Origin of the sequence: Nocardioides panacis, from assembly GCF_019039255.1 — a bacterium.
In the GTDB taxonomy this organism is placed as follows: domain Bacteria; phylum Actinomycetota; class Actinomycetes; order Propionibacteriales; family Nocardioidaceae; genus Nocardioides_B; species Nocardioides_B panacis.
Genome location: NZ_CP077062.1, coordinates 2,768,920 through 2,825,044 on the forward strand (window position 1 = coordinate 2,768,920; position 56,125 = coordinate 2,825,044).

At 72.0% G+C, this 56,125-nt stretch carries 55 protein-coding genes and 2 tRNA genes (2 of these 57 running past the window's edge); 14 read left to right on the top strand and 43 right to left on the bottom strand.

What is annotated here, in order from left to right; translation table 11 throughout:
- Positions 1–472, top strand: partial view of a phospholipase D-like domain-containing protein gene (locus KRR39_RS13460; RefSeq protein WP_216937591.1) — the 3' portion only. Its footprint begins 680 nt before the window's first position; only the last 472 of its 1,152 coding nucleotides appear in the window; the start codon falls outside the window, past its left edge; it ends in the stop codon at positions 470–472.
- Between the two features lie 47 nt (positions 473–519).
- On the opposite strand, the gene KRR39_RS13465 is transcribed toward KRR39_RS13460, so the two are convergent.
- The 15 genes from KRR39_RS13465 to KRR39_RS13530 form a co-directional block, all read right to left on the bottom strand.
- Positions 520–2,481, bottom strand: a complete 1,962-nt coding sequence (locus tag KRR39_RS13465; protein ID WP_254185737.1) for a TIGR03960 family B12-binding radical SAM protein — start codon at positions 2,479–2,481, stop codon at positions 520–522.
- Between the two features lie 89 nt (positions 2,482–2,570).
- Complete coding sequence (locus KRR39_RS13470) at positions 2,571–2,744, bottom strand: hypothetical protein (protein ID WP_216937592.1); 174 nt, start codon at positions 2,742–2,744, stop codon at positions 2,571–2,573.
- A gap of 139 nt (positions 2,745–2,883) precedes the next feature.
- The gene (locus KRR39_RS13475; RefSeq protein ID WP_216937593.1) at positions 2,884–3,240 is read right to left on the bottom strand and encodes a nuclear transport factor 2 family protein; all 357 of its coding nucleotides are present in this window, start codon (positions 3,238–3,240) and stop codon (positions 2,884–2,886) included.
- Complete coding sequence (locus KRR39_RS13480) at positions 3,219–3,800, bottom strand: TIGR03086 family metal-binding protein (RefSeq protein ID WP_216937594.1); 582 nt, start codon at positions 3,798–3,800, stop codon at positions 3,219–3,221. The genes KRR39_RS13475 and KRR39_RS13480 overlap by 22 nt, the downstream gene beginning before the upstream one ends.
- Before the next feature lie 100 nt (positions 3,801–3,900).
- The gene (gene rodA, locus KRR39_RS13485) at positions 3,901–5,124 is read right to left on the bottom strand and encodes a rod shape-determining protein RodA (RefSeq protein WP_216937595.1); all 1,224 of its coding nucleotides are present in this window, start codon (positions 5,122–5,124) and stop codon (positions 3,901–3,903) included.
- Positions 5,121–6,527: a penicillin-binding transpeptidase domain-containing protein gene (locus KRR39_RS13490; protein WP_254185125.1), complete on the bottom strand. Its 1,407-nt coding sequence runs from the start codon at positions 6,525–6,527 to the stop codon at positions 5,121–5,123. The genes rodA and KRR39_RS13490 overlap by 4 nt, the downstream gene beginning before the upstream one ends.
- Positions 6,478–7,281, bottom strand: coding sequence for a penicillin-binding protein 2 (locus KRR39_RS24865; RefSeq protein WP_254185126.1), 804 nt, complete (start codon positions 7,279–7,281; stop codon positions 6,478–6,480). The genes KRR39_RS13490 and KRR39_RS24865 overlap by 50 nt, the downstream gene beginning before the upstream one ends.
- Complete coding sequence (gene mreD / locus KRR39_RS13495) at positions 7,281–7,793, bottom strand: rod shape-determining protein MreD (RefSeq protein ID WP_216937596.1); 513 nt, start codon at positions 7,791–7,793, stop codon at positions 7,281–7,283. The genes KRR39_RS24865 and mreD overlap by 1 nt, the downstream gene beginning before the upstream one ends.
- Positions 7,790–8,698: a rod shape-determining protein MreC gene (mreC, locus tag KRR39_RS13500; RefSeq protein WP_216937597.1), complete on the bottom strand. Its 909-nt coding sequence runs from the start codon at positions 8,696–8,698 to the stop codon at positions 7,790–7,792. Before mreC ends, mreD begins: the two co-directional genes overlap by 4 nt.
- 21 nt (positions 8,699–8,719) lie before the next feature.
- The gene (locus KRR39_RS13505) at positions 8,720–9,745 is read right to left on the bottom strand and encodes a rod shape-determining protein (protein ID WP_216937598.1); all 1,026 of its coding nucleotides are present in this window, start codon (positions 9,743–9,745) and stop codon (positions 8,720–8,722) included.
- A gap of 150 nt (positions 9,746–9,895) precedes the next feature.
- The gene (locus KRR39_RS13510; protein ID WP_216937599.1) at positions 9,896–10,603 is read right to left on the bottom strand and encodes a pyridoxamine 5'-phosphate oxidase family protein; all 708 of its coding nucleotides are present in this window, start codon (positions 10,601–10,603) and stop codon (positions 9,896–9,898) included.
- 4 nt (positions 10,604–10,607) lie between these two features.
- Positions 10,608–11,018: a nucleoside-diphosphate kinase gene (gene ndk / locus KRR39_RS13515; protein ID WP_216937600.1), complete on the bottom strand. Its 411-nt coding sequence runs from the start codon at positions 11,016–11,018 to the stop codon at positions 10,608–10,610.
- 55 nt (positions 11,019–11,073) lie between these two features.
- Positions 11,074–11,490, bottom strand: coding sequence for a DUF4233 domain-containing protein (locus KRR39_RS13520; protein WP_216937601.1), 417 nt, complete (start codon positions 11,488–11,490; stop codon positions 11,074–11,076).
- Positions 11,487–12,854 carry a bifunctional folylpolyglutamate synthase/dihydrofolate synthase gene (locus tag KRR39_RS13525; protein ID WP_216937602.1) on the bottom strand — a complete coding sequence of 456 codons (1,368 nt, stop codon included), beginning with the start codon at positions 12,852–12,854 and terminating at the stop codon, positions 11,487–11,489. The genes KRR39_RS13520 and KRR39_RS13525 overlap by 4 nt, the downstream gene beginning before the upstream one ends.
- A gap of 12 nt (positions 12,855–12,866) precedes the next feature.
- A complete protein-coding gene (locus KRR39_RS13530; protein WP_216937603.1) occupies positions 12,867–13,766 on the bottom strand; it encodes a GNAT family N-acetyltransferase in 900 nt (299 codons plus the stop codon).
- A 77-nt stretch (positions 13,767–13,843) separates the two neighbouring features.
- Here KRR39_RS13530 and valS point away from each other — a divergent pair, with 77 nt between their 5' ends.
- Positions 13,844–16,462, top strand: coding sequence for a valine--tRNA ligase (valS, locus tag KRR39_RS13535; protein WP_216937605.1), 2,619 nt, complete (start codon positions 13,844–13,846; stop codon positions 16,460–16,462).
- 15 nt (positions 16,463–16,477) lie between these two features.
- Here valS and KRR39_RS13540 read toward each other — a convergent pair whose 3' ends face one another.
- The 5 genes from KRR39_RS13540 to KRR39_RS13560 form a co-directional block, all read right to left on the bottom strand.
- A complete protein-coding gene (locus tag KRR39_RS13540) occupies positions 16,478–18,394 on the bottom strand; it encodes a M3 family metallopeptidase (protein WP_216937607.1) in 1,917 nt (638 codons plus the stop codon).
- Positions 18,395–18,443: 49 nt separating this feature from the next.
- Positions 18,444–19,727: an ATP-dependent Clp protease ATP-binding subunit ClpX gene (gene clpX, locus KRR39_RS13545; protein ID WP_216937609.1), complete on the bottom strand. Its 1,284-nt coding sequence runs from the start codon at positions 19,725–19,727 to the stop codon at positions 18,444–18,446.
- Between the two features lie 192 nt (positions 19,728–19,919).
- On the bottom strand, positions 19,920–20,588 hold the full coding sequence (locus tag KRR39_RS13550) for an ATP-dependent Clp protease proteolytic subunit (RefSeq protein WP_216937611.1): 669 nt from the start codon (positions 20,586–20,588) through the stop codon (positions 19,920–19,922).
- 8 nt (positions 20,589–20,596) lie between these two features.
- On the bottom strand, positions 20,597–21,199 hold the full coding sequence (locus KRR39_RS13555; protein ID WP_216942636.1) for an ATP-dependent Clp protease proteolytic subunit: 603 nt from the start codon (positions 21,197–21,199) through the stop codon (positions 20,597–20,599).
- 194 nt (positions 21,200–21,393) lie between these two features.
- On the bottom strand, positions 21,394–23,739 hold the full coding sequence (locus KRR39_RS13560; protein WP_367303668.1) for an immune inhibitor A domain-containing protein: 2,346 nt from the start codon (positions 23,737–23,739) through the stop codon (positions 21,394–21,396).
- Between the two features lie 381 nt (positions 23,740–24,120).
- On the opposite strand from KRR39_RS13560, the gene KRR39_RS26150 reads away from it, so the two are divergent.
- Positions 24,121–24,225 carry an NUDIX domain-containing protein gene (locus KRR39_RS26150; RefSeq protein WP_216937615.1) on the top strand — a complete coding sequence of 35 codons (105 nt, stop codon included), beginning with the start codon at positions 24,121–24,123 and terminating at the stop codon, positions 24,223–24,225.
- Here KRR39_RS26150 and KRR39_RS13570 read toward each other — a convergent pair.
- From KRR39_RS13570 to KRR39_RS13585, 4 genes are all read right to left on the bottom strand, one after another.
- Entirely contained in the window at positions 24,222–24,683 is a 462-nt protein-coding gene (locus tag KRR39_RS13570; protein WP_216937617.1) for an SRPBCC family protein, read from the bottom strand. The genes KRR39_RS26150 and KRR39_RS13570 overlap by 4 nt on opposite strands.
- Positions 24,684–24,758: 75 nt before the next feature.
- A complete protein-coding gene (locus KRR39_RS13575; RefSeq protein WP_216937618.1) occupies positions 24,759–25,943 on the bottom strand; it encodes an esterase/lipase family protein in 1,185 nt (394 codons plus the stop codon).
- 70 nt (positions 25,944–26,013) lie between these two features.
- Positions 26,014–27,408 carry a trigger factor gene (gene tig / locus KRR39_RS13580; RefSeq protein WP_216937620.1) on the bottom strand — a complete coding sequence of 465 codons (1,395 nt, stop codon included), beginning with the start codon at positions 27,406–27,408 and terminating at the stop codon, positions 26,014–26,016.
- Between the two features lie 81 nt (positions 27,409–27,489).
- Positions 27,490–27,565, bottom strand: a tRNA-Pro gene (locus KRR39_RS13585).
- A gap of 194 nt (positions 27,566–27,759) precedes the next feature.
- Here KRR39_RS13585 and KRR39_RS13590 point away from each other — a divergent pair.
- Positions 27,760–27,833, top strand: a tRNA-Gly gene (locus tag KRR39_RS13590).
- Positions 27,834–27,876: 43 nt separating this feature from the next.
- Here the strand turns inward: KRR39_RS13590 and KRR39_RS13595 are convergent.
- From KRR39_RS13595 to metG, 5 genes are read right to left on the bottom strand one after another with little or no spacing between them, the layout of a single operon-like run.
- The gene (locus KRR39_RS13595; protein WP_216937622.1) at positions 27,877–28,989 is read right to left on the bottom strand and encodes a PP2C family protein-serine/threonine phosphatase; all 1,113 of its coding nucleotides are present in this window, start codon (positions 28,987–28,989) and stop codon (positions 27,877–27,879) included.
- Positions 28,990–29,006: 17 nt separating this feature from the next.
- Positions 29,007–29,855: an Fpg/Nei family DNA glycosylase gene (locus KRR39_RS13600; RefSeq protein ID WP_216937624.1), complete on the bottom strand. Its 849-nt coding sequence runs from the start codon at positions 29,853–29,855 to the stop codon at positions 29,007–29,009.
- A gap of 1 nt (position 29,856) precedes the next feature.
- Complete coding sequence (locus KRR39_RS13605) at positions 29,857–30,357, bottom strand: ribose-5-phosphate isomerase (protein ID WP_216937626.1); 501 nt, start codon at positions 30,355–30,357, stop codon at positions 29,857–29,859.
- Positions 30,358–30,370: 13 nt separating this feature from the next.
- Positions 30,371–31,279 (bottom strand): alpha/beta hydrolase, encoded by a 909-nt coding sequence (locus KRR39_RS13610; RefSeq protein WP_254185127.1) that lies wholly within the window; start codon positions 31,277–31,279, stop codon positions 30,371–30,373.
- A complete protein-coding gene (gene metG, locus KRR39_RS13615) occupies positions 31,276–33,075 on the bottom strand; it encodes a methionine--tRNA ligase (RefSeq protein ID WP_216937628.1) in 1,800 nt (599 codons plus the stop codon). Before metG ends, KRR39_RS13610 begins: the two co-directional genes overlap by 4 nt.
- 66 nt (positions 33,076–33,141) lie before the next feature.
- On the opposite strand from metG, the gene KRR39_RS13620 reads away from it, so the two are divergent.
- Together KRR39_RS13620 and KRR39_RS13625 are read left to right on the top strand one after the other, a co-directional pair.
- A complete protein-coding gene (locus KRR39_RS13620; protein ID WP_216937629.1) occupies positions 33,142–33,516 on the top strand; it encodes an MmcQ/YjbR family DNA-binding protein in 375 nt (124 codons plus the stop codon).
- Positions 33,513–34,130, top strand: coding sequence for a maleylpyruvate isomerase N-terminal domain-containing protein (locus KRR39_RS13625; RefSeq protein ID WP_216937631.1), 618 nt, complete (start codon positions 33,513–33,515; stop codon positions 34,128–34,130). Before KRR39_RS13620 ends, KRR39_RS13625 begins: the two co-directional genes overlap by 4 nt.
- A gap of 7 nt (positions 34,131–34,137) precedes the next feature.
- Here KRR39_RS13625 and KRR39_RS13630 read toward each other — a convergent pair whose 3' ends face one another.
- Both KRR39_RS13630 and KRR39_RS13635 read right to left on the bottom strand, forming a co-directional pair.
- On the bottom strand, positions 34,138–35,118 hold the full coding sequence (locus tag KRR39_RS13630; protein WP_216937632.1) for an aminoglycoside phosphotransferase family protein: 981 nt from the start codon (positions 35,116–35,118) through the stop codon (positions 34,138–34,140).
- Between the two features lie 72 nt (positions 35,119–35,190).
- Positions 35,191–35,829 (bottom strand): mycothiol-dependent nitroreductase Rv2466c family protein, encoded by a 639-nt coding sequence (locus tag KRR39_RS13635; RefSeq protein WP_216937633.1) that lies wholly within the window; start codon positions 35,827–35,829, stop codon positions 35,191–35,193.
- A gap of 119 nt (positions 35,830–35,948) precedes the next feature.
- Between KRR39_RS13635 and pepN the strand changes: the two genes are divergently transcribed.
- Positions 35,949–38,531 carry an aminopeptidase N gene (gene pepN, locus KRR39_RS13640; RefSeq protein WP_216937634.1) on the top strand — a complete coding sequence of 861 codons (2,583 nt, stop codon included), beginning with the start codon at positions 35,949–35,951 and terminating at the stop codon, positions 38,529–38,531.
- Positions 38,532–38,598: 67 nt separating this feature from the next.
- Here the strand turns inward: pepN and KRR39_RS13645 are convergent, their stop codons facing one another.
- On the bottom strand, positions 38,599–38,979 hold the full coding sequence (locus KRR39_RS13645; protein WP_216937636.1) for a DUF5130 family protein: 381 nt from the start codon (positions 38,977–38,979) through the stop codon (positions 38,599–38,601).
- The gene (ctaJ, locus tag KRR39_RS13650; RefSeq protein ID WP_436972057.1) at positions 38,966–39,358 is read right to left on the bottom strand and encodes an aa3-type cytochrome oxidase subunit CtaJ; all 393 of its coding nucleotides are present in this window, start codon (positions 39,356–39,358) and stop codon (positions 38,966–38,968) included. Before ctaJ ends, KRR39_RS13645 begins: the two co-directional genes overlap by 14 nt.
- Before the next feature lie 63 nt (positions 39,359–39,421).
- Between ctaJ and KRR39_RS13655 the strand changes: the two genes are divergently transcribed.
- Entirely contained in the window at positions 39,422–40,387 is a 966-nt protein-coding gene (locus tag KRR39_RS13655) for a mechanosensitive ion channel family protein (protein WP_216937640.1), read from the top strand.
- Between the two features lie 35 nt (positions 40,388–40,422).
- Here the strand turns inward: KRR39_RS13655 and KRR39_RS13660 are convergent, their stop codons facing one another.
- Positions 40,423–40,848: an OsmC family peroxiredoxin gene (locus tag KRR39_RS13660; protein ID WP_216937643.1), complete on the bottom strand. Its 426-nt coding sequence runs from the start codon at positions 40,846–40,848 to the stop codon at positions 40,423–40,425.
- Positions 40,849–40,919: 71 nt separating this feature from the next.
- Between KRR39_RS13660 and KRR39_RS13665 the strand changes: the two genes are divergently transcribed.
- Positions 40,920–41,330, top strand: coding sequence for a globin (locus tag KRR39_RS13665; protein ID WP_216937646.1), 411 nt, complete (start codon positions 40,920–40,922; stop codon positions 41,328–41,330).
- Here KRR39_RS13665 and KRR39_RS24870 read toward each other — a convergent pair.
- Both KRR39_RS24870 and KRR39_RS24875 read right to left on the bottom strand, forming a co-directional pair.
- Positions 41,327–41,743, bottom strand: coding sequence for an acyl-CoA thioesterase (locus tag KRR39_RS24870; RefSeq protein ID WP_254185128.1), 417 nt, complete (start codon positions 41,741–41,743; stop codon positions 41,327–41,329). The two genes, KRR39_RS13665 and KRR39_RS24870, sit on opposite strands and share 4 nt — an antisense overlap.
- Entirely contained in the window at positions 41,740–42,135 is a 396-nt protein-coding gene (locus KRR39_RS24875) for an acyl-CoA thioesterase (RefSeq protein ID WP_254185129.1), read from the bottom strand. The genes KRR39_RS24870 and KRR39_RS24875 overlap by 4 nt, the downstream gene beginning before the upstream one ends.
- A gap of 127 nt (positions 42,136–42,262) precedes the next feature.
- Here KRR39_RS24875 and KRR39_RS13675 point away from each other — a divergent pair, with 127 nt between their 5' ends.
- Positions 42,263–43,480 carry an acetyl-CoA C-acetyltransferase gene (locus KRR39_RS13675; RefSeq protein ID WP_216937647.1) on the top strand — a complete coding sequence of 406 codons (1,218 nt, stop codon included), beginning with the start codon at positions 42,263–42,265 and terminating at the stop codon, positions 43,478–43,480.
- A 108-nt stretch (positions 43,481–43,588) separates the two neighbouring features.
- On the opposite strand, the gene KRR39_RS13680 is transcribed toward KRR39_RS13675, so the two are convergent.
- On the bottom strand, positions 43,589–44,149 hold the full coding sequence (locus KRR39_RS13680; RefSeq protein WP_254185130.1) for a YceI family protein: 561 nt from the start codon (positions 44,147–44,149) through the stop codon (positions 43,589–43,591).
- 96 nt (positions 44,150–44,245) lie between these two features.
- On the opposite strand from KRR39_RS13680, the gene KRR39_RS13685 reads away from it, so the two are divergent.
- From KRR39_RS13685 to KRR39_RS13695, 3 genes are read left to right on the top strand one after another with little or no spacing between them, the layout of a single operon-like run.
- Complete coding sequence (locus KRR39_RS13685) at positions 44,246–44,737, top strand: MarR family winged helix-turn-helix transcriptional regulator (protein WP_216937649.1); 492 nt, start codon at positions 44,246–44,248, stop codon at positions 44,735–44,737.
- 36 nt (positions 44,738–44,773) lie between these two features.
- Positions 44,774–46,222: an acyl-CoA dehydrogenase family protein gene (locus KRR39_RS13690; protein ID WP_216937650.1), complete on the top strand. Its 1,449-nt coding sequence runs from the start codon at positions 44,774–44,776 to the stop codon at positions 46,220–46,222.
- Complete coding sequence (locus tag KRR39_RS13695) at positions 46,182–46,352, top strand: TraR/DksA C4-type zinc finger protein (protein WP_216942993.1); 171 nt, start codon at positions 46,182–46,184, stop codon at positions 46,350–46,352. The genes KRR39_RS13690 and KRR39_RS13695 overlap by 41 nt, the downstream gene beginning before the upstream one ends.
- Positions 46,353–46,388: 36 nt before the next feature.
- Here the strand turns inward: KRR39_RS13695 and ettA are convergent, their stop codons facing one another.
- The 5 genes from ettA to KRR39_RS13720 all read right to left on the bottom strand — a co-directional run bounded on the left by ettA (position 46,389) and on the right by KRR39_RS13720 (position 53,546).
- Positions 46,389–48,071, bottom strand: coding sequence for an energy-dependent translational throttle protein EttA (ettA, locus tag KRR39_RS13700; RefSeq protein ID WP_216937651.1), 1,683 nt, complete (start codon positions 48,069–48,071; stop codon positions 46,389–46,391).
- 70 nt (positions 48,072–48,141) lie between these two features.
- Complete coding sequence (locus KRR39_RS13705; RefSeq protein WP_216937652.1) at positions 48,142–48,627, bottom strand: single-stranded DNA-binding protein; 486 nt, start codon at positions 48,625–48,627, stop codon at positions 48,142–48,144.
- A gap of 247 nt (positions 48,628–48,874) precedes the next feature.
- Positions 48,875–50,533 (bottom strand): GTPase, encoded by a 1,659-nt coding sequence (locus tag KRR39_RS13710; protein WP_216937654.1) that lies wholly within the window; start codon positions 50,531–50,533, stop codon positions 48,875–48,877.
- Positions 50,530–52,305 (bottom strand): GTPase family protein, encoded by a 1,776-nt coding sequence (locus KRR39_RS13715; RefSeq protein WP_254185131.1) that lies wholly within the window; start codon positions 52,303–52,305, stop codon positions 50,530–50,532. The genes KRR39_RS13710 and KRR39_RS13715 overlap by 4 nt, the downstream gene beginning before the upstream one ends.
- Positions 52,302–53,546, bottom strand: a complete 1,245-nt coding sequence (locus tag KRR39_RS13720) for a PrsW family intramembrane metalloprotease (RefSeq protein ID WP_254185132.1) — start codon at positions 53,544–53,546, stop codon at positions 52,302–52,304. The genes KRR39_RS13715 and KRR39_RS13720 overlap by 4 nt, the downstream gene beginning before the upstream one ends.
- 70 nt (positions 53,547–53,616) lie before the next feature.
- On the opposite strand from KRR39_RS13720, the gene KRR39_RS13725 reads away from it, so the two are divergent.
- Positions 53,617–55,029, top strand: a complete 1,413-nt coding sequence (locus tag KRR39_RS13725) for an aminopeptidase P family protein (protein ID WP_254185133.1) — start codon at positions 53,617–53,619, stop codon at positions 55,027–55,029.
- 15 nt (positions 55,030–55,044) lie between these two features.
- On the opposite strand, the gene KRR39_RS13730 is transcribed toward KRR39_RS13725, so the two are convergent.
- Positions 55,045–56,125, bottom strand: the 3' portion of a protein-coding gene (locus tag KRR39_RS13730) for a dipeptide ABC transporter ATP-binding protein (protein ID WP_216937657.1). Its footprint extends 548 nt past the window's final position; 1,081 of the gene's 1,629 nt are visible here — the last part of the coding sequence; the start codon falls outside the window, past its right edge; the stop codon is at positions 55,045–55,047.

The window sequence follows — 56,125 nt, forward strand, 5'->3', positions numbered from 1 at the left end:
GAGGCGGCTGGACCAGGTCCGCTGCCACGGCGCCGCGGGCGGCACCGGCATCGGCGACCGGACGCTGATCCGGATCTCGATGTACGGCTGGAACGGCGTGCGCGGCCGCTACCTCGCCGACAAGGTCGCCGCGCTCTCGTGGGCCGGGTGCAACATCCGGGTGCTGCACAGCGACGGCGGCGGCTACGTCGTGGGCACGCTGCGTGCGAACGGCGTGAACGTCCGCACCGCGAGCTACGACCGCAACCGCAACGGCACGGTCGACCTGTACACCCACGAGAAGTACATGATCCTGAGCGGGAGGTACGGCGCCAAGGCCGGCTGGCACGTGTGGACCGGGTCCCAGAACTGGTCCGACATCGCGCTGAACGGCGACGAGGTCACCATGCACATCCCGCGGCGCGGGGCGTTCTACGAGTACCGCAAGAACTTCGACTTCATCTGGAAGCACCACAGCCACCGGGTCGGCTGACCCGGCGCGTCTGGCGGCCCGGCGCCGCCAGAGGCGCCGGGTCGGCGTCAGACGACGGTGAGCGGCAGGAGCTTCAGGCCGGTGGGCCCGATCTGGATCTCGGTGTCCTGGCTGGGGCACACGCCGCAGTCGTAGCACGGGGTCCACCGGCAGTCCTCGACCTCGACGTCGAGGTTGGGGTCGATGGCGTCCTGCCAGTCCTCCCAGAGCCAGTCCTTGTCCAGGCCCGAGTCCAGGTGGTCCCAGGGCAGCACCTCGGCGTGCTCGCGCTCGCGGGTGGTGTACCAGTCGAGGTCGACGGGCAGGTCCGCGAGCGACGTACCGGCGGCGGACTCCCAGCGCTCGAAGGAGAAGTGCTCGCTCCAGCCGTCGAACCGGCCGCCGTCGCGCCAGACCTGCTCGATGACCCGGCCGACCCGACGGTCCCCGCGCGAGAGCAGTCCCTCGATGATGCCGGGACGGCCGTCGTGGTAGCGGAACCCGATGGCCCGGGCGAACTTCTTGTCCGCGCGCACGTTGTCGCGCAGCTTCTTGAGCCGGTCGTCGGTGGTCTCGTGGTCGAGCTGCGCGGCCCACTGGAAGGGCGTGTGCGGCTTGGGCACGAAGCCGCCGATGGACACCGTGCAGCGGATGTCGTTCTGGCCGGAGACCTCGCGGCCCTTGGCGATCACCTTCTTCGCCAGGTCGGCGATCTCCAGGACGTCCTCGTCGGTCTCGGTCGGCAGGCCGCACATGAAGTAGAGCTTCACCTGGCGCCAGCCGTGGGAGTACGCCGTGGCGACGGTGCGGATCAGGTCCTCCTCGGTGACCATCTTGTTGATCACCTTGCGCATCCGCTCCGAGCCGCCCTCGGGCGCGAACGTCAGACCGGACCGGCGGCCGTTGCGGGAGAACTCGTTGGCCAGCGTGATGTTGAAGGCGTCCACGCGGGTCGACGGCAGCGACAGCGACACGTTGCTGTCCTCGTAGCGGTCGGCCAGCCCCTTGGCGACCTCGCCGATCTCGGTGTGGTCGGCGCTGGACAGCGAGAGCAGCCCCACCTCGTCGAAGCCGGTGCTGCGGATGCCGTTCTCGACCATGTCGCCGATCGTGGTGATGGAGCGCTCCCGCACCGGGCGGGTGATCATGCCCGCCTGGCAGAACCGGCAGCCGCGTGTGCAGCCGCGGAAGATCTCCACCGAGAACCGCTCGTGCACGGTCTCCGCGAGCGGGACCAGCGGCTTCTTCGGGTAGGGCCAGGCGTCGAGGTCCATCAGCGTGTGCTTGTGCACGCGCCACGGGACGCCGGAGGTGTTCGGCACGACCCGCTTGATCCGGCCGTCCGGGAGGTAGTCGACGTCGTAGAACTTCGGGACGTAGACCGCCCCGGAGACCGCGAGGCGGTAGAGCAGCTCGTCGCGCGGGGTGCGGCCGCCCAGGCCGGGACGGCCCTCGGACTTCCACTCGCGGATCACGTCGGAGATCGCGAGCACGATCTCCTCGCCGTCGCCGAGGACGGCGGCGTCGAGGAAGTCGGCGACCGGCTCGGGGTTGAACGCCGCGTGGCCGCCGGCCAGCACGACCGGGTCCTCGTCGCCGCGGTCGACCGCGTGCAGCGGGATGCCGGCGAGGTCCAGCGCGGTGAGCATGTTGGTGTAGCCCAGCTCGGTCGAGAACGACAGGCCGAGCACGTCGAACGCACGGACCGGGCGGTGGTTGTCGACCGTGAACTGCGGGATGCCGTGCTTGCGCATGGTGGCCTCCATGTCCGGCCACACCGAGTAGGTGCGCTCGGCCAGGATCCAGTCGCGCTCGTTGAGCACCTCGTAGAGGATCTGCACGCCCTGGTTGGGCAGGCCGACCTCGTAGGCGTCGGGGTACATCAGCGCCCAGCGCACCTCGGCGCCGTCCCACGGCTTCTGCGTGGAGTTCAGCTCGCCGCCGACGTACTGGATCGGCTTCTGCACCGACGGGAGCAGTGGCTCGAGCAGCGGGAAGACGCTCTCCGCGGATCTCGGGGACGACTGCACTGTGGGCACGACGGACGACCTTCCGGAGGACTGTGCGGGGGACGCTCCAGGGTACGTCGGCCGGGCGCGGGTCCCGAAACCGAGCGCCGTCAGCCGTCGAGGTCGGCGAGCTCCTTGAGCGCCGCCTCGGCCCGGGCCAGCTCCTCGCGGGCCAGCGCGATCAGGTCGCACAGCCCCTGGGCGCCGAAGCGGTTGCTGACGACGTGCACGGCGTCGCTGATCACGGGATCGATGTCCTGGGGCTGGGACGGCGTCGAAGTCATGACGGCATCCTCGCAAAACCGGCGCAGGTCACGAACCCGACATGCGGAGGACGCCCGGACCGCCGACCCGGCGTCTTTGGCGGGAGGTCGCCGCCAGACGCGCCGGGTCGGCGTCGTTCGGACCGCCAGACGCGCCGGGTCAGCCCTTGACGTAGGACAGCTTCTCCGCGACCAGGCCGTCGCGGAACCGCAGCACGTCCACCCCGCGCACGTGCCCCGGCGTGCCGTCCTCGTTCGTCCACCCGAACCGCCACCGCAGCACCGCGCGGTCGCCGGCGACGAACGACTCCTCCTCGGTGAACAGGGCGTCGGGCGTGCCCCCGAACAGCTCCACCCACACCGCCCGCACGGCGTCCGAGCCGGTGCGTCGTACGCCGTCGGGGGCCGGGCCGGTGGCCTCGAAGACGCAGTCGTCGGTCATCAGCGCCATGATCGCGTCGACGTCGCCGGACCCGAACGCGGCCGAGAACGCGCTCAGGGCTGCGGCGGTGTCCACGCGGCGTCCCGTCCGCCCGCCGCCAGCAGCCGCGCCTGCGGGTCGTCGGCGGCGCCGTCCACGCGGGCCCCGACGAAGCCGGCCCCGCGGTAGATCTCCTCGCGGTCGACGAACCAGGTGGCGACCTCGTCGACCAGGTCGGCGTCCAGTGTCCGGTCCTGCCCGGTCGCGGCGGCGAGGTCCCAGGCGTGGATCAGGTGGTCGGCCGAGAGCTGCCGGACGTACTCCGCCGGGTCCTCGTCGCCGTAGGACAGGTGCACCTTCTCCCCTGCCGGGAGCCGTTCGGCCACCACCGCGACCGCCTCGTCGGCCAGGGTCTCGCCGGTCGCGAGCGGATCCTGGCCAAGCAGGTCGCCGTCGAGGGAGTCGCCGATCTCCGCGATCGTCGCGCCGCGCATCAGCGGCATGGTCCAGGCGTCCTCGCCGACCACGTGGTTCACCAGCGCGCGGACGTTCCAGTCCGTGCACGGGGTGGGCCGGTCCCACTGGTCCGCCGCGACGCCGCGCACCCGCGCGGTCCAGGTTTCGACGGTACGGCGGTGCAGCTCGGCGACGTCCATGGCGCCAGCGTGCTCCCGCCGGGCGGGAACGGTCCATGGCGCATCCGGGCCAGCCCGGCCGGAGGCCCGGGTCGGGGTCGCCGGAGGCCCGGGTCGGCGGTCAGAAGCGGGAGCGGTGCACCCTCGAGCGGGCCACGCCGATGCCTTCGCCGCTGCGCAGGTGGATGTTCTGCAGCAGGCCGAGCGCCATCAGGCTCGCGAACATCGAGCTGCCGCCGTAGGACACGAGCGGGAGGGGTACGCCGGTCACCGGCATGATCCCGAGGCACATGCCGATGTTCTGGAAGGCCTGGAAGCCGAACCAGCACGCGATGCCGGCGGCGGCCACCCGCCCGAACAGGTCGTCGGCGCCCATCGCGATCCGCAGCGCGCGCCACAGCACCACGCCGAGCAGGGCGATCAGCACCGCCGAGCCGACCAGGCCGAGCTCCTCGCCGGCGACGGTGAAGATGAAGTCGGTGTGCTGCTCGGGGACGAACCCGGACTTGGTCTGCGAGCCGCCGAACAGGCCCTGGCCGAAGATCCCGCCGTTGCCGATCGCGATGCGGGCCTGGGTGGTGTTGTAGCCGGCGCCGCGCGGGTCCAGGTCGGGGTTGGTGAACGCCATGAACCGGTCGAGCTGGTAGGCCTTGAGGACGTGCAGCTTGACCGCGAGGGTGGCCGCCACGACCGCGCCGACGAACAGCCCGAGCAGCCAGGTGCGGCGGGCGCCGGAGACCGCGATGACACCGAAGACGGTCGCCGACAGCACCAGCATCGTGCCGAGGTCCGGCTGCAGCAGGATCAGCGCCGCGGGCACGCCGGCGATGGCGAGCATCCCGAGCACGTCGCGGGAGCCGACCTCCGTGGTGCGCAGGGACCCCTCGGTCCGCTCCGCGACGAGCAGCGCCATCCCGATCACGACCGCGAGCTTGGCGAACTCCGCCGGCTGGATGGACATCCCGCCCAGCTGGATCCAGGAGCGCGAGCCGTTGATGGTCACGCCCATCACGAGCACCAGCAGCAGGCCGACGATCGAGGCGACGTACACCAGCGGCGCGAGGATCCGCACCCAGCGGTGGTCGGTCGCGGCGACCATCACCCCGAGCACCACGCCGATGGCGATGTTGACCAGGTGCTTCTTGATGTAGCCGTTGGGGTCGTCGGTGGGGAGGCCGCCGCGGGCCGAGGTGGCCGACCACACCAGCAGGGCGCCGATGGTGAGCAGCGCGGCGGCGGCCGCCATCAGCACCCAGTCCAGGCGCGCGGCCTTGACCCGGGTGGTGGTGCCGGCGAACGTGCGGGTCTGGCGGGGCGAGCGCGGACGGACGGCGACGACGGTCATCGGTTGCCCTTCTTCTCGGCGCGGGTCATCGGCGGCAGGATCTCGCCGTCCCGGGCGAAGACGGGCAGCCCGGCCGGCGGCTTCGCACCGGGCAGCGCCGCGTCCCGGGTGTGCACCTTCATGCCCTGGACGCCGTAGAGCGCCTCCCAGATCTTGCGGACCGCGGGACCGGAGGTGCCGGAGCCGGTGCCCGCCTGGGTGACCATCATCAGCACGACGTAGTCCTTGTCGTACGACGCGACCCAGGACGTGCTCTGCTTGCCGTGCACCTCGGCCGAACCGGTCTTGGAGCGGATCTTGATCTTGTCGAGCGGGAAGTCCATGAACTTCCACGCCGTGGTGCCGGTCTTGGCGGTGCCGAGCAGCGCCTGGTCGACGTACTTCAGGGAGCTGCGGGACACCTTGACCCGGCCGACGACGGCCGGCTTGATCTCGCGGATCGTCCTGCCGTCCGGGCCGACGACGGCCTTGGCGACCCGCGGCTCGTAGAGCGTCCCGCCGTTGGCCAGCGCGGCGTAGGCCCGGGCCGACTGCAGCGGGGTGACCAGGGTGTCGCCCTGGCCGATCACGTAGTTCACCGCGTCGCCGGCGCGGTAGGCGTAGCCCTCCACGCAGAACTCGCGGGCGAAGACGTGCAGGAAGTCGTTGCCGGGCTTCTTGCCGATCTTGCAGTAGTAGCTCTTGTTGGCCTTCCAGTAGGCCTTCTTCCAGACCCGGTCGGCGATCCGGCCGCTCGCCTCGCCCGGCAGGTCGACGCCGGTGGGCTTGCCGAAGCCGAACAGCTTCGCGGTCCTCACCAGCGGGTCCTTGGCCTTCACGTCGGCGACGTCGCTGCCGTAGCGCTGCCAGAACTTGAAGCCGACGCGGTAGAAGAACGTGTCGCAGGAGATCTGCAGCGCCTCGTCGAAGCCGATCATCCCGTAGGACTCCGACTCGTAGTTCTTGAACAGCCGGTTGCCGACCTGGAAGTTCGACGAGCAGTCCAGCCGGGTGCTCGGGCTGAACCCGTTGTTCAGCGCACCCGTGGTCATGAACGGCTTCCACGTCGAGCCGGGGGCGAACTGGCCCTGGGTGGCCCGGAACAGCAGCGGGTTGTCGGACTTGGCGGAGTAGAGCCGGCCGAGCTGCTTGGAGGAGATCCCGCCGACCCACACCTTCGGGCTGTACGTCGGGGCGCCGGCCATCGCCACCACCCGGCCGTTCTTGGCGTCCATCACGACCACCGCGCCGGAGTCGGCGACGTAGTTCTTGTGCGTGACCTTGTCGTAGGTCTTGCGGGCCGTCTTGATGGTCTGGTCGAGCTGCTGCTCCACGACGCCCTGGACGCGCGAGTCGATCGAGGTGACCAGGGTGTCACCGGCGCGGCCGGCGACCTCGCCGGAGTCGCCGAGCACCCGGCCCATCGAGTCGACGGCGACCCGCTTGTAGCCGGGCGCCCCCCCGGAGGTACTTGTCGTACTGCTTCTCCAGGCCGGCCCGGCCGACGACCGAGGCGCCGTGCACCGAGGTGTCGTGCTCGGCCTTGGCCTCGTCGAGCTCCTCGGAGGTGATCGGGCTGAGGTAGCCCAGCAAGTGCGCGGCGTTGATGCCGTACGGCGCCGGGTAGGACCGCACGTTCTGGGACTCGACCAGCACCGACGGGAAGTCCTCGGCCTGCTCCATGATCGAGACCGCGACCGACTGCTCGACGTCCTCGGCGACCGGCACCGGCTGGTAGGGCGACCCGTTCCAGCAGGTGCCCGCGACCGACCCGGTCTCGCCGCACAGCAGCGTCTTGGCCTCGATCCGCTTCACGGGTACGTCGACCGCGCGCGAGAGCCGGCGCAGCAGCGTGGACTGCTCGTCGCCGGCCATCTTGTGCAGCATGGTCCGGTCGAGGCTGACCACCCACGACGTGCGGTTGGCGACCAGCGGACGGCCCATGTCGTCGACGATCAGGCCACGGGCGGGCTGCACGACGAGCTCGCGCACGGACTGCTCGGCGGCCTGGGCCTGGTAGGCCTCACCGCCGAGCACCTGCATGTACCAGAGCCGCCCGAAGAGTGTCACGAACAGCGAGAGCACCAGCGCCTGCACGACGATCAGCCGGAGCCGGCCCTTGACCGCGCTCGGGGTCCGCAGCCGGGGACGCCGGCCGCCCGCACCTGTCGAGGCCATCAGTAGGCGACCTGGTGCGGCTGCAGGTGGCGGAACAGCCGCATCACCAGCGGCAGCACGAAGGGGGTGACCAGCACGTCGTACACGACCGCGACCGGGATGACGGCGAGCGCCTCCCCGACCGGGATGGCCGGGTCGTGCAGCAGCATCCCGCTGAGCGCGAAGAGCGAGGTGCCCACGAACGAGCAGGCGGCGACGGTCAGGACCGCGGCGACGGCCGAGGAGCCGGCGTCCTGGCGGACCCGGCCGGCGAGGTAGCCGACGACGACCAGGGACAGCGCCCAGCGCCCGGCGACGTGGTCGGTGGGCGGGGCCAGGTCGATCGCCAGCCCGCCGAGGAACCCGAGCACCGCGGCGAACTCGGGGCCGCGGACCAGCGCGGCCGCGACCACGACGAGCAGCGCGAGGTTGGGCACCACGCCGTCGAAGGACAGCGCGGAGAACACCGAGACCTGCAGCACGACGGCCAGCAGGACGACACCGGTGAGCAGCAGGGCGCGCAGGGCGGTCATCGGCGGGCTCCCCCGGTCTCGGTGCGGCCCGCGCGGATCACGGCGCGGTCGCTCTTGGTGTCGCCGTCGACGACGACCCCGACCAGGTCGAGCGAGGTGAAGTCGACGTACGGCTCGATGACCGCCTGGGTGGACTGCTGGCGCGGGGTGGCCGACACCGCGTCGACCCGCCCGATCGGCACGCCGGCGACGTACGGGGTGCCGTTCTTGCTGCCCCAGGTCACCACGGCGTCGCCCTTGGCGGCCGAGGCGCCGGCGTCGACGAGCTCGAGGTCGAGGCGGTCGTCGTCGCCGACCGAGCCGCGGCCGTCGATGGTGCCGACCTCCATGCTCGAGCCGAGGCGGCCGCCGACCACCGAGTCCCGGTCGACCAGCAGCAGGACGGTGGCGGTGGACCGGTCGGCGCGCACCACGCGGCCGACCAGCCCGTCGTTGTTGAGCACGGTCATGTCGGCGGTGACGCCGGCGCGGGTGCCGGCGTCGATCGTCACGGTGCGGCTGAAGGACTGGGCGGGGCCCATCGCGACCACCCGGGCGGGCACCAGCGCGTAGCCGGTGCTCTTCGAGGTGGACAGCAGGCCGTCGAGCTCGGCGACCCGGTTGCGGTCCACCGAGGCGCCGGCGAGCTGGCCGCGGAGCTGGGAGTTCTGGGCCTCGAGCCGGGCCACGTCGTCGCGCAGCCCGCCCGTGGTGTGGAAGAACTGCGGCACCGCCTTGAACGGGCGTACGGCGGCCGTGGTGCCGTTCTCCACCGGCCCGAGGACCGTGCCGACCGCGGAGCGCAGCGGGTCGAGCGGGGAGCTCGAGCCGCCACGGACGTCGAGGGTGATCAGCGTGAAGCAGGCGAGCAGCAGCAGCGCGAGCACCGCGCGGGACGGGCGCTTCCCGGGGGAGGTCGGTCGCATGTCGTCAGCCCTGGCTCTCGCTCATCGACGGGGCTCGGAGACGAGCACCTGCTGGAGGGCCTCGAACTCCTCGACGCACTTGCCGGCCCCCATCGCCACCGAGCGCAGCGGCTCCTCGGCGATGTGCACCGGCATCCCGGTCTCGTGGCGCAGCCGCTCGTCGAGGCCGCGCAGCAACGCGCCGCCGCCGGTCAGCACGAGGCCGCGGTCCATGATGTCGCCGGCGAGCTCGGGCGGCGTCTGGTCGAGGGTGGTGCGGACCGCGTCGACGATCGCGTGCAGCGGCTCCTCGAGGGCCATCCGGACCTCGGCGGAGGAGACCACGACGGTCTTGGGCAGCCCGGAGATCATGTCCCGACCGCGGACCTCGGCCTCCGGCTCCTGCGGGAGCGGGAACGCCGAGCCGAGGGTCATCTTGATCTCCTCGGCGGTGCGCTCCCCCAGCATCAGGGAGTACTCCTTCTTCATCCAGGCGATGATCGCCTGGTCGAGGTCGTCGCCCGCGGTGCGGATCGAGAGGCTGGTGACGATGCCGCCCAGCGAGATGACCGCGACCTCCGTCGTGCCGCCGCCGACATCGACGACCATGTTGCCGGTGGCCTCGTGGACGGGGAGCCCGGCGCCGATCGCGGCGGCCATCGGCTCCTCGATGATGTAGACCCGGCGGGCGCCGGCCTGGTAGCCGGCCTCCTTGACGGCGCGCTGCTCGACCGCGGTGATGCCGCTCGGCACGCAGATCACCAGGCGGGGCTTGGCGAAGTAGCGGCGGCGGTGCACCTGCTGGATGAAGTAGCGGAGCATCTGCTCGGTGGACTCGAAGTCCGCGATCACGCCGTCCTTGAGCGGGCGGATCGCGGTGATGTTGTCCGGGGTCCGGCCGATCATCCGCTTCGCCTCGTGCCCGACGGCGAGGATCTCGTTCGTCGAGGAGTTCAGCGCGACGACGGACGGCTCGTCGAGGAGCACGCCCTTGCCACGCACGTAGACGAGCGTGTTGGCGGTGCCGAGGTCAACGGCCATGTCGCGGCCGATGATGCTGTTCGCCATGCCTGCGGTCCCTGCTGTCGTCGCCTGTCCGGGTGGGTCGGGGGTACGGCGCACCGACCCCGTCCCAGGGTAAGAGCGCGAACCTCTCCAGCCCCGGACGACACGCGCGTCACACCCGACGCAGGCGGGCGGTTCAGCTGGTGCGGCGGTTCAGGGGCTGCGGCGGTTCAGCGCTGCGACCCGGGCCGTCACGTGCTCCGGCACCGCGGCGACGTCGACGTCCGCGCCGGTGACCGGCTCGCCGGCGCGCAGCCCGAGCGGCAGCACCCCGGCCCACACGCCGCCCGCCTCGACGTCGACGTCCTCGTCGCTCGGGTCGCCGACCCGCCGCTTGACCGAGGCCTCGTGCAGCGGCAGGGCCAGCACCGTGGTGGCGGAGAGCTCCTTGCGGGTCGGCCGGCGCAGCGTCGCGGACCGGCCGGGCGTCACGTGGTCGACCAGCAGGTCCAGGGCGTGCGAGCGCTCGGCCTCACCGGTCACCAGCCGGGGCCGGCCGACGACCACGGCCGAGCGGTAGTTCATCGAGTGGTTGAAGCCGGACCGCGCCAGCACGATCCCGTCGAGCACCGTCATCGTCACGCTGACGTCCTGCCCGGGCGCCTGCACCAGGCTGCGCGAGGCCACCGAGCCGTGCACGTAGAGCGTGCCGCCCTCGTCGGGACCGTCAAGGTCGACGGCGAACACCGTCGGCAGGGCCAGCGGCACCCCGTCGACGACGACGGCGAGGTGGCAGACCAGGGACGCGTCCAGGACGTCGTACAGGGTGTCGCGGTCGGACTGGGCGCGCTCCCTCTCCCGGCGCGGCGTGCTCCGGCCGGTCGGCGAGAGCGGCTGGTCGGCGCGGCGCCCGGCGGTCACGGGGTCACAGACCCGGGAACCAGATGCCGATCTCGCGCGCGGCGGACTCGGGCGAGTCCGAGCCGTGCACGAGGTTCTCGCGGTTGGACAGCGACAGGTCCCCGCGGATCGTGCCCGGAGCGGCCTTGCGGCCGTCGGTCGCGCCGTTCAGCGCGCGCACCACCTCGACGGCCTCGTCGCCCTCGAGCACCGCCGCGAGGAGCGGGCCGGAGGTCACGAAGTCGCGCAGCGGCGGGTAGAAGTCCCGGTCCACGTGCTCGGCGTAGTGCTCGTCGGCCTGGGCCGCGGTGATGGTGCGCAGCTCCAGCGCGACGAGCGAGAGGCCCTTGGCCTCGAAGCGGGACAGCACGTTGCCCACGAGTCCGCGGCGGACGGTGTCGGGCTTGAGCAGGACGAGGGTGCGCTGGGTCGACATGGGCGCCAGCCTAGGGAACCCGCGGCCGACCCGCGAAACCGACCGGTGGCCGGACTCAGTCCTGGGCGCCGTCCTGGGCGCCGTGCTCGGCGCCGTGCTCGGCGCCGTGCTCGGCGCGCCACTGCTCCTCCAGGACGGCGCGCTCGGCCCGCTCCCGGTCGATCGTGGCGCCCATGAAGTAGGAGGTCGCCCAGAGCCCGGCGAAGACCACGCCGAGGAAGAACATAGCGGTGATCAGGAACCCCAGCGCGATCGAGACGACCTGCACCGCCCAGCCCAGGGCGTAGCCCCCGCGCCGGCCGAGCATCCCGGCCGCGACCAGGCACAGCACCGCGAGGCCGAGGCCCAGGGCCAGCGACGCGCCGGTGGCCAGCTCGGTCATCCCGATCGTCACGATGCCGGTCAGGAACAGCACGACCGCCTGGAGCACCAGCATGCCGGCGCACATCGAGCGCCGGATGGAGCGGGTCATCCGCGCCGCCTCCGCGGCCGGAGCAGGTGCCGCGCCTCGCCGACGGTGACCACCGAGCCGGTGACCAGCACGCCGCCGGAGCCGATCGCCTCGCCGAACACGCCGCCCTCCTCGGCGAGGGTGGCCGCCTGCTCGATGGCGTCCTGGATCCGCGGGGCGACGTACACCCGGTCGATGCCGAAGATGCCGCGGGCGACCTCGGCGAGGTCCTCGGCGCGCATCGTGCGGGTGGTGGTGTTCTCGGTGCAGACGATCGCGGCCATCACCGGCTCGAAGGCCGCCAGCACGCCCTCGTAGTCCTTGTCGGCCATCACCCCGACGACCCCGATCAGCGGGTTGAGCAGGAACGAGTCCTCGATCGCGTCCGCGGTGGCCTGCGCGCCGTGCGGGTTGTGCGCGGCGTCCAGCAGGATCGTCGGGCTGCGCCGGATCACCTCGAGGCGGCCGGGCGAGGTCACCTCGGCGAGCGCGTCGCGGACCAGGTCGACGTCGAGCGGCTCCTCGCCGAGGAACGCCTCCACGGCGGCCAGCGCCAGGACCGCGTTCTGCGCCTGGTGGGCGCCGTGCAGCGGCAGGAAGACCTCGGGGTACTCCCCGCGCAGGCCGCGCAGCTGCATCATCTGGCCGCCGACGGCCGCGACGCGGTGCTCGACGCCGAAGTCCCGGCCCTCCCACAGCACCGTCGCGCCGACCTCCGCGGCCCGCTCGGCGATCACCGCCGCCACGTCGTCGGGCTGCACGGCCACCACCACCGTCGAGCCGGCCTTGATGATCCCGGCCTTCTCGCGGGCGATGTCGACCGGACGCGAGCCGAGGTAGCTCGCGTGGTCCACGGCGATCGGGGTGAGCACCGCGACCGTCGCGTCGGCGACGCTGGTGGCGTCCCACGAGCCGCCCATGCCGACCTCGACGACGGCCGCGTCGACCGGGGCGTTCGCGAACGCGGCGTACGCCATCCCGACGAGCGTCTCGAAGAACGACAGCGGGTGCTCCGCGTCCTGGTCGACGAGGTCCGCGAGCGCCGCGACGTCCTGGTAGGCCTCCAGGAACTGCTCCTCGGTCAGCGGCTCGCCGTCCAGGGAGATCCGCTCGGTCATCGACTCCACGTGCGGGCTGGTGAACCGGCCGGTGCGCAGCCCGGTCGCGGTGACCAGCGCGTCGATCATCCGCGAGGTGCTGGTCTTGCCGTTGGTGCCGGTCAGCTGGATCACCGGGTAGCCGCGCTGCGGCTCGCCGAGCAGCTCGACGAACGCCTCGATCCGGTCCAGCGACGGCTCCAGCCGGGTCTCCGGCCAGCGGGCGAGCAGCGCTCGCTCGGCGTCGGCGTAGGTGGTGACGGGAGCAGGTGCGGGGGTCTCGGACATCGTGCTGCGAGTCTACGGATCGGGCACCGGGTCGCCGACCAGCAGGCTGACCATGTCGGCCACCGGCTCGTAGCCGACCCGCTCGTAGACCCCGTTGGACACCGGGTTGGCCTGGTCGGTGAACAGGCAGGGCCGCAGCCGGTCCGCGAGCGCCCGCCGGGACAGCTCCGCGACGGCGGCGCCGGCGTAGCCCCGGCCGCGGTGCGCGCGAGGGGTGTAGACCGGGCCGATCCGCACGGCGCCGTACGACGGAGGGTTCTGGCCGGTCAGGTGCACCGGGACGCCGTCGACCTCCCAGACGAAGAGCAGCCCGGCGCGCAGCCGGCCCAGCACGGTGTCCGCGGTGACCGGCTCCTCCGCGTGCCCGGCGCTGCGTCCGGCCTGCGCGTCGGCGTCGGCGTGGAACGCGGAGAACCAGGCCAGCGCCAGATCGGCGTCCGGCTCGGTGGCCACCCGCAGGGCGCCGCCCGGCGTCGGCGGCACCCGGACCGCGCGGGCCTCGAAGAGCCGGGTGTGCATCCGCACCGTGACCACCCCGCCGGCGAGCCGGGCCAGCTCGTCGGCGAACGTGCGGGCCGCCGGCAGCGCCCCGTTGACGCCGCCGACCCGCTCCCCGCGCTCGTGCAGCAGCCGGGCGAGACCCACCGCGGCGTCCTCCGGCATCGGCAGCAGGTAGGGCGGGTAGGGCGCGAACGGCGCCGTGCGCATCGCGACGCCGGCCACCGAGCCGTCCGCGGCCCGCGCGACGGCGTACCAGTGCGGCAGCCCCTCGTCGGCGGTCCGGCCCTCCCGCGCCTCGCGCTCGGCGTGCGTCGCCACCACGGTGTTCAGCACCGGGTCGAGGCCGAGGTGGTCCGCCGCCTGGGCGAGGAACCCGGCCGCGTCGGCGTGCAGCTCGAGCGTCGTGGTCACCGGGACACCGTAGGAGTCCGCCGCACCCCGGGGAACTCGTTTTCGGCTGTCCGCCGCCGGCCGGTAGATTTCGGGCCATGACCACCGAGCCGATCACCCCAGACCTGTCCGAGACGACGCAGCCAGCCGGTCGCGCCGTCGTCGTACCGGACAAGCCTGCGCTGGAGGGGCTCGAGGCGACCTGGTCCCAGCAGTGGAAAGCCGACGACACCTACGCGTTCGACCGCTCCCGGAGCCGCGAGCAGGTCTACTCGATCGACACCCCTCCCCCGACCGTCTCCGGGTCGCTGCACGTCGGGCACGTGTTCTCCTACACGCACACCGACCTGATCGCGCGGTTCAAGCGGATGCAGGGCCTCGAGGTCTTCTACCCGATGGGCTGGGACGACAACGGCCTGCCGACCGAGCGCCGGGTGCAGAACTACTTCGGCGTGCGCTGCGACCCCTCGCTGCCCTACGACCCCGACTTCACGCCGCCGGAGAAGCCGGACGCGAAGAAGCAGGTCCCGATCAGCCGGCCCAACTTCATCGAGCTGTGCGAGCGCCTCGTGGTGCAGGACGAGGAGATCTTCGAGTCGCTGTGGCGCACGCTGGGCCTCTCGGTGGACTGGAAGCAGCACTACACGACGATCGGCCCGAAGTCGCAGACCGCCTCCCAGCGGGCCTTCCTGCGCAACTACGCCCGCGGCGAGGCCTACCTCCAGGAGTCCCCGACCCTGTGGGACGTCACCTTCCAGACCGCCGTCGCGCAGGCCGAGCTCGAGGCCCGGGAGTACGCCGGCGCCTACCACCGGGTCGCGTTCGGGGGTCCCGACGGTCCCGTCTACATCGAGACCACCCGCCCCGAGCTGATCCCCGCTGTGGTCGCCCTGGTCGCGCACCCCGACGACGAGCGCTACCAGGGGCTGTTCGGCAAGACCGTGACCTCCCCGGTGTTCGGTGTGGAGATCCCCGTCTACGCGCACCGGCTCGCCGAGCCCGACAAGGGCGCCGGCATCGCGATGTGCTGCACGTTCGGCGACCTGAACGACGTGACCTGGTGGCGCGAGCTGCAGCTCCCGGTGCGCACGGTGATCGGCCGCGACGGCCGGCTGCACCGTGAGACGCCGGAGTGGCTCGCGGCCGGGCCGGCGGCTGCGGCGTACGCCGAGCTGGCCGGGAAGACCACCTTCAGCGCCCGCGAGGCGATGGTCGCGGCGCTGCGCGCGTCCGGCGACCTCGACGGCGAGCCGAAGCCGACCCAGCGGATGACGAACTTCTACGAGAAGGGCGACAAGCCGCTGGAGATCGTCTCGACCCGCCAGTGGTACATCAAGAACGGCGGCCGGGACGCCGAGCTGCGCGACGAGCTGGTCGCCCGCGGCTCGGAGATCCACTGGGTGCCGGCGCACATGAAGCACCGCTACGAGAACTGGGTCGGCGGCCTGAACGGCGACTGGCTGATCTCCCGCCAGCGGTTCTTCGGCATCCCGTTCCCGGTCTGGTACGCCCTCGACGCCGACGGCGAGCCCGACTACGAGCACCCGCTGATGCCGGCCGAGGCGGACCTGCCGCTGGACCCCTCCACGACGGCGCCGGGCGGGTACGACGAGTCGCAGCGCAGCAAGCCGGGCGGCTTCGTCGGCGACCCCGACATCATGGACACCTGGGCGACCTCCTCGCTGACCCCGCACATCGCGGGCGGCTGGGAGTCCGACCAGGACCTGTTCGGCCGGGTCTTCCCGTTCGACCTGTGCACCCACGCGCACGACATCATCCGCACCTGGCTGTTCTCCCGGGTGGTCCGCGCGCACCACGAGAACCACACCGTGCCGTGGACGCACGCGCTGATCTCGGGCTTCATCATGGACCCGGACCGCAAGAAGATGAGCAAGTCCAAGGGCAACGCGATCGTGCCCGCCGACATCCTGGAGAAGTTCGGCGCCGACGCCGTGCGCTGGCGGGCCGCGATGGCCCGGCCCGGCCTGGACTCGCCGTTCGACGAGACCCAGATGAAGGTCGGCCGGCGGCTCGCGATGAAGGTGCTCAACGCCTCGAAGTTCGCGCTCTCCTCGGTCGGCGCCACCCAGGTCGTGCCGTCCGCGGTCAGCGAGCCGGTCGACTGCGCGATGCTCGCCGGCCTGGCCGCGACGGTCACGAGGGCGACCGAGGCGTTCGAGGCCTACGACTACACCACCGCGCTCGAGGTCACCGAAAAGTTCTTCTGGGAGTTCTGCGACGACTACCTCGAGCTGGTGAAGGAGCGGGCGTACGGCGCCCGCGGCGACGACGCGGCCGCCTCGGCGAAGGCCGCCCTGGCGGTGGCGCTGCACGTGCAGCTGCGGCTGCTCGCGCCGTTCCTGCCCTACGTCACCGAGGAGGTCTGGTCCTGGTGGCAGGAGGGCTCGATCCACCGGCAGTCCTGGCCGGTCGCCGCCGAGCTCGGGTCCGCGGCCGCCGCCGACCCGGCGATGCTGGCCGCCGTGGCCGGCACGCTGGTCGGCATCCGCGGCGCGAAGTCGAACGCCAAGGTCTCGATGCGCACCGAGCTGTCCCACGCCGAGGTGTCCGGTCCCGCCGCCGCCCTGGCGCTGGCGGAGAAGGCGTCCGCCGACCTCAAGGCCGCCGGCAAGATCGTCGGCGACCTGACCTTCACCCCCACCGACGCCACGGCGATCACCGTCGACGCGGAGATCGCCGCCCAGCCCGACGCCTGACCCGGCCGGGCGGCGTCAGACGCGGTCGAGCCAGCGCTGGAAGGCCTCGAAGCCGTAGGGGCGACCCAGGAAGTCGGCGACCAGGTCGGCGGCGTCGCGCGAGCCGCCCGGGGCCAGGACCCGGTCCCGGTAGCGGTGCGCGACCTCGGTGGCGAACAGGTCGTCGCGGTCGAACGCCGAGAACAGGTCCTTGGCGATGACCAGGCTCCACATGTAGGTGTAGTAGCCGGAGCCGTAGCCCTCCAGGTGCCCGAACGACGCGTAGAAGTGGGTGTCCGGGACGTACCCGAACACGTCGTAGCGCTCCTGCAGCTCGCGCAGGGTCGCGGTGATGTCGTCGGGCACGTCCTGGTGCAGCGTGTAGGACAGCGCCGCGTAGAACATCTGGGTGCGCACGTGCGTGCCCTTGCCGAACTCCTTGGCGGCGCGCATCTTGGCGACCAGCTCGCGCGGGATCGGGTCGCCGTCGGCGTTGGTCGCGAAGGACCGCAGCACGTCGGCGTCCCAGGCCCACTCCTCGAGCATCTGGGAGGGGGCCTCGACGAAGTCCCACTCGGTGGCCACGCCGGCGAACCGGGTCCAGCGGTGGTTGCCGGCCAGCACGTGGTGCACCAGGTGGCCGAACTCGTGGAACAGCGTGACCACGTGGTCGTGCTCCATCACGTTCCGCGAGAAGTTGCAGACCAGCACGCCCTCGGCCACCTGCCGGTCGCGGATGCCGGGCGCGAGGTCGAACTGCGCGGCGTGCCCGTACTTCCCGGTGCGCGGGTGCAGGTCGAGGTGGATCCGGCCGAGCCGCGCTCCCCCGCGGACCACGTCGTACGTCGCGACGTCTTCGTGCCAGGACGCCGCACCGGGGACCTCGACGTACTCCACGTCGAAGAGCCGGCCGGTCACGGCGAGCAGCCCCGCGCGGACCCGCGCGAAGTCGAAGTACGGGCGGACCTGCTGGGCGTCGACGTCGAAGGTCTCCCGGCGCAGCACCTCGGCGTAGAACATCCGGTCCACGGCGGTGACCTGCTCGACCTCGGGGTGGTCCTGCTGCAGGCGGCGCAGCAGCACGCCGGCGTCCCGGTGCCCGGCCGCGTCGGAGGCCTCGGTGATCCGCTCGATGAACTCCGGGATCGCCGACCCCTTGCCGATCATCTTGACCTCGGCGTCGTAGGACGGCCAGCCGTCGTAGCCGAGCAGCTGTGCGTGCTCGCGGCGCAGGCCGAGCAGCTCGTGCAGCAGCGGGTCGTTCTGCGGGTAGGCGCGGTTGAGGAACTCGCCGACCAGCGCGGCTCGGGCCTCCCGGTCGCGGCAGAAGGTCATGAACGGGACGTAGTCGGGGTAGGCGGTGGTGATCTCCACCAGCCCGTCCTCGCCCGGCGGGTGCGCCTCGACGAAGTCCGCGGGCAGCCCGTCCAGCGCGGCCGCCTCGACCCGCACCGACCGGACGTCGTCGCGGATGTTCTTGGAGAACTCCTGGGCGACCGTGGTCTCCCGCTCGGCGAGCTCCCGCAGCCGCGACCGTACGTCGTCGGTCTGGTCGACACCGGCCCGCCTGAAGTCGCGGATCGCGAGGGCGTGCACGCGGCGACCGCCCTCGTCCAGGTCGGCGGGGTCCACGGCGGCCAGGACGTCGTAGAGCGGGCGGTCCAGGCCGATCTCGGTGAGCAGCTTGTGCGCGTCCTGCTCGGCACGCTCGGCCCGGGTGCGGACCGCCTCCTCGGGGTGCACGTTGGACACCAGCGAGGCGGTGGAGAAGGCGTTGTGCAGGGCCAGGTTCAGGTCGTTCCAGAGCGCCATCGCCTCGGCCGAGGTGTGCCCGCCGGCGCGCAGCTCCTCGACCAGCCGCCGGGTCTCGGCGAGCCGGCCGTCGCACCGGGTCGCCACCCAGTCCTCCCACGCGGAGTCGGGCAGGGCCAGCGGTGCGGGTGCGACGGTCACGCCGCGAGCCTAGCCAGGCCGCGGTCCCCACGGAACGCGGGGAGAGTGCTCAGGCGGACTTCTTCTTCTTGGCCTCGGGCTCGCGCGGCACCAGCGTCGGGTTGACGTTGTCGCTGACCACCTCGCCGGTGACGACCACCTTGGCGATGTCCTCGCGGGACGGGACGTCGTACATCACGTGGAGGAGCACCTCCTCGATGATCGCGCGCAGCCCCCGCGCACCGGTGCCCCGGACCATCGCCAGGTCGGCGACCGCGTCGATGGCGTCGGCGGTGAACTCCAGCTCGACGCCGTCGAGGTCGAAGAGCTTCTGGTACTGCTTGACCAGCGCGTTGCGGGGCTCGGTGAGGATCTGCACGAGCGCCTCGCGGTTGAGCTTGTCCACGGTGGCGATCACCGGGAGCCGGCCGACGAACTCGGGGATCAGGCCGAACTTGAGCAGGTCCTCGGGCATCACCTCGGAGAAGATCTTGGTCATGTCGCGCTCCTCCTTGGTGGGGAGCTTCGCGCCGAACCCGAGGGTCTTCTTGCCGATCCGCTGCTCGACGATGTGCTCGAGGCCGGAGAAGGCGCCGCCGACGATGAACAGGATGTTCGTGGTGTCGATCTGGATGAACTCCTGGTGCGGGTGCTTGCGCCCGCCCTGCGGCGGCACCGAGGCGGTGGTGCCCTCGAGGATCTTCAGGAGCGCCTGCTGCACGCCCTCGCCGGAGACGTCCCGGGTGATCGACGGGTTCTCGGCCTTGCGGGCCACCTTGTCGATCTCGTCGATGTAGATGATCCCGGTCTCGGCCTTCTTGACGTCGTAGTCAGCGGCCTGGATCAGCTTGAGCAGGATGTTCTCGACGTCCTCGCCGACGTAGCCCGCCTCGGTCAGCGCGGTGGCGTCGGCGATCGCGAACGGCACGTTGAGCATCCGCGCGAGCGTCTGGGCGAGGTAGGTCTTGCCGCAGCCGGTCGGGCCGATCACCAGGATGTTGGACTTGGCGAGCTCGACGGTGTCGTCGGACTTGTGCCGCTGGGTGCCCGAGGTGACCCCGGCCTGCACACGCTTGTAGTGGTTGTAGACGGCCACCGCGAGCGCCTTCTTGGCGTTCTCCTGGCCGATCACGTAGGAGTTGAGGAACTCGAAGATCTCCCGCGGCTTGGGCAGCTCCTCGAGGCCGACCTCGGTGCCCTCGCTGAGCTCCTCCTCGATGATCTCGTTGCAGAGGTCGATGCATTCGTCGCAGATGTAGACACCTGGTCCCGCGATGAGCTTCTTGACCTGCTTCTGGCTCTTCCCGCAGAAAGAACACTTCAGCAGGTCGCCTCCGTCACCGATGCGTGCCACAGGCACGACTCCTCACGACTCAGGCCGGCGGCGATCCGGAAGACTCCCGGGGCCGGGGAGGGACCCATGACGGACCCGCTCCCACCGGCTGTTTGCGACTTCTTGTACTCGAACTCGAAGGTACCCCGTCGCGCCCTCAAATGGGGCAGGACACGGCGACTCCCTCGCCCCCGGGGGGACGAGGGAGACCGGTCAGGCGGGGGTCAGCGAGCCCTTGCGCGACTCCAGGATCGCGTCGATCAGGCCGTAGTCCACCGCGGCGTCCGCGGTGAGGATCTTGTCGCGGTCGATGTCCCGGCTGACCTGCTCGACGTCCTTGCCGGTGTGCTCGGCGATCATCTTCTCGAGCAGCTCCCGCATCCGCAGGATCTCGTTGGCCTGGATCTCGATGTCGGAGGCCTGGCCGTAGGTGCCCTCGGTGTAGGGCTGGTGGATCAGGATCCGGCTGTTCGGCAGCGCGAGGCGCTTGCCGGGGGCCCCGGCCGCGAGCAGGATCGCGGCGGCGGAGGCCGCCTGACCCAGGCACACGGTCTGGATGTCCGGCTTGACGAACCGCATCGTGTCGTAGATCGCGGTCAGCGCGGTGAACGAGCCGCCCGGGGAGTTGATGTAGATCTGGATGTCCCGGTCGGGGTCCATCGACTCCAGGCAGAGCAGCTGGGCCATCACCGCGTTGGCGATGTCGTCGCTGATCGGGGTGCCGAGGAAGATGATCCGGTCCTCGAAGAGCTTGCCGTAGGGGTCGATGCGGCGGAACCCGTAGGAGGTCCGCTCCTCCCACTGCGGGATGTAGTAGTTCGCCGAGGGGGCCGCCACCTCAGGGGCTCGCCCCGTCAGACCCGGGATGCTGGAGCTGGTCATGGCGGTCCTCACTTGTTCCGGGCCGGACGGCCCTCGTCGGCGACCTGGCGGGCGCTCGAGATCACGTGGTCGATGAAGCCGTAGTCCAGTGCCTGCTCGGCGGTGAACCACCGGTCGCGGTCGGCGTCCTGCTCGACCTGCTCGAGCGCCTGGCCGGTGTGCTGGCTGATCAGCTCGAAGAGCACCTTCTTGATGTGCAGCGACTGCTGGGCCTGGATCTTGATGTCCGAGGCCGAGCCGCCCATGCCGCCCGAGGGCTGGTGCATCATGATCCGGGCGTGCGGGAGGGCGTAGCGCTTGCCCGCCGCGCCGGCGCACAGCAGGAACTGGCCCATCGAGGCGGCCAGGCCCATGCCCACGGTCGCGACGTCGTTGGGGATGTAGTTCATGGTGTCGTAGATCGCCATGCCGGAGTCCACCGAGCCGCCGGGGCTGTTGATGTGCAGGAAGATGTCGGTCTCGGGGTCCTCGGCGGACAGCAGGAGCATCTGCGCGCAGATCGCGTTGGCGTTCTGGTCGCGCACCTCGGAGCCGAGGAAGATGATCCGCTCCCGGAGCAGACGCTGGTAGATGTGGTCGTCGAGCCCGTACGTCCCGCCGCCACCGTTCATCTGGGTCTCAGTCACGTCCCCGACCCTAGCCGGAACGAGGGACACATCCACGAACTGTCCCGACTTGTTCGCCCACAGCGCACGGCGTGGTCCGGACGCGACCGTGGCCGGGAGGAGATCCTCCCGGCCACGGTCTGAACGATGCTCGAAGGCCCCTGACCCCCTGCGCCGTCCGTTCTACTCGGTCGAACCGGTCACTTCCGCTGGGAGACCTGGATCCCCATCGTGGTGCCGTTCTGGCTCAGCACCTTGATGTTGGTGCCGGTGTTCGGCACCTTCACGCTCGCGGCGGGCTGGGAGGCGTCCCAGTACGACGCGTTGTCATGGAACAGCGGCTGGGCCGCCTGGCCACGGATGTAGTTGGCCGTCCCGTTGACGTGCAGGGTGAAGGAGTCGGACTTCTCCAGCGAGAACGGCGAGTCGTAGCCGCTCACGCGCGGACGCCACAGGGTGCCGTCGAGCCGGACCAGCGGGCGCGGGTTCGCGTCCACCGGCAGGATCAGGCCCTCACCCGGGTGGGCGCTGGTGTTGTTGTCCGCCTGGGAGGTGTCCCAGTAGCTGACCAGCAGGCCGTTCTGGTACGGGAACCGCTCCACGAAGTCCGGCTTGGTGTTGGCGTAGCCGAAGTTGTACGGACCCGACTGGAGGTACTTGTCGAACGACACGTACGCCCGGTTGGAGGCGATGTAGTAGTTGGCGAACGACTGCGAGATCGTGCTGCCCACCGAGCTGAACTTGTCCAGCGTCCAGCCGTTGGGGCTGGTCTCGGCGCCGTCGGCGAACACCTGCGTGCCACCGGCGGTGATGCTGAGCGCGTCCACGAACAGGCCCGGCGTGTACGCCGGGTCGTTGCCCTGCACGCCACCGTCACCGACGTAGCGGATCCGGATGTCGACGGTCTTGCCGGCGTACGGCGTCAGGTCGTAGCTCAGCGGCACCCACTTGCCGGCGGAGTCGCCGGTGAGGCCGTTGTTGGCCGCCGGGTCGGTCGCCGTGCCGGGGATGGTGTTCCAGCCGCTGCCGGTGTTGACCTCGACGTAGGCGTAGTCGTAGTCGGCCTCGATGTTGTAGTTGGCCTGGAAGTCCAGCTTGGCCGCGCCCGCGGGCAGGGCCACCGAACGGGCCATGGAGGCGACGTAGTCGTCCCCGGTCCCGCTCCACCAGGACTTGCTGCCGGCGTACGGCGCGACCAGGTTCGAGGTGACCTGCTTCTTGGGCAGCACCACCACCGCGGCCTGGGCCTTGCTCGAGTTGTACTCGTGCGGGCCGAGCTCCAGCTTGCGGTTCTGCGACGGGAGCAGGGTCTCGTAGTCGAGCCAGCCGAGCTGCAGCTTGTCCCACGCGCCGAAGTCGGCGGCGCGGGTGCCGAGGGCCTGGTCCTTCGGGCCGTCGACGCGGCTCTGGGCCATGATCGACCAGTAGTTGACGCTGTTCTCGCCACCGTTGGTGTCGTAGAGGTCCGGCAGACCGAGGTCGTGGCCGTACTCGTGCGCGAAGACGCTCATCCCGCCGTTCTCGGGCTGGATGGTGTAGTCGCCGACCCACAGGCCGGTGTCACCGATCTGGCTGCCGCCGTACCCGTTGGGGCCACCGGTGCCGATCGGGGTGGTCTGGGTGTACCAGCGGTGCGACCAGATGGCGTCCTCGCCCTGGATCGGGTCGCCGTCGGCCTCGTCGCCGCCCGCGTGCACGATCTGGAAGTGGTCGAGGTAGCCGTCGGGCTCGTTGAAGTTGCCGTCACCGTCGGCGTCGTAGCGGTCCCACTGGTCGAACGTCTTCAGCTCGGCCGTGATGTCGGCGGTGGTGCGGCCGGCGGCCTTCTGGTCGGCGACCCACTGGTTGACCGCGTCCTGGACGAGGTTCCACGTGTTCTGGCAGACGTGGCCCGAGCACACGGCCGGGTCGTCGCCGTTGGTCTTCGGGTCGTCGCTGGACCGGCCGTAGCGCGCCTCGTTGTAGCGCACCTTCACCCAGTTGGTGACGGTGCCGTCGATGCTGTAGCGCCCGGAGGACTGACGCTCGTAGTACTGCTTGACCGACTCCTGGGCCCCGCCGGCGCCGGCGGTGCCGCCCTTGCCGAAGTACAGGTCCTGGAAGTGTGCGCGGTCGAAGTTCGGCTGCCAGACGGTGCTGTTGTCGACCGCGCGGTTCGGCTGCGGGATCGAGTTGTTCAGCGGGCCGTTGTAGGTCGTCGGGCCGGGGATCGACGGCTCGGTGTCCTTGTCCGGGAAGTCCGGGTGACGCTCGTTGCCGAAGTCGGCCAGGACCACGAAGATCTTGTCGGTCTTCTCCCGGCTGAGCTCGACGTACTGGTCCTCGCTGGAGACCGTCTTCTGAGCCTTGCCCTGCTTGTCGAGCGACTTGGGCGAGCGACCGCTGGACACCTTCATCACGGTGCTCGCACCGCGCTTCTCCACCTTCCCCTTGCCGCTCAGGAGCTCGTTGATGGCCTCCTGGCGCAGCGCGCGGCGCTTGTCCTCGAGCGGGTTCGGGAGCTCGTGGCCGGCCGACTCGTCTGGCTTGTCGGCACTGGTGGCCACGCTCTTCGCAGTGGGGGCTGGGGTGGCGGACACCGCGGGCATTCCAAGGGTTGTCCCCAGGCCCGCGGCCACCACCAGGCTCAACAGCCCGGCTGACTTCTTTCGCACGGTTCCTCCGTCAACAGCGATCGTGTCGCGTGAAGGCGCACCCAAGCGGGGTCACGGGCAGCTCCGGAGCCCAGTCGTGCGGCTGGCATCTGCTGAGCGGGGTCACGCCGCGAACGACGTGCAGGGACGACCCGCGCCCGAACCTCGGTGCGCGACTGCGGTTGCAGTCGCCCGCAGTCCACACGGCGGTACCGAAACTGACAAGAGCCGCAACCCGGAACATGACCTCATTTTTGTGCGTTTGCACAATCGTGCAAACACGGGTCACATCCGTTGAAATCTCTGGCCCTCGTGTGGGGTACGCCGGGCGGCGGGATCGAGCCCGGCGAGAGCCCCGAGGACGCTCTGCGTCGCGAGCCGCTCGCGCTGGGCCGCTAGCCGGCCGCCTCGACCGTGCGCTTGATCCGCCCGAGCGTGGTCCGGATGCCGTCGGCGAGCTCGCGGTCGTGGCCCGCGGCGCCGCCGATCACCGGCCCGAGCACGGTGGTGCCGAGCAAGAACGCGGGCAGGTCGCGCCGGCCGGTCAGCCGGGTGCCGGCTGCCGTGGCCTCGAGCTCGTAGGTCCAGGAGGCACCGCTCTCGCGGGTCCGCCAGGCCACGGCCCGGCCCGGCTCGAGCCGGGTGACCACCGACGTGGTGGGCCAGGCGACCCAGCCGCGCCGGTTCAGCCCGAGCATCCTGGAGCCGACCCGCACCGGCTCGCTGCCGAGCACCCGCAGCCGACGCAGCTCGGGGCTCCACTCGGGCATCCGGGTCACGTCGCCGACGACCGACCACACCCGCTCCGGCGGGGCGTCGATCTCCACGGCGGCACTGATCGGCAGGGGCGGGGGCATGCGGTCTCCTCGGCGACGTGGGGCGGGGGCTGCGCCGGCGGGGCTGCGCGGGCGCGGGGTCGTACGACGGGCGGCTCAGCCCAGCCAGGTGCGGAGCGCGTCGTACACGCGAGGGTGGTTCAGCAGGTCGAAGTGGCCGCCCTTGATGTGCAGGACGTCGGCGCCGGGGAACATCTCGCGGCCGCGGCGCGGGCGCCCGGTGGCCGAGGGGTAGCGCACCAGCAGGTCGCCGAACGCCTCGCTGACCGGGTGCCGGTGCGACGCGGCCAGGGTCGCGGCGACCAGGTGGTAGCGGGCGTGCGGCAGGTGCTGGACGTCGGGGGCGAGCCCGCCGCGCAGGTCGAGGATGCCGACCGAGCGGTACTCCAGGATCCGGCCGAACGGGGCCGACTCGGGCAGCAGGCCGAGGGCCTTGGCGCCCAGCGCCACCCCGCGCTCCAGCGGCGCACCGAGGTGCGGGGTCCCGAGGGTGACGACATCGGTGACCAGGCCGGTCCAGTCGCCCGTGGTCTGCGCGCAGGCGGCGCGCATCACCAGGCCACCCATCGAGTGCCCCACCAGTGCGATCCGGCGGACCTCGGTCGGCCAGGCGGCGACCAGGTCGTCGAGCAGCGCGGCGAGCGCGACGCCGTTCTCCGCGATCGGGAGGCCGGTGTTGGCGCGCAGGTAGACCGGCGTCCAGGAGGTCTCCGCGGCCAGCCGGGTGCCGTAGCTGCCGCCGGTCTCCTCGGCGTCCCGGTCCCAGTTGGTCTCGGCCTCGGACAGCCCGTGCAGGAACACCACGAGGTCCCCGGTGGCGGTGGGGAACGCGGCGGCCAGCGGCTCGGGCTCCAGCGGTACGTCGCTCCCGCGGTGCCGCACCGCGAGCCGGATCGCCAGGCTGGACTGCTGCTCGGCGAGCCGGTCGCCGATGAAGCCGTTCAGCACCGAGACCACGAGCCGGCCCTGCGGGGAGTCCTCGATCCGGCCGCCGAGACCGCGCCGGTCCGCGGTGCGCAGCCCCCGGCCGGTCGCCCGCAGGCCACCCCCGACGCCGGCGTACACCGCCGAGGAGAGCCGGTCGTGCGCACGGGCCGGCCCGCGGGCGGCCCCGCCGGTCAGCCGGTCCGCCAGCCCGAACACCCGGCGGGCCACGGCGCCGTGCACGTCGCGGACCGTGCCGAGCACCAGCTCGTCGACGGTCTCGGCGGCCAGGGCGAGCGCCTCGAGCAGGCCCGCCCGGTGCGCCTCGGCGGTCGGGTGCGGCGACGTCGGGCTCATCACTGGAGTGCGCCGACGACCCGCGCCACAGGACTGCGGCGCGGGTCGGCGGGGTGCTGCGGGGACGGGATCAGGCGTCGGCCTTCTCCTCCGCGGTCTCGTCGGTGCCGGCCTCGTCGACCTCGTCGGACGGCTCGGCGATCGTGCCGTCGGGCTGGAGGTTCTTCAGCTCGACGTGGTTGCCGGACTCGTCGGTGACCGTGGCGCCCTCGACGATGCTGGCGAGCGCCTTGCCGCGGACGACCTCGGACACCATCTCCGGGATGTGGTTGTGCTCCAGCATGTGCTGGATGAACTCCTGCGGGTTCTGGCCGGACTGCTGCGCACGGCGCATCAGGTGCTCCTGCAGCTCGCCCTCGTTGACGCCGATCTCCTCGGTCTTGGCGACCTGGTCGAGCACGAACTGGGCGGCGACCGCGTCGCGGACCCGCTTCTCCAGGTCGGCCTCGAACTCGTCGACGGTCTGCTCCTCGGAGTCGAGGTAGGCCTCCATGGTCATGCCGGCCATGGTGAGCTGCTGGGTGATCTGCTCCCTGCGGGCGGTCAGCTCGGACTCCACGACGGTCTCCGGGAGGGGGACGTCGACCAGGTCGAGCAGCTTCTCCAGGACGGCGTCGCGGGCGGCGGCGGCCTGCTCGAGGCGCTTGCCGCGGGTCAGCCGGGTGCGGACGTCCTCGGTCAGCTCGGCCACCGTGTCGAACTCCGAGGCGGTCTGCGCGAAGTCGTCGTCGAGCTCGGGGAGCTCCTGCTCCTTGACCGAGGTGACCTTGACCTCCACGTCGACGTCCTCACCGAGCTGGTCGCCACCGACGAGCTGCGAGGTGAAGGTGGTCTCGTCGCCGGCGGACAGCCCGGTGAGCGCCTCGTCCAGACCGTCGAGCATGCCGCCCTTGCCGACCTGGTAGCTCAGGCCGGTGGCCTCGGCGCCCTCGACGACCTCGCCGTCCTTCTTGGCGACCAGGTCCATCACGACGAAGTCGCCGTCGGCCGCGGCCCGCTCGACCTCGGAGAGGCTGGCGAAGCGCTCGCGGAGGTTCTGCACCTGCTCCTCGACGTCCTGGTCGGAGACCGTGACGTCGTCGACCGTGACGGCCAGCCCGGTGTAGTCGGGGAGCTCCACCTCGGGACGGACGTCGACCTCGGCGGTGAACTCGAGGGTCTGGTTGTCCTCGAACTTGGTGATGTCGATCTCCGGCTGGGCCAGCGGCTCGAGCTCGTTGGCCTGCAGCGCCTCGACGTACAGCTTGGGGAGCGCCTCGTTGATCGCCTCGTCCAGCACGGCCGCGCGGCCGACCTGACGGTCGATGACCATCGGCGGCACCTTGCCGCGGCGGAAGCCGGGCACGTTGATCTGCTGGGCGATCTTCTTGTACGCCGCGTCGAGGCTCGGCTTGAGCTCCTCGAAGGGCACCTCGACGGTGAGCTTGGCCCGGGTCGGGCTCAAAGTCTCGACGGCGCTCTTCACAGGTGGTTCTCCTCAGTCAACTAGCGATGTGGGCGGCGACGTGCGCGCGTGCCCTCGGTCAGTGCAGACAAGTGGGCGAGATGGTCGGGGCGACAGGACTCGAACCTGCGGTCTCCTGCTCCCAAAGCAGGCGCGCTAGCCACTACGCTACGCCCCGTTTTCCGGCCACCATTTCTCACGGCTCCCCTCAGGGAGACCCGGGGAGTCTACGGGAGAGGCGAGCCCGAACCGTAATCGCGAGCACGCCCGCGGACCCGCACTGGGGCGGGTGTCACCGATTGGTGGTGGAGTTTCGTGCTGTGGCACGATGGGGACGCTTCCGGCCGGTGAGCTCGACGGCCGGTCCAGCGCGCGGATGTAGCTCAATGGTAGAGCCCTAGTCTTCCAAACTAGCTACGCGGGTTCGATTCCCGTCATCCGCTCCAGCTCCCCCGGTTCTCCCGCTCCCCGGGCGAGCCGGCCCGGCGCTCAGCGCCGGTGCAGCAGCAGCAGGGCCCGGTCGTCGTTCATCGACTCGAGCCGGTCGATGAGCCGGTGGGCGCCCTGCTCCATGCCGACCCGGAGCAGCCGCTCGCCCTGCCCGAGCAGCTTGTCGATGCCGAGCGAGATGTCCCGCTCGGGGGTCTCGACCAGCCCGTCGGTGAACAGCAGCAGCGCGTCGCCGCGGTCGATCCGGCCGTGCACCACGCTGAACTCCGCGCGCGGCATCAGCCCGAGCACCGGGCCCTCCGCCTCGTGCACCGCCCAGCGCCCCGACCCGGCGTGCAGCTGCACGCCGGGCGGGTGACCGGCCGAGCGCAGCTCGAACGCGCCGGTCAGCAGGTCGATGGTGACGTGCACGGCTGTCGCGAAGCCCTCGGGCCAGTCCTGGCGCAGCAGGTAGTCGTTGGCGGCCGGCAGGAAGCTGGCGGCCGGCAGGGCACCGAGCAGCCCGCCGAAGGCTCCGGAGAGCAGCAGCGACCGGGACCCGGCCTGCTCGCCCTTGCCGGAGACGTCGACGACGGCCACCTGGAGCGAGCTGCCGTCCGAGGAGCGGGAGGCCACCAGGAAGTCGCCGGCGAACGACGAGCCGCCGGCCGAGCGGAGCACCGCCTCGGCGTACCAGTCCTTGGGCAGCGCGGGCATCCTGGCCTGGTTGTGGATCCGGTCGCGCAGGTCCACCAGCATCGACTCCCCGCGGACCCCGGCGACGCCGAGCCGGGTGCGGCGGAAGGAGGACACCAGGATGATCATCCCGATCAGGAAGATCACCACCACCCCGCCGATCCGCCGGCCGTCGAGCACGCTCGGGGTCGCGGCGACCACGATCACGAGGACGGACAGCGAGAACACCACGACCCAGGGCAGGACGCGCGGTGCAAGCACGAGGTTCCCGATCACCATCGGGATGACCAGGGTGGTCAGCGGGACGAACGGGACGACGTACTGCGCGATCCCGATCAGCACCGCCGCCGCCACGAGCAGCAGCGCGGGGACGAGGTCGGACTCCCGCAGGCGGCGGACCGCACGGTTCCAGCGACGCGTCAGCACCCGGCCGGCCGACAGGCCGGTCGGGCGCCCGGGGTGCGAGGCGGCGACCATCGGTCCGACCCTAGTGCTTATCGGCCCGCCCGGGACCGGAACCGCGGCTGGCACCGTGGGCACCAGAAGAGGTTGCGGCCCACCAGCACCTCGGTGCGCACGGTGCTCCCGCACACGAAGCAGGCCTCGCCGGCGCGGCGGTAGACGTAGACCGGGTGGCCGTCGGTGTCGGCCTGCGGCACCCGGCCGACCAGCGCCTCCTCGACCGGGACGTGCACGGTGTCGATCCGGCCGCGCCGGACGCCGTCGGCCATCAGCGCGACGAGGTCGTGCCACATCTGCTCGAAGGTGCCCTGCCGCAGCGAGCTGCCGGGCCGCAGCGGGTCGACGCGGTGCCGGAACAGCACCTCGGCGCGGTAGACGTTCCCGACGCCGGCCAGCACCTTCTGGTCCATCAGCAGCGCACCGATCGGGGCCCGCGAGCGGTGCACGGTCGCCCAGGCGCGGGTCCAGTCGGCGTCCGGGCGCAGCGGGTCGGGTCCGAGGCGGTCGAGCAGCAGCCGCTGCTGGTCGCGGGTCATCAGCTCGCAGGCCGTGGCGCCGCGCAGGTCGCCGTACGCCGGCGGGCGCTCGTCGCTGCCGTCGGCCACCAGCCGCAGCCGGACCTGGCCCCGGGGGTCCTCGGCGACGCCGTCCTGGACCGCGAACTTGCCGTACAGCCCGAGGTGGACGTGCACCTGGCGGTCGCCCTCGAAGTCCACGAACAGGTGCTTGCCGTAGGACTCCGCGGTCTCCAGCAGGGTGCCGTCGATCAGCGCGGCCGACTCCGCGAACCGGCCCTGCGGGCTGCTGGCGGACACCACCCGCCCCGCGAAGTGGGCGCTGATGCTGCTGGCGAGCCGGAAGAGCGTGTGGCCCTCGGGCATCTCAGGACTGGCCGGGCCGGTGGCCCAGGGCGGAGTCCGGCAGGTCCGGGAGGTTGCCGGTCTTCTCGTAGTCCGAGAGCATCCGGATCCGGCGGGTGTGCCGCTCCTCGCCGCTGTACGCGGTCTCCAGGAACACCTCGACGAACCGGATCATGTCCTCGACCGCGTGCATCCGCCCGCCGACCGAGACCACGTTGGCGTCGTTGTGCTCGCGGGCCAGGACCGCGGTCTCCTCGCTCCACACCAGCGCCGCGCGGACGCCCTTGACCTTGTTGGCTGCGATCGCCTCGCCGTTGCCCGAGCCGCCGATCACGACACCGAGGCTGCCGTCCTCGTCGGCGGTGGCCTCGGCGGCCCGCAGGCAGAACACCGGGTAGTCGTCGAGGGCGTCGTAGACGAAGGGGCCGTGGTCGACGGCCTCGTAGCCGTGGTCCGCGAGCCAGTTGAGCAGCTGCTCCTTGAGCTCGAGGCCGGCATGGTCGGAGCCGAGGTGGACGCGCATGGGCGAAAGTCTGTCAGACGTGCCGGTCGAGGAAGCCGGCGATCTCCGCCAGCGCCTCCTCCGCGGCGTCGAACAGCTGCGGGTGCCGCCAGAAGCCGTGGATCATCCCGCGGTAGGTGGTGACCTCCACCGGCGCGCCCGCGGCGGCGATCCGCCGCGCCAGCTCCAGGTCCTCGTCGGCCAGCACGTCGTGCTCGGCGACCTGCACGAGTGTCGGCGGCAGGGTGCCGAGGCCGGTCGCGAGGTACGGCGCGAGGTCGGCGTCCTGCAGGTCCTCGGGCCGCGCGGCGTACTGCTCCCAGTACCAGCCGGCCTCGGCCCGGGTGAGGCCCCCGTCCGGCGCGACGTACGACGGGCAGCCCATCGCCGCGTCGACGAACGGGTAGACCAGCACGGTCGCGGCCAGCGCGTTCGGGTTGCGCAGCGCGGCGACCAGCGCCAGGTTGCCGCCGGCGCTGTCCCCGCAGGCGACCACCCGGGACAGGTCCAGGCCGTAGGCGGCCGCGTTCACCAGCAGCCAGGACAGCGCGGTGTCGACGTCGTCGGGGGCGGCCGGGAACGGGTGCTCGGGTGGGCGCCGGTAGTCCACCGCCAGCACCGCGGACCCGGTCCGGTTGGCGAGCCGGCGGGCCTGGCCGTCGTGGGTGTCGACGTCACCGAACACGAAGCCGCCGCCGTGCAGGAACAGGATCGTGCGCTGGGCCGTGGCCGGGGCGAGGTCGGGGACGTAGAGCCGGCAGCGCACCCCGTCGGCGTCCACGTCCTCGACCCGGTCGACCGGCTCCTTGGGCTCCAGCTCCGCGGCGGCGAGCGCCTCGGCGCGCATGGCGGCGACGTCGGCCGGCCCGAACCCGGGGTCGGTGACGCTGGGACCGGCCGACCACAGCGCCAGGGCCGCGAGGGCCTGCGGGTGCAGGGTCACGCGTGCTGCTCCAGACGGGCCAGCTCCTCGTCGACCACCGAGGGGTCGAGCTTGGTGAACACCGGCACCGGCTTCTCCACCGGGGTGCCCGGCACCACCGGCCGGCGCTCCCAGGCCGGGAAGCCGGAGTACTCGCCGGTGAGGATCGGGTACGGCGCCCCGCCGTCGAGGTCCTCGACCTCCCGGATCTCCGGCATCGGGGCGACGTCGCCGGAGCCGCCCAGCACCAGGTCCACGGCGTTCGCGCTGTGCGGCAGGAACGGCGCGAGCAGCACGTTGCAGTCCGCCACGGCCTGGGTGGTGACGTGCAGGACCGTCGCGAGCCGCTCCCGCTCGTCCTCGCCCTTGAGCTTCCACGGCGCGCTGTCCGAGACGTACTTGTTGACGTCCGCGACGGTGCGCATGGCCTCGGCGAGCGCCGCCTTCTGGCGGTGCCGACCGATCAGCCCGCCGACCGTCCCGAACGCCGCGTGCACCGTGTCGAGCAGCGCCTGGTCGGCCGGCTCGAGGGGCCCGGCCGCCGGGATCTCCCCGAAGCTCTTGGCGACCATCGTGGCGGTCCGGTTGACCAGGTTGCCCCAGCCCGCGACCAGCTCGTCGTTGGTGCGGCGGACGAACTCCGCCCAGGTGAAGTTGCTGTCCTGGTTCTCCGGCCCGGCCGCGGAGATGAAGTAGCGCAGCGCATCGGGCTGGTAGCGGTCGAGCACGTCGCGGACGTAGATCACCACGCCCCGCGAGGAGGAGAACTGCTTGCCCTCCATCGTGAGGTACTCCGAGGACACGACCTCCGTGGGGAGGTTCAGCGCGCCGTACTCCCCCGGCTCGCCGCCCCGGTCGCCCCGGCCGTCGTACGCGAGGAGCTCGGCGGGCCAGATCTGGGAGTGGAAGGTGATGTTGTCCTTGCCCATGAAGTAGTAGGACAGCGCCTCGGGGTCGTTCCACCACTCGCGCCAGCGGTCCGGCTGGCCGAGCCGGCGGGCCCACTCCACGGAGGCCGACAGGTAGCCGATGACCGCGTCGAACCAGACGTAGAGCCGCTTGGCCGGGTTGTCCTGCCAGCCCTCGACGGGGACCGGGATGCCCCAGTCGATGTCGCGGGTCATCGCCCGGGGGCGGATGTCCTCGAGGATGTTCTGGCTGAACTTGATGACGTTCGGCCGCCAGGTGTCCGACGCCTCGCGCTCGTCGAGCCACGTCTTCAGAGCGGTCGCCAGCGCGGGCAGGTCGAGGAAGAAGTGCTGGGTCTCGACGAACTCCGGGACCTCGCCGCTGATCTTGCTGCGCGGGTCGATCAGGTCGGTCGGGTCGAGCTGGTTGCCGCAGTTGTCGCACTGGTCGCCGCGGGCCTCGGCGTAGCCGCAGATCGGGCAGGTGCCCTCGATGTAGCGGTCCGGCAGGGTGCGCCCGGTCGACGGGGAGATCGCGCCCTTGGTGGTCTGCTCGACCATGTAGCCGTTGCGGTGCACGGTGCGGAACATCTCCTGCACCACGGCGTAGTGGTTGGCCGTCGTGGTGCGGGTGAACAGGTCGTAGGACAGCCCGAGGGCGTGCAGGTCCTCGACGATCATCCGGTTGTTCGTGTCGGCCAGCTCGCGGGGCGTGACGCCGGCCTTGTCGGCGGCGACCAGGATCGGGGTGCCGTGCTCGTCGGTGCCCGAGACCATCAGCACGTCGTGCCCGGCCATCCGCATGTAGCGGCTGAAGACGTCGGAGGGCACACCGAAACCGGCGACGTGACCGATGTGGCGCGGGCCGTTGGCGTACGGCCAGGCGACGGCGGACAGGACTTTGCTCATGACGCGAGCCTAGTGAGCGGCGCAATCCGGTTGCCCCACCAGGTGGCCGGACGAGACGCTGGGGGCGTGGCCGACCTCGACGACGTACGCCGGATCGTGGAGTCCCTGCCGTCCAGCACGTTCGAGCGCAGCGACCTCGACGCGGTGGGCGCCGCCGTCGAGGGCACGGCGTTCGCGTTCACCTGGAACCAGCGCGTCGCCCCGAAGCAGCCGCGGGTGCCGCGGCCGGACGTGCTGGTGGTCCGGGTCGACGGTCAGGCCGCGAAGCAGGAGCTGCTGGACGCCGACCCGGAGAAGTTCTTCACCGAGTCGCACTACAACGGCTACCCGGCGGTCCTGGTCCGCCTCGCCGAGGTCGGCGAGGACGAGCTCCGGGAGCTGTTGACCGACGCGTGGCGCACCAAGGCGCCCAAGCGACTCGTGAAGGAGAGCGGCCTGTGAGCGACCTCGTGGACGACCTGGAGGGGACGGTGGCCGCGGCGTGCACCGCGCTGCGCACCGCGGAAGCCCTGGACTGGGACCGGCCGGCGACCGGGCTGACCTGGACCGTGCGGTCGACCGTCGAGCACGTCGCCGACGACCTGTTCGCCTACGCCGGGCAGATCGCGACCGCCACCCCGGAGCTGGAGGAGTACGTCCCCTTCGCCTACTCCGCCGACCGGCCCGGCGAGGCCGAGGTGACCACCCACGCTCGGCGGGAGGCCGGCAACGAGGGCGTCGTCCGGGTGCTCGACGCCTGCGGCGGCATGCTGGTGGCGCTGGCCCGCACCCGCCCGGCCGACGTGCGCGGCTACCACCCGTACGGCGTCTCCGACCCGCCCGGCTTCGCGGCGATGGGCACCGTCGAGACGCTGCTGCACCTGCACGACGTGGCCGACCCGCTGGACCTCTCGTGGCACCCCGACCCGTCCGTCGTACGACGCGTGCTGGACCGGCTCTTCCCGGACGCGCCGACCGACGACCCGTGGCCGACGCTGCTGCGGCTCACCGGCCGGGACCCCGCCGTCCCGCTGGACTACTGGCGCTGGGACGGCACGGTCCGCCGCTCGTCCTGACCGGGGCTCAGGCCCAGCGCTCCAGCAGCCCGGCGACCCGGGCCTCGAGCTCGCCGAAGCAGCGCCGCTCGTCGGCGCCGTCCTCGTGGGCGCGGGAGAACCGCACCGCGTGCACGGCGATCTCGCCGAGGTGCCGCTCGAGCGCGAACAGCTCGAGGGTGTCCGGGGAGAGCGGGTCGGGGCGGCCGCCGGACTCCACGTAGGCGAACCACGGCTCGGCGCCCTCGGCCTCGCCCAGCGCCTCACGCAGGTCCCGCTCGCGCGGCGCCAGGCAGACGTTCCCCCAGTCCACCAGGCGCACCCCGTCGGGGGTGCCGATCAGGTTCTCGGCGTGCGGCTCGCCGTGCGTGACCACCCACCGGTCCATCGCGCCGGCGACCGCCGCGCCGAGCAGCACGAACCGGCGCAGCGCCCGCTCGACGACCGGGCGGGCCTCGGCGAGCAGCCGCTGGGTGGGCCCCGACCAGGGACCGCCGGTCCAGCTGCCGAGCCGCAGGCAGTCCTCGAGCTCCTCGCGGCCGGCGTGCGCGCGGCCCACCCGCGGCCGCCAGACCGGCAGGTGCCGCGGGCGGCGCTGGCGGTGCAGGTCGCCGAGCAGGGCGGCCAGGTGGGCGCGGGCGGTGTCGTCGGCGAGCGGGCCGACCCCGGGCGCGCCCTCCAGGAACGGGGTGATGCTCAGCAGCATCCCGGGCTCGACGTCGACGGCGAGCAGCCCGTCGCGGGCGCGGACCGGCGGCACCACGAACGGCAGGCTGCCGGCCAGCCGGGTGGCGGCGTCGTACGCCGCGAGGAGGGCCGCGCGCTGGTCGTCGGAGGCGACCGGCTCGACGGTGGCGAACCAGTGCGGGCCGGCGTCCCCATCGACCCGCCAGTGCCAGGCGGCCGAGCCGACCGAGAGGTGCCGGGACCCCACGACGTCCACGCCCCACCCGGAGCGCACCGCCGCCCCGACGCGGTCGGCCGGGAGGCCGGGGGGCTCGACGATCACGTCAGCACTCTAGGCAGGCTGTCGAGCCCCCCCGCGGGCGTTTCGTCCCGCACAGCGGACCGAGCGGTCCGCTCAGGAGAAGTCGGGACCCTGGGTCCGGGTGCGCTTGAGCTCGTAGAAGCCGGGGGTCGCCGCGACCAGCACGACGCCGTCCCAGAGCAGGCCGGCGGCCTCGCCCTTGGGGGCCGGGGTGACGACCGGTCCGAAGAACGCGACGCCCTCGACGCTGATGACCGGGGTGCCGACCTCCATGCCGACCTGGTCCATGCCCGCGTGGTGGGACTTCTTCAGCTCCTCGTCGTAGGCCGTGGAGTCGGCCGCGTCGGCCAGCGAGGTGGGCAGCCCGACCTCGGTCAGCGCCTCCTCGATCAGCGCGCGGTCGATGGAGCGGCCCTCGAGGTGGATCCGGTTGCCGAGCGCGGTGTAGAGCGGCAGCAGGACCTGGTCGCCCTCGGCCTGCGCGGCGGCGATCGCCACCCGCACCGGGCCCCAGGCGGTCTCCATCATCGCGCGGTACTCCTCGGGGATGTCCTTGTCCGCGTTGAGGTACGCCAGGCTCATCACGTGGAAGCTCGGCGCGATCGGACGGACCTTCTCGACCTCCAGCAGCCAGCGCGAGGACATCCACGCCCAGGGGCACAGCGGGTCGAACCAGAAGTCGACGGGGGTGCGGTCCTGCTCGGTCGTGGTGGTCTCGGCGGTCTGGGTCACGGGTGCTCCTGGGGTGGGTCGGTGCGGTCGAAAAGGGGGCGTCCGAGGTCAGGACACGTGTCAGTTCAACCACCTCCGTCGATTCGGTTATTCCCCGTACCGGATGGGAGAATGCGGGCATGCCTGGAACAAACCTCACGCGGGACGAGGCGCGCGACCGCGCCGCTCTCCTCGACATCGAGTCCTACACCGTGGACCTCGACCTGGACCCTGCCCGCACCACGACCTTCGGCTCGACGACCGTGATCCGGTTCCGCAGCCGGCAGGGCGCCTCGACCTTCGCCGACCTCGTCGGTGCCACGATCCACGAGGTGACGCTGAACGGCCGGTCCCTGGACCCCGCCGCCGTGTACGCCGACCACCGGATCCGCCTGGACGACCTCGCCGAGGACAACGAGCTGCGGGTCGTCGCGGACTGCGCCTACAGCCACACCGGCGAGGGCCTGCACCGCTTCGTCGACCCCGCCGACGACCGGGTTTACCTCTACTCCCAGATGGAGGTGCCGGACGCCCGTCGGGTGTTCACCACCTTCGAGCAGCCCGACCTCAAGTCGGTCTTCCACTTCACGGTGACCGCACCCGCGCACTGGGTGGTCGTGTCCAACGCCCCCACCCCCGAGCCGCAGCCCGCCGGGGACGAGCGGTCCGTGTGGCGCTTCCCGGCGACCGAGCGGATGTCGACCTACGTCACCGCGATCGTCGCCGGTGAGTACCACCAGGTCCACGACACCTACGTCGGCAAGCACGGCGAGATCCCGATGGGGCACTACTGCCGCCAGTCGATGGTGCCGTACTTCGACACCGACGAGCTGGTCGAGGTCACCAAGCAGGGCTTCGCGTTCTTCGAGGACGCCTTCGACTACCCCTACCCCTTCCACAAGTACGACCAGCTCTACGTCCCCGAGTTCAACAACGGGGCCATGGAGAACGCCGGCTGCGTCACGCTGCGCGACGAGTACCTCCCCCGCAGCCGCCAGGCGACCTGGTTCTACGAGCAGCGCGCCAACACCGTGCTGCACGAGATGGCGCACATGTGGTTCGGCGACCTGGTCACCATGCGGTGGTGGGACGACCTCTGGCTCAACGAGTCCTTCGCGGAGTGGGCCTCCCACCACGCGCTGGTCGAGGCCACGAAGTACGACGAGGCGTGGACCGGCTTCACCAACGCCCGCAAGAACTGGGCCTACCGCCAGGACCAGCTGCCCTCCACGCACCCGATCGCGGCCGACAACCACGACCTGGAGGCCGTCGAGGTGAGCTTCGACGGCATCACCTACGCCAAGGGCGCCTCCGCGCTCAAGCAGCTGGTCGCCTGGGTGGGCGAGCAGGAGTCCTTCGCCGGCCTGAAGGCCTACTTCCGCCGGCACGCGTTCGGCAACTCCGAGTTCCAGGACCTGCTCTCGGCGCTGGAGGAGACCTCCGGGCGCGACCTGCAGCCGTGGGCCGAGGAGTGGCTGCAGACCAGCGGAGTGAACACCCTGGCGGTGGACGCCACCGTCGACGAGGACGGCCGCTACAGCTCCTTCGCCGTCGTGCAGAGCGCGCACCCCGACCACCCGACGCTGCGCCGGCACCGGATCGGCGTGGGCCTCTACGACCGGGCCGAGGACGGCCGGCTGGTCCGTCGTACGACGGTCGAGACCGACGTCGTGGGCGCCCGCACCGAGGTGACCAAGCTCGTCGGCACGACCCAGCCGGACCTGGTGCTGCTCAACGACGGCGACCTGTCCTACGCGAAGATCCGCTTCGACGAGCGGTCGCTGGCGACGGTGCGCGAGTCGATCCACCGCATCGAGAGCTCGCTGGCCCGGGCGCTGTGCTGGGGCGCGCTGTGGGACATGACCCGCGACGCCGAGCTCTCCGCCGGCGACTTCGTCGCGCTGGTCCTGCAGGGCCTCCCTGCCGAGACCGACGAGACCGCGGTCAAGCAGCTGCCGGTCTACGTGCAGATCGCCATCGACCAGTTCTCGCACCCGGCGAAGCGCGACGCGCTGCGGGCGACCTGGGAGAAGGGCCTGCGCGAGCTGATCGAGGACGCCGAGCCGGGCAGCGACCACCAGCTGACGTTCGTGAAGTCGTTCGCCGGCACCTCCGGCAAGCGGGTCCCGCCGTCGTCGTACGGCGGCGCGGCGCGCAGCGAGGAGGGCCTCGACCTGGTCGCCGCCCTGCTCGACGGCAGCGTCCGTCTCGAGGGCCTCGAGGTCGCACCCGACCTGCGCTGGGCCCTGGTCACCGCGCTGGCCCGCGGCGGCCGCGCGGACGTGGACCGGGTCGCCGAGGAGCTGGCCCGCGACAACACGATCTCCGGGCAGGAGCGGGCCGCCGCGGCGCGCGCGGTGATCCCGTCCGCCGAGACCAAGGCGCAGGCCTGGGCCGACGCCGCGCTCAGCAACGAGGTCTCCAACGAGACGATGCGCAGCATCGCCTACGTGTTCGACGCCTCCGAGCAGGCCGACGTGCTCGAGCCCTACCTCGAGAAGTACCTCGCGGTGGCGGACACGATCTGGGAGGACCAAGGCACCCAGATCGCCTCGACGATGCTGGAGTACATGTTCCCGCGCGCGCTGACCAGCCGGGCGACCCTCGACCGGGTCGACGCCTGGCTGGCGACCTCGCAGGCGAACCCGGCGGCCCAGCGGCTGGTCGGCGAGGCCCGGGCCGACATCGCCCGCGCCCTGGCCGCGCAGGACGCCGACGCCTGACCCGCAGGACATGACGAAGGGCCGTACCCGACCGGGTGCGGCCCTTCGTCGTGGCTGAGGAGCGCGGTCAGCCGTGCCGCACCTGCGGGCGGTGCGCGTGCTCGGCGAGCTGGTGCACGCCCTGGGTGATGCCGCCGACCAGGTCGCCGGCGGCGAAGGCGCTCTGCATGGTCAGCGCGGCCAGCTCGACCTGGGTGTCGTCGAGCACCTGGCGGGCCTGCCGGCCGGTGACGATCTCGAGCTGCTTGGCGGCCGGGTCGACCATCACGAGCACGGAGCGCTCGGGGGCGACCAGCGCGGCGTGCAGCCGCTCGGCGAACGGCCGGGACTCACCGTCCGCGCGACCCACGAAGACCGAGAACTCGAAGCGGCACAGCGTCTCCGCGTCCCGGATGGCCTTGTCGATCTCGTGGCGCTGCGACGGGGAGAACGCGTCACCACCGGCCACTTGCGCCACCCCGGTCCGGGTCGGTGTCCGTGGCGGAGCCGGCCCCGACGAAGCCGGGCTGCGAGACGTCCGCCGACTCGGCGCCGCCGCGCGGGCCGCCGAACCACTCGGGCTCGTTGCGCCACGCGAGGCCGGGCTGGTAGAGCTGGCCCTTCTTCATCGAGGGCAGGTAGACCAGCAGGCAGATCAGCGCGAACAGCGCCACCGGGATCACCACCAGCACCATGAGCACGTGCAGCGGGGACACCGAGCCGTTGTCCTGCCACTGCTCGGGCGCCTCGGCGAAGGCAGATCCTGTGGCGCTCGTCACGAGGATCGCTGGGACCAGCGCGAGCGCGCGGGCGGCCCGTCGTACGACGGTGGTGGAGGGGTGATTCATCACGCACCCAGGGTACCGAACTTCGGTTTGGTCCCGGAGATCACGTCTCGTAACGTCGCGCGCATGAGCCTCTTGGAGACGACACCGACCTGCGCCAGCAGCGACACCTGGTGCGTGTGGGTGGACCACCTCACCGGGAACGCGTGGCTGGCCCAGGCCGCCACCTGGCTGATCGCCAAGCCGCTGGCCCTGGTCGTGCTGGTGCTGCTCGCGCTGGGCATCCGGTGGTTCCTGCACCGGGTCATCGACCGGCTGGTGCGCCGGGCCGCCGAGGGACTGCCCAGCCCGGTGCTGCGCCGGCGCCGGGAGCGCACCGCCCCGCAGCCGGCGGCTCTGCTGGCCGGGCGCCGGGTGCAGCGCGCCGAGACGATGGGCTCGCTGCTCAAGAGCATCGCCTCGATCGTGATCTTCGCGGTCTTCGGGATCACCGCCATCGCCGAGCTCGGCTACCCGGTCGGCCCGCTGATCGCCAGCGCCGGCGTGGTCGGCGTCGCGGTCGGCTTCGGCGCGCAGAGCCTGGTCAAGGACTTCCTGTCCGGCATCTTCATGATCTTCGAGGACCAGTACGGCGTCGGCGACTCGGTCGACCTCGGCGAGGCCGGCGGCACCGTCGAGGCGGTCGGCCTGCGGGTCACCCGGCTCCGCGACGTCGAGGGCACCGTCTGGTACGTCCGCAACGGCGAGATCCTGCGGGTCGGCAACCAGAGCCAGAACTGGGCGCGCACCGTGCTCGACATCCCGGTCGCCCTCGACCAGGACCTGGCCCGGGTCCAGCAGGTGCTCCAGGACGTCGCCCACGACCTGTGGGAGGACGAGGCCTTCACGCACCTGATCCTCGAGGAGCCGTCGGTGTGGGGCGTGCAGGACCTCACCCCGAACTGGATCACCGTCCGGGTCACCCTGAAGACCGCCCCGCTCGAGCAGTGGGCCGTCGCCCGCGAGATGCGTCAGCGGATCAAGCAGCGCTTCGACGCCGACGGCATCGACTTCGCACACCCGAACGGGCGGCTCTGGGGCCAACCTGCCTGACCCCGGAACCGCCCGTCGTACGTCGACCGGGCCGGTCAGGCCAGGGAGGCGGTCAGCGTGATCGTCGTACCGGTCAGCGCCGCCGACACGGGGCAGTTCTTCTTGGCGTCCTCGGCGGCGGCCGCGAAGGCGTCGGCGTCGATGCCCTCGACGCTGCCGACCACGGTCAGGTGGATGCCGGTGATGCCGGTGCCGGGCTGGAACGTCACGTCGGCCTGGGTGTCGAGCGCCTGCGGCGGGGTGCCCGCCTGGGCCAGTCCGTTGGACAGCGCCATCGAGTAGCACGCCGAGTGCGCCGCCGCGATGAGCTCCTCGGGGCTGGTCTTGCCGTTCGGGGCCTCCGCGCGGGCGGGCCACGAGACGTCGTAGGTCCCGAGGCCGGACGACTCCAGGCTGACCTGCCCGGCGCCCTCCATCAGCGAGCCTTCCCAGTGGGTCTTCGAGGTGCGAGTGGTGGCCATGGGCCTCTCCTTCGTGGTGCGTCGGCGGGGTGTGCGTCGTCGAGCCTTGCCGGGTCGGCGACAATAGACAAGTGACGACCTCGCCGGATGGACAGCAGGAGCAGACGTTCTACGACGCGATCGGGGGGTACCCCACGATCGCGAAGATCGTCGACGTCTTCTACGCCGGCGTGGCCGACGACGAGGTGCTGCGGCCGCTCTACCCCGAGCAGGACCTCGGCCCGGCCCAGGAGCGGTTCACGCTGTTCCTGGTGCAGTACTGGGGCGGCCCGACGACGTACAACGAGACCCGGGGCCACCCGCGGCTGCGGATGCGGCACGCGCCGTTCGCGGTCACCCCGAAGGCGAAGGACCACTGGCTGCTGCACTTCCGCGCCGGCCTGGACGCCGCGAACCTGTCCCCCGAGCACGACGCGCAGTTCTGGGACTACGTCACGCACGCCGCGCAGTTCATGGTGAACACCTTCGAGGAGCCGGCCTAGGACTCCAGCGCGGTCTCCAGCCGGCTGCGCTCGGTGTCCCTGAGCGGCCGGGAGCGCTGCGTGGACACGTCGAAGGCGACCAGCCGCACCTCGGCCTTGGAGTAGACGGTGCCGTCCGCGTCGACGATCCGGCAGGCCAGGTCGTACGACGAGGTGCCGATCCGGGTCACCCAGGTCTCGACGCCGTAGGGCTCGGGACGGAACAGGATCGGGCGCTTGTAGTCGACGTCGATGCGGGCCACCACCTGGCGCATCGTCGGGTCCGCACCGGGGTCGAGCATCGGGTCCCCCAGCGACACCAGGAACGCGATGCGGGCCTCCTGGAAGTACTCGAAGTACTTCACGTTGTTCACGTGCCCGTAGATGTCCACGTCGGAGAACCGGATGTGGCAGTCGTAGACGTGCCGGCTCATGAGGCCGCCTCCTCGGGCTCCAGGAACCGCTCCAGGACCGCTCGCTCGTGGTCGTGGATGCGCCGCGGCCGCTCCTCGGTGAACACGAACGGCGTGAGCACCGTGCGCGCCCGGGCGTACACCCGCCGGACGCCGTCGGGCTGCTCGTCGAGGATCTCGTAGGCCATCGTGAACGAGGCGGCCCGGATCCGGGTCACCCACGACTCGATGCGCACCGGCTCGGGCCGGAACACCAGGGGCGAGACGAACTCCACCTCGTGGCGGACGACGACCGTCCCCTCCGCGAGCTGCTCGCCGCCCGTCGTGGGGGCGTGCACGCGCAGCATGTCGACGCGCGACTCCTGCAGGTAGTCGACGTACGTCACGTTGTTGACGTGTCCGAGGGAGTCCATGTCGGCCCACCTCAGCGGGCACAGGTAAATGTGTCGAGCCACACAGCCATCCTCGCAGCACCGGCACCTAGGCTGGCGGCACGTCCCACGCTACGCATGGGTAACCGACAGACCAGGAGTTCCACACATGCCTGAGGCAGTGATCGTTTCCGCGGCCCGCTCCCCCATCGGCCGCGCGTTCAAGGGGTCGTTGAAGGACCTGCGTCCCGACGACCTCACCGCGACGATCGTGCGCGCCGCGCTGGAGAAGATCCCGGCGCTGGACCCGAAGGACATCGACGACCTCTACCTCGGCTGCGGCCTGCCCGGCGGGGAGAGCGGGTTCAACATGGGCCGGATCGTCTCGGTGCTGCTCGGCTACGACCACCTGCCCGGAGCGACGATCACGCGGTACTGCTCCTCGTCGGTCCAGACCACCCGGATGGCGTTCCACGCGATCAAGGCCGGCGAGGGCGACGTGTTCATCAGCGCCGGCGTGGAGACCGTCTCGCGGTTCGCCAAGGGCAACTCCGACAGCCTGCCGGACACCATGAACCCGGTGTTCGCGGACGCCAAGGCCCGCACTGACGAGCTCGCCCAGGGCGGCCAGGACTGGCTCGACCCGCGGGAGAAGGACGCGATCCCGGACGCCTACATCGCGATGGGCCAGACCGCCGAGAACGTGGCGCGGCTGCGCGGGCTGACCCGCCGGGAGCTCGACGAGTTCGGCGTGCGCAGCCAGAACCTGGCGGAGAAGGCGATCGACGAGGGGTTCTGGGCCCGCGAGATCACCCCGGTCACCACCCCGGACGGCACCGTGGTCTCCGCGGACGACGGCCCGCGCGCCGGCGTCACGCTCGAGGGCGTCCAGGACCTGAAGCCGGTCTTCCGTCCCGACGGCGTGGTCACGGCCGGCAACTGCTGCGCGCTCAACGACGGCGCGGCGGCGGTGGTGATCATGTCCGACACCAAGGCCGCGGAGCTCGGCCTCACCCCGCTCGCGCGGATCGTGTCCACCGGCGTGACCGGCCTGTCCCCCGAGATCATGGGCCTCGGTCCCGTCGAGGCGACCAAGCAGGCGCTGCGGCGCGCGAACATGAGCATCGCCGACATCGACCTCGTCGAGATCAACGAGGCGTTCGCGGCCCAGGTGGTGCCGTCCTACCAGGAGCTCGGCATCGACCTGGACCGGCTCAACGTCAACGGCGGGGCGATCGCGGTCGGCCACCCGTTCGGCATGACCGGTGCGCGGCTGCAGAACACGATGATCAACTCGCTGCAGACCCACGACAAGCAGACCGGCCTGATCACGATGTGCGTGGGCGGCGGCCAGGGCATGGCTCTTGTCCTGGAGCGGATGAGCTAGCGAAGACGCGACGTCGGACGGGGAGCGGATGAGCTGACCCTGTCGTACGACGTGCGACGGCCCCCGGTTCCGACAGGAACCGGGGGCCGTTTCGCCTGGGGGTGCTGGTCAGGCGGTCGGGGCCTGGTCCTGCTCGAGGACCGCCTCGATGCCGATGATGATGTCGATCTTGTCGCCGATCATCAGGCGGCCACCGTCGAGCGGGATGTTGAAGTCCACGCCGAAGTCCTTGCGGGAGATGCTCGTGGTGCCCTCGAAGCCCACGCGGGTGCCGCCCCACGGGTCGCCCTCGGAGCCGAGGACCTCGACGTCGAGGGTGACGGCCTTGGTGACGCCCTTCAGGGACAGGTCGCCGGTGACCAGCAGGCCACGGCCGCCGGCGTCGACCTGGGTGGAGGTGAAGGTCATCGGGCCGTTCTTCTCGACGTCGAAGAAGTCGCCGGAGCGCAGGTGCGCGTCACGGTTCTCCTCGCGGGTGTTGATCGAGTTGAGGTCGACCGTCACGGTCGCGCTGGGCGCGTCGCCGGTCACGATCTTGCCCTCGAACTTCTCGAACTGGCCGCGGACCTTGCTCATCAGGTGACGGGCGGTGAAGCCGATCTCGGAGTGGCTCGGGTCGATGTTCCAGGTGCCGACCGGGACGGTGCTGCTCAGGACGTCGATGCTCATGTGTACTCCTCGAAGCTTTGGTTGTTTCTTCAACTGTCACCTACGGTACAGGCAACATGTTCAACCTTCAACTACAGAACCGGTAATCTTGTTCCCATGACGGAGGACTCCTCGGACGTGGCCTGGCTCGACCAGCACCAGCAGCGCTCCTGGCGCGCCTTCCTGGTCGGCACCACCCTGCTCATGGACCGCCTCGACCGGGACCTGCGCGAGCAGCACCGGTTGTCCCTGCCGGAGTACGAGATCCTCGTCCGGCTGGCCGAGGCCGAGGGCAACCGGATGCGGATGGCGAACCTCGCCGACTCGGTGAGCCACTCGCGCTCCCGGGTGACGCACACGGTCAGCCGCATGGAGACCGCCGGCCTGGTCGCCCGGGACGCCTGCCTCTCCGACGGCCGCGGGGTCGAGGCAGTGCTCACCGACCAGGGACGGGCGGCCCTCGAGGCCGCCGCGCCCACCCACGTGGCCGGCGTACGCCAGTTCATGGTCGACCTGGTCGACGAGGACGACTTCGAGGCGCTGGGCCGGGTCTTCGACGCGGTGACCGACCGGCTCATCGAGGCCAACCCGGCGATGGACATCCGCTGACGCACCGTTCTCCGCCCGGCTGACATGCTTGCGGCCATGACCGCCTGGCACCGCCACAACCTCGACCCGGTCCACACCGTCTACCCGTCGGCCACCCCCTACGACACCCCGGCGCGTACGGCGCTGCTGGAGACCGTCCGCGCGTTCGCGATGGACGAGGTGCTCCCGGTCGCCAACGAGCTCGACCCGCGGCACGAGGACATCCCCGACGTGCTGCTGGCGCGGATGGGTGAGCTCGGGCTGTTCGGCGTGCTGATCCCCGAGGACGAGGGCGGTCTCGGGCTCGGGGTGCTGGAGTACTGCCTGGTCTCCGAGGAGCTCGCCCGGGCCTGGATGAGCGTCGGCAGCATCATCGCGCGCGGCAACGGCACCGGCTGCGACAGCGCCGACCCCGCCCGACGGCTCGAGCTGCGCCGCGAGAGCGCGGCCGGCCGGCGGATCGGGGCGATCGCCTTCTCCGAGCCCGACGCCGGCTCCGACCTGGCGAATGCCCAGTGCGCGGCCGTCCGCGACGGGGACGGGTGGGTCGTCACCGGCACCAAGCGCTGGGTCGGTCACGCCCGCTCCGCCGACTTCGTGCACCTGCTCGCCCGGACCCGGCCGCCCGGCGAGGGCCGGGGCCCCTCCGACGGGCTCGAGCTGTTCCTCGTCGAGAAGGACCGCGGCGCCTTCCCCAACGGCGTCACCGGCACCCCGATCGACAAGATCGGCTACTTCGGCCTGACCACCTGGCAGCTCGAGCTCGACGGGCTGCGGCTGCCGGCCGACGCGCTGCAGGACACCGGCGAGGAGGAGGGCCAGGGCTTCAAGCACAGCCTGGGCTGGCTGCACGTCGCGCGGGCCCAGACCGCGGCGCGCGCGGTCGGCCTGGCCCGCGGCGCCCTCGAGGACGCGCTGACCTACTGCCAGCAGCGGGTGCAGTTCGGGGAGCCGATCGGCAACCAGCAGGTGATCCGGCACGTGCTCGCCGACATGTCGGCCGACGTCGCCGCCGCGCGGCAGCTCTACCAGCACGCGGCCTGGCTGGTGGACTCCGGCGCCCCGGCGAACACCGAGACCTCACAGGCGAAGCTGTTCGCGTCGGAGATGGCCGAGCGGGTCACCAGCCAGGCGCTGCAGATCTTCGGCGGCAACGGCTACACCACGGAGTACTCCGTGGAGCGCTACTGGCGCGACGCCCGGCTCACCAAGATCTTCGAGGGCACCTCGGAGATCCAGCGCAAGATCATCGCCGACAGCCTGCTGGCCGACGCCCCGCTCGACGCCACCCCCTCGACCGGTGAGCGACCCGCGACCGGTCCTCGAGGCCGCGCTGCGCCGGGCCCGCGCCCGGCTCGCGGCCCTGACCGGCGACTACGCCGGCATGGTCGAGGCGTCCCGGGACTCCAACGCCGACGACGAGCACGACCCGGAGGGCGCCACCATCGCGTTCGAACGCTCGCAGGTGGGCGCGCTCGTCGAGGACGCCCGCCACCAGGTCAGTGAGCTGGAGGCCGCGCTGGGCCGGGTCGCGGACGGGACGTACGGCCTCTGCGAGGTCTGCGGTACGGCGATCCCGTCGGCCCGCCTGGAGGCGCGGCCGGCCGCCCGGACCTGCATCGCGCACGCCCGCTGAGGCGTCGCACCGTCGAGGCGCGACGCCTCTGGCGGGTCAGTCGCGGGTGAGCTTGCGGTGAGTGACCCGGTGCGGGCGGGCCGCCTCGGCGCCGAGCCGCTCGATCTTGTTGGCCTCGTAGGAGGCGAAGTTGCCCTCGAACCAGAACCACTTGCCCTCGTCGGTCTCGTCGCCCTCCCACGCCAGGATGTGGGTGGCGGTGCGGTCCAGGAACCACCGGTCGTGCGAGGTGATGACGGCACAGCCGGGGAACTCCAGCAGGGCGTCCTCCAGGGACTGGAGGGTCTCGACGTCCAGGTCGTTGGTGGGCTCGTCGAGCAGCAGCATGTTGCCGCCCATCTTGAGGGTCAGCGCGAGGTTCAGCCGGTTGCGCTCACCACCGGACAGCACCCCGGCCTTCTTCTGCTGGTCCGGGCCCTTGAACCCGAACGAGGCGAGGTAGGCCCGGCTCGGCATCTCGAAGTTCGCGACCTTGATGAAGTCCAGCTCGTCGGAGACGACCTGCCAGACGTTCTTCTGCGGGTCGAGGCCGCCACGGCTCTGGTCGACGTAGGAGATCTTCACGGTCTGGCCCACCTTGAGCTCGCCCGCGTCGGGCTGCTCCTCACCGGTGATCATCCGGAACAGCGTGGTCTTGCCGACGCCGTTGGGGCCGATCACGCCGACGATGCCGGCACGCGGGAGCTTGAACTCCAGGTCGTGCATCAGCACCCGGTCGCCGAAGCCCTTCTTCAGGTCGTGCGCCTCGAGCACCACGTCACCGAGCCGGGGGCCGGCCGGGATGTTGATCTCGGACAGGTCGATCTTGCGGTTGCGGTCGGCCTCGGCGGCCATCTCCTCGTAGCGGGCCAGGCGGGACTTGCTCTTGGCCTGGCGGGCCTTGGGGTTCGAGCGCACCCACTCGAGCTCGCGCTCCAGCATCTTGGCGCGCTTCGCGTCCTTGGCGCCCTCGACCTTGAGCCGCTCCTGCTTGGTCTCGAGGTAGGTCGAGTAGTTGCCCTCGTAGGGGTGCGCCTTGCCGCGGTCGAGCTCGAGGATCCAGCTCGCCACGTTGTCCAGGAAGTACCGGTCGTGGGTCACGGCCAGCACCGCGCCGGGGTAGCTCGCGAGGTGACCCTCCAGCCACTGGACCGACTCGGCGTCCAGGTGGTTGGTGGGCTCGTCGAGCAGCAGCAGGTCGGGCTGCTGGAGCAGCAGCTTGCACAGCGCGACGCGGCGTCGCTCACCACCCGAGAGGGTGTCCACGACGGCGTCCGGCGGCGGGCAGCGCAGCGCGTCCATCGCCTGGTCGAGCCGACTGTCGAGGTCCCACGCGTTGGCGTGGTCGAGGTCGGTCTGCAGGTCGCCCATCTCGGCCAGGAGCTTGTCGTAGTCCGCGTCGGGGTCCGCGAGCTCCTCGGAGATCTTGTTGTAGCGGTCGAGCTTGCCCATGATCTCGCCGACGGCCTCCTCGACGTTCTCGAGCACCGTGCGGCCCTCGGTCAGCGGCGGCTCCTGCTGGAGCATGCCGACCGTCGCGTCGGGGTCGATGATCGCGTCGCCGTTCGACGCGTGGTCGAGCCCGGCCATGATCTTGAGCAGGGTCGACTTGCCGGTGCCGTTGGGTCCGACGACGCCGATCTTGGCGCCGTGCAGGAAGGAGAGGGTGACGTTGTCGAGAACGACCTTGTCACCGTGGGCCTTGCGCACATTGCGCAACGTGAAAACATACTCAGCCATGCCGCGAGCCTACGGTGGCGGGCCGACCGGGAAGAAATCAGCCCGCCCCGCCGCAGCGCTCACCGACCCCTCAGGCGACCCGGCCCGGCTGAGCCCGCTGCTCGCCGAAGCTGGTGAGCTGCGGCATCTCGGCGCCGTGCTCGTGCAGCAGCTCCTTGACGGCCTGGTCGGTCTCGTCCTCGGCGTCGGTCCGCTCGGGCCGGACCGCCTTGAGGAACGTGGCGGTCCCCCGGGCCAGGTCGTGACCGACGTACGTCGCCTCGACGACGTACGTCACCGAGCTCTGGCCGTCCTCACGCTCCCAGACGTCGGTGCGCAGCCGGCCGTGCACCAGCACGGGCTCGCCCTTGTGCACCGAGTCGCGCACGTTGTCGGCCAGCGTGCGCCAGCAGGTGACCGAGAACCAGGACGTCGGGCCGTCCACCCAGTCGCCGTTGCGCTTGCGGATCCGGGGCGTCGACCCCACCCGGAGGTTGGCGACGTTGCCCTGCGCGGTCTCCCGGTGGACGACGTCGTTGCCCACCCATCCCTGGAACGTCACGGACGCTTCGTTCATCGTGCTGTCTCCTCGTCTCACGTGGGTGTGTACGACGGACAGGCTGCCCCCGCCGTACGACGGACGGGGCGGCCGGCGACGGGGCGGTGCACAACTCGGGCTCCCGGAGGCCTGGGGGCGCTTTCGGGCCGGACCCGGCGCACGGCCCGGGTCGACGTGGACCACGGCCCGGGTCGACGTGGACCACGGCCCGGGTCGACGTGGACCACGGCCCGGGTCGGCGTGGAGCACGGCCCGGGTCGACGGGCTACTTGAGGGCGGCGGCCAGGCCGGCGCGGGTGGCGCGGTAGGCCTCCACCTCGGCCTCGACGGGCTCGACGACCAGCCGCTCGGTGACCTCGCCGATCGCGGCCCGCAGCCGCCGGTCGGCCGAGCGCGCCTTGGACCGGGCGGACAGGCCGACCACGGCCTTGCACACCAGGCCGAGCAGGATCCCGAGCGCGACCCCGCCGAGCAGCAGCAGGGTGGGCAGCGGCAGGCCGCCGGCCGAGTCGGGGGCGGACGGCACGGAGAGCTGGAGGTACCCCAGCACCGCGAGCCCGAGCAGCCACAGCCCGCCGACCAGGGCCGCGAGCATCAGCAGCCACTGCAGGACCCGCACCAGCCGCCACCACAGCGGCGTCCGGGCCACGCCGAGGTCGGTGGAGGAGACCGCCTTGTCCAGGGCGTCGTTGAGGTCGGGCAGCCGCGAGACGGAGGCGCGTCGCACCGCGTCGGCCCACGGCTGCGAGAGCTCGGCGCCGACGTCGTCGGCGACCGACCGCACCGCGGTGTCGACCCGGGCGCGCTGCACCCGGCTGGCCTCCGGGACCGAGGCGCGGGCGCTGCCGGTGAGCTCCTTGCCGCCGGAGCCGAGGTCGAGGTGCAGCCGCTTGAGCGGGTCGGGCTTGAACCGGCTGAGCCAGGCGGTCACCGGCCAGCCGGTCGCCTGGGAGGCGCGTCGCCGGGTGGACTTCTCGACCGCCTCGACCACCGTCGGCACGCCGGCCGCGTCCGCGAACGCGTCGACGAGCTCGCTCTTGCGCGCCCGGGCCAGGTCGCCGGGCTTGGCGTCGCCGTTGGCCTGCTGCATCCGCTGCGCGACCGACGCCACGTCGGCCATCAGCCGGGTCCTCACGGCCTTCTTCTCGCCGACCTGCTGGGCGATCGCCCGCTTGAGGTCGGGGATGCCGTCGCCGTGCCGGGCGGAGGTGGCGATCACCTTCACGGTCCCGAGGCCGTCCTCGGCGAGCAGCCGCTCGAGGTCGGCGACCATCGCCGGGCGCCGGGCCTCGGGCACGGTGTCGATGTGGTTGAGCACCACCAGCATGATGTCGCGGTGCGAGGCGAGCGGCTTGAGGTAGCGGTCGTGGATCGCCGCGTCGGCGTACTTCTGCGGGTCGAGCACCCACACGAGCAGGTCGGCCAGCTTGACCAGCCGGTCCACCTCGACGTGGTGGGCGACCTCGGTCGAGTCGTGGTCGGGCAGGTCCAGCAGCACCAGCCCGTTGAGCCCACGGTCCTCGCGCGGCTCGTCGAGCATGCTGTCGCGCATCACCTGGTGACGCTTGGGGACGCCCAGCCAGTCGAGCAGCTCCGCGGCCCCGTCGGCACCCCAGGCGCACGCCATCGTCCACGACGTGGTCGGGCGGCGCACGCCGATGGCGGCGAGCTCCAGCCCGGTGACGGCGTTGAACGTCGAGGACTTGCCCGACCCGGTCGCGCCGGCCAGCGCGACGACCGTGTGGTCGCCGGACAGCCGGAGCCGGGCACCGGCGCGCTCGGCGACCGCGGCGGCCTCGTCGACCAGCGCGTCGTCGAGGCGTCCCCGGGCGGAGCGGGCCGCCTCGTCCAGGCCGTCGATGCGGTCCACCACGTCCGAGCGCCTGCCCACGAGCTTCTTGGCCCCTTCCACCAGCGCGGTCACGCGGAGTCGCCGGTGCCGTGCAGCGTGCCGGGTCCCTTGTCGGCGAACCGCAGGTCGTCGACCCGCCGGGACACCTCACGCAGCCGGTCCACGTCGCCCTCCTCGATGCCCAGGTCGTCGAGGACCGTGACGAAGCGGGCCCGCTCGGCGTCCATCAGGGCGGTGACCCGTTCGTTCAGGTCCTCGCGGGCGGCGGCGGCCAGCCGGCGGACGGCCTGGTCGCCGAACACCGCCTCCAGGAGCTTCTGCCCGACCACGGCGCTGCCGCCGGCGATGCCGACCTCGGCACCGGAGACGCCGGCGGTGTGCGCGAAGACCACCACCATCAGCGCGACCGAGAGACCGTTGACCCCGAAGGCCAGGAACCGCGCGGTGGAGCGCTTCTCGGCGCCCTCCGAGCGCACCATCTCCAGCACGCCGTGCTGCCAGTCGCGCACCGACCGCTCGGCGCGGACCCGGAAGTCGCGGGAGGCGCGGCCCAGCTCGCGACCGGAGTCCTCGGCGAGGTGCTGCCCCGCGGTCACCGAGCGCCAGGAGGCCTCGGCCCGCTCGGCGGCGCTCTCGGCGTGCTCCAGGATCAGGGTCTCCAGGCCGGACTCGACGGCGACGGTCACCCGCTCGGCCTGCATCGGCTTGCCGCGCACCCAGCCGACGACCCGGTCCCGCAGCCAACCGACCTTGGTCTCCAGCGAGCGCAGCAGCTCGCCGGTGCCGACGAACTCCTGCCAGCGGGCCAGCACCTCGCCGCGCAGCAGGGTGCCGTCCGCCGACGCGTCGTCGATCCGGGCGATCGCCTCGTCGTAGGCGCGGTGCACGTCCTCGCGCAGCCGGCGCTCCATCACGAGCTGCTCGGCAGCCGCGTCGGCGATGTCGTGGGTACGCCGCGACACGGACCGCACGGCCCCGTCGAGGGTCTTCTTCACCACCGCCGCCCGTGCCGAGGAGTCGGAGGCGAGCCCGTCGAGCCAGCCGCGGATCTCCGCCACCTCCGCGGCGGGGAGCAGGCCGTCGTCGTCGACGGTGCCCTCGGTGACCGCGAACAGCGGGGAGTCGCGCAGGCCGCGGGAGGTGAGCATCCGGGCGAGGTGGCCGCTGACCTCCTCGACGGCCTCGGGGGCGGTGCGGTCGAGCACGATCGCCACCGCGGTGCTCCGCTCCGCGGCCGCCTTGAGGTAGTCCCACGGCACCTGGTCGGCGTAGCGCGCGGCCGACGTCACGAACAGCCAGAGGTCCGCGGCGGCGAGCAGCTCGGCCGCGAGCGTGCGGTTGCGCTCCTCCACCGAGTCGATGTCGGGGGCGTCCAGGATGGCCAGGCCCTCCGGGACGCTGTCGGCGGCGACCAGCTGCAGGGCGCCGGGGTCACCGGTCGCCCCGGTGGTGCGGGCCAGCCCCGGCAGGATCCGCTCCTTGTCGAACCAGTCGACGTCGGCCGGGTTGTGCACCAGCACCGGCGAGCGGGTCGTCGGGCGCAACACGCCGGGCTCGGTGACGCGGCGGCCGACCAGCGAGTTCACCAGGGTGGACTTGCCGGCGCCGGTCGAGCCGCCGACCACGGTCAGCAGCGGGGCCTCGATCTGGATCAGCCGCGGCAGGACGTAGTCCTCGAGCTGGTCGACCATCGCGCGCCGCATCACGCGGTGCTCCTCGGCCCCGGGGACGTCGAGCGGCAGCGCGACCCCGTCGAGGGCGGCGCGCAGCCGGATCAGCGCGGCCACCATGTCGGTGGTCGCCACGGAGTCGACGTGGCCGGAGGGGGTCACCGGGGCGGTCACCGGCCACCGTCCCACTGCACGGCGGCCGGGAAGGCGGGCACCGGCGCCGCGTGCGGGAACTGGACGTAGGGCCGCAGGGCGTGCAGCCGCTGGACCATCGCGGTGCCGCGCTCGGCGAAGTCCGCCGGCGCGGTGCCGCGCAGGTAGCGGTCGTGCAGGAAGCCGAGCTCGATGGCCTGCTGCTGGTACTCGCGCATCACCCGCTCGGCGACCGGGCCGCCGTAGGCGCGCGCCCCGCGACGGCTCGCCCGGCGGGCCGAGAGCCGCACCAGCCAGGGCACCTCGGCGGCGCCGATCAGCCCGCGCCGGGCGCAGTCGGACAGCGAGCGGGTGAGCATCCGGCCCTCCCGGTTGCGGGCCCACACGGCGAAGCCGACGAGCAGCAGGAACGCCGGCACCATCGCCAGCACGTAGGTGAGCACGAACGTGCCGCCGCCCCCGAAGAACGCGGACGCGTTCCAGGTGGCGTGGGCGACGACGGCGGCGACGTACCCCAGGAGCGGCGCGAGGACCCGCCAGCCCTTGTGCCTGGTGACGACGGCGAAGCCCACGCCGAGCCCGATGAAGGCGGTGAAGAGCGGGTGCGCGAACGGGCTGAAGATGCCGCGTACGACGAACAGGCCGGTCGCCGAGCCGAGGCCGCCGTCCTGTCCCTCGCCGCCCATGTAGGCGCCGCCGAGGTAGAGGATGTTCTCGGTGAACGCGAAGCCCACGCCGACCAGCCCGGCGTAGACGATCCCGTCGAGGACCCCGTCGATGACCCGCCGGCGGAACCACAGCAGCAGCAGGATGAACAGTCCCTTGGCGCCCTCCTCGGTGACCGGCGCGACGATCGCGGCCGACCAGTCGTCGGGGGTGCCGAGCACGATCTGGTCCAGGGACTGCAGCACCAGCGCGGCGGCGGTCGCCACCACGGCGCCCCAGAAGAACGCGAGCACCAGGAGCCGCACCGGCTCGGGCTCGTAGCGGTCCAGCCACAGGAAGGACGCGATCACCGGTCCGACGGGCAGCGCGGCGAGCACCACCCCGACCGCGAGGGCACCGGGTGCGTTCGCGAGCACGAGGACCAGGCACATCACCCCGGCGCCGAGCAGCATCAGGACCGAGACGACGACGGTGAACACGGCGCAGCCCCGCCGACGGGGGCGGCGCAGCAGGTCCGGGGGCACGGCCGCGGGCGCGACGGCAGCCGGGCCCGGTCCGCCGGACTGCTTGCTGGTGTGCTGACCCGAGCCGTTCACAGGCGCCAGCCTAACGGGGCGGCGCACCTGCACCGTCCCGCGAGGGTGCCTGCGTCGTACAGTGGGCGCCGTGAACGAGCAGCCGAAGACCACCCTGACCACGGAGTCGCACGACCAGGGCGTGCCCGAGGCCTACGCCGCCTTCATGCGTGAGGGGTGGGGCGAGCGTGAGCTGCACCTCCCCCGTCACCCCGTGGCCGACTGGTCCGCACGTCGTCGCCAGGCCCTGGCCGACGCCTTCCCGGGCGAGCGGCTGGTCGTCCCGGCGGGCCAGTTCAAGGTCCGCGCCAACGACACCGACTACCGGTTCCGCGCCGACACCGCGCACGTGCACCTGACCGGCAACCAGACCAGCGACGCGGTCCTGGTGGTGGAGGACGGCGAGTCGGTGCTCTACGCCCGGCCGCGCTCGTCGAGGCAGACCGACGAGTTCTTCCGCGACCGCCGGTACGGCGAGCTGTGGGCCGGCCGTCGCCCCTCCCTCAAGGAGATCTCCGACTCGCTCGGCTTCGAGGTCCGCCACCTCGAGGAGCTCGAGGCCCGCCTCGGCACCTCCGCCAAGACCCGCGTGCTCCGCGACGTCGACCCGTACGTCGACCAGGCGGTGCCCGGCGACGGCGCCCGCGACCACGACTTCGCCCGGGTGCTCTCCGAGATGCGGCTGGTCAAGGACGCCTGGGAGCTCGAGCAGCTGCAGGAGGCCTGCGACATCACCGCGCTCGGCTTCTCCGACAGCGTCCGCGAGTGGGACAACGTCCTGGAGCACGGCGAGCGTTGGCTCGAGGGCACGTTCTTCCGCCGGGCCCGCACGATGGGCAACGACCTCGGCTACGACTCGATCGTGGCCGGCGGGAGCCACGCCACGACGCTGCACTGGACCGAGAACAGCGGCCCGGTCACCCCCGGCCAGCTCCTGCTGCTCGACATGGGCGTCGAGGGCAACAACCTCTACACCGCCGACGTCACGCGCACGCTGCCCGTGGACGGCACGTTCACCACGCTGCAGCGCGACCTCTACACGCTGGTGCTGACCGCCCAGCAGGCCGGCATCGACACCATCCGGCCGGGCGCCGACTTCCAGGCGCCGCACGACGCCGCGATGCACGTCATCGCCCACGGGCTCGAGGACCTCGGTCTGCTGCCGGTCTCCGCCGAGGAGGCGCTCGCCCCCGACAGCAAGGTCTACACCCGCTGGACGCTGCACTCGACGAGCCACATGCTCGGCCTCGACGTGCACGACTGCGCGGCCGCGGCCCCCGAGCGCTACAAGAACGGCGAGCTCGCCGCGGGCATGGTGCTCACCGTCGAGCCGGGCCTGTACTTCCAGGAGGACGACCTGCTGGTGCCCGAGGAGCTGCGCGGCATCGGCATCCGCATCGAGGACGACATCGCGGTCACCGACGACGGCTGGACCAACCTGTCCGCGTCGCTGCCCCGTGAGCCGGACGCCCTCGAGGCGTGGATGGCCGACCTGCGCGGCTGACCCCCCGGCGGCGGGTCAGCCGACGAGCCCCGCGGTCCTCTTCTCGCGCCGCGCCCGCTGCTGCTGCGGGTCGGCCACGGGGGCTGCCGCGAGCAGCCCGGCGGTGTAGGGGTGCTCGGGACGGTGCAGGACCTGGGCGGTCTCGCCGTGCTCGACGATCACCCCCTCGTGCATCACCGCGACGCGGTCGGCCACCGCGCCCACGACCGCGAGGTCGTGGGTGATGAACAGGCAGGCGAAGCCGAGCTCGTCCTGCAGCCGGCCCAGGAGCGCGAGCACGCGGGCCTGCACGGAGACGTCGAGCGCGCTGGTCGGCTCGTCGGCCACGACCAGCCGGGGGCGCAGCACCAGCGCCCGGGCGATCGCGACGCGCTGCCGCTGGCCGCCGGACAGCTGGTGCGGGAACCGGGTCGCGAAGCCGGGGTCCAGGTCGACCGACGAGAGCACCTCGGCGACCCGGGCCCGGGCAGCCGCGCCCGGCACGGACGCCAGCCGCAGGGGCTCGGCGATCGAGCGGCCGACGGGGTGCCGGGGGTTGAGCGAGGAGCTGGGGTCCTGGAAGACGATGCCGACCTCGCGCAGCAGGGTGCGCCGCCGGGCTCGTGACGAGGTCGTGAGGTCCGTGCCGCCGAGCGTGGCGCGCCCCTCGGTCGGTCGCACCAGCCCGGTCAGCGCGCGGCCGAGCGTGGACTTCCCCGACCCGGACTCCCCCACCAGGCCCAGCGTCTCGCCCTGCCGGAGCGAGAGGTCGACGCCGCGGACGGCGTGCACGGCGCCGGGGCCGCGCCCGTAGCGGACACCGACCTGCTCGAGCCGGACGACCTCCCGCGCGTCGGGACGGCCCGCGGCGCTCCGGTCCTCGGGCAGCGCCGGCACCGCTGCGAGCAGGGTGCGGGTGTACGCCTCGCGCGGCGCGCCCAGCACCTCCTCGACCGGGCCCCGCTCGACGACCCGGCCGTCGTGCATCACCGCCACGTCGTCGGCGAGGTCGGCGACCACGCCCATGTCGTGGGTGATCAGCAGCACCGCCGTCCCTCGCGCGGCCAGGCCGCGGAGCAGGTCGAGGATGCCGGCCTGCACGGTGACGTCGAGCGCG

Bases quoted from the DNA above. Each gene is read 5' to 3' on its own strand.
- ettA (WP_216937651.1), bottom strand. From the start codon at position 48,071: ATGGCTGAGTATGTTTTCACGTTGCGCAATGTGCGCAAGGCCCACGGT.
- KRR39_RS13520 (WP_216937601.1), bottom strand. From the start codon at position 11,490: ATGACCCGCTCCATCCGGCGCTCGATGTGCGCCGGCATGCTGGTGCTC.
- KRR39_RS13660 (WP_216937643.1), bottom strand. From the start codon at position 40,848: ATGGCCACCACTCGCACCTCGAAGACCCACTGGGAAGGCTCGCTGATG.
- KRR39_RS13555 (WP_216942636.1), bottom strand. From the start codon at position 21,199: ATGAACGGTGGCGGCGGGACGTACGGGCTCGACGACCACATCTACCAG.
- metG (WP_216937628.1), bottom strand. From the start codon at position 33,075: ATGAGCAAAGTCCTGTCCGCCGTCGCCTGGCCGTACGCCAACGGCCCG.
- KRR39_RS13550 (WP_216937611.1), bottom strand. From the start codon at position 20,588: ATGACCAGCTCCAGCATCCCGGGTCTGACGGGGCGAGCCCCTGAGGTG.
- pepN (WP_216937634.1), top strand. From the start codon at position 35,949: ATGCCTGGAACAAACCTCACGCGGGACGAGGCGCGCGACCGCGCCGCT.
- KRR39_RS13705 (WP_216937652.1), bottom strand. From the start codon at position 48,627: ATGAACGAAGCGTCCGTGACGTTCCAGGGATGGGTGGGCAACGACGTC.
- KRR39_RS24875 (WP_254185129.1), bottom strand. From the start codon at position 42,135: ATGGACTCCCTCGGACACGTCAACAACGTGACGTACGTCGACTACCTG.
- KRR39_RS13575 (WP_216937618.1), bottom strand. From the start codon at position 25,943: ATGAGCCCGACGTCGCCGCACCCGACCGCCGAGGCGCACCGGGCGGGC.
- KRR39_RS13655 (WP_216937640.1), top strand. From the start codon at position 39,422: ATGAGCCTCTTGGAGACGACACCGACCTGCGCCAGCAGCGACACCTGG.
- KRR39_RS13595 (WP_216937622.1), bottom strand. From the start codon at position 28,989: ATGGTCGCCGCCTCGCACCCCGGGCGCCCGACCGGCCTGTCGGCCGGC.
- KRR39_RS13525 (WP_216937602.1), bottom strand. From the start codon at position 12,854: ATGTCCGAGACCCCCGCACCTGCTCCCGTCACCACCTACGCCGACGCC.
- KRR39_RS13570 (WP_216937617.1), bottom strand. From the start codon at position 24,683: ATGCCCCCGCCCCTGCCGATCAGTGCCGCCGTGGAGATCGACGCCCCG.
- KRR39_RS13600 (WP_216937624.1), bottom strand. From the start codon at position 29,855: ATGCCCGAGGGCCACACGCTCTTCCGGCTCGCCAGCAGCATCAGCGCC.
- KRR39_RS13690 (WP_216937650.1), top strand. From the start codon at position 44,774: ATGACCGCCTGGCACCGCCACAACCTCGACCCGGTCCACACCGTCTAC.
- KRR39_RS13685 (WP_216937649.1), top strand. From the start codon at position 44,246: ATGACGGAGGACTCCTCGGACGTGGCCTGGCTCGACCAGCACCAGCAG.
- KRR39_RS24870 (WP_254185128.1), bottom strand. From the start codon at position 41,743: ATGAGCCGGCACGTCTACGACTGCCACATCCGGTTCTCCGACGTGGAC.
- KRR39_RS13470 (WP_216937592.1), bottom strand. From the start codon at position 2,744: ATGACTTCGACGCCGTCCCAGCCCCAGGACATCGATCCCGTGATCAGC.
- ctaJ (WP_436972057.1), bottom strand. From the start codon at position 39,358: ATGAATCACCCCTCCACCACCGTCGTACGACGGGCCGCCCGCGCGCTC.
- KRR39_RS13675 (WP_216937647.1), top strand. From the start codon at position 42,263: ATGCCTGAGGCAGTGATCGTTTCCGCGGCCCGCTCCCCCATCGGCCGC.
- valS (WP_216937605.1), top strand. From the start codon at position 13,844: ATGACCACCGAGCCGATCACCCCAGACCTGTCCGAGACGACGCAGCCA.
- ndk (WP_216937600.1), bottom strand. From the start codon at position 11,018: ATGTCGACCCAGCGCACCCTCGTCCTGCTCAAGCCCGACACCGTCCGC.
- KRR39_RS13605 (WP_216937626.1), bottom strand. From the start codon at position 30,357: ATGCGCGTCCACCTCGGCTCCGACCATGCCGGCCTCGAGCTCAAGGAG.
- KRR39_RS13480 (WP_216937594.1), bottom strand. From the start codon at position 3,800: ATGGACGTCGCCGAGCTGCACCGCCGTACCGTCGAAACCTGGACCGCG.
- KRR39_RS13505 (WP_216937598.1), bottom strand. From the start codon at position 9,745: ATGGCGAACAGCATCATCGGCCGCGACATGGCCGTTGACCTCGGCACC.
- mreD (WP_216937596.1), bottom strand. From the start codon at position 7,793: ATGACCGCCCTGCGCGCCCTGCTGCTCACCGGTGTCGTCCTGCTGGCC.
- mreC (WP_216937597.1), bottom strand. From the start codon at position 8,698: ATGCGACCGACCTCCCCCGGGAAGCGCCCGTCCCGCGCGGTGCTCGCG.
- KRR39_RS13680 (WP_254185130.1), bottom strand. From the start codon at position 44,149: ATGAGCATCGACGTCCTGAGCAGCACCGTCCCGGTCGGCACCTGGAAC.
- KRR39_RS13490 (WP_254185125.1), bottom strand. From the start codon at position 6,527: ATGGGCCGGGTGCTCGGCGACTCCGGCGAGGTCGCCGGCCGCGCCGGT.
- KRR39_RS24865 (WP_254185126.1), bottom strand. From the start codon at position 7,281: ATGGCCTCGACAGGTGCGGGCGGCCGGCGTCCCCGGCTGCGGACCCCG.
- rodA (WP_216937595.1), bottom strand. From the start codon at position 5,124: ATGACCGTCGTCGCCGTCCGTCCGCGCTCGCCCCGCCAGACCCGCACG.